Below are 57,671 nucleotides of genomic sequence, written 5' to 3'. Positions count from 1 at the left end.
ACCAGCAATATTACCAAGCCCAACAGTACCAGAAAGCGCCGTTGTTAACGCTTGAAAGTGAGAAACTTCTCCTTCGTGTTTAGAGTTAGGATCGGTGTACTTGCCTTTGATAATATCTATTGCCATCCCTACACGTTTAAATTGAACAAAGCCAAAGTAAACAGTAAAGATGATCGCAGCGAGCAATAGCCAGCCTACAATAATCGGGAAGCTTGCTTCACCTACCGGTACGCTTTTAAATATTAGTCCAACGAACCAACCTGTGTATTCGTTGAAAAATCCATCAACACTTTGACTTAAGTTGCTGATAGCTTGGTTAAATGATCCTTCTTCTGCAAATGCACTGGAACTAAACAATAATATAAACCCAAAAAATAATTCACGTATGTTTTTCATGGTTTTCCCTGCTTTTTATTAAATTATGTTTGTTGCTGTTGTGTTTGTTAAGTATTTCAATAGCTTATATATTTCTTTGGTAGCGACAAAAGCTCTGTTACTAAGTCAAAATGCGAAATAAATATAACTACTAATCACGTTTTATATGGAGATCCTTTCGGTACGTCCATCAATCAGACTATGATATTCGGCCTATCAAGTCTTACTGATAACCCTATACATAAAAATAATGCCATCAAAGAAATTTTTACAATAAATTTACAATTATTCGGGTTTTGTCATCATTTTGGAATAAGTCGATGATTTTCTCGCTAGGAAAAGTATATGCAGTGATAGCAATAGCGGCAGGCGAATTCTGTCAGGTGAGCGGTTTATTCTTGTATAAAACGATTCTATGGATCTTGAGATGTGATTTTCAAATAAAGCGTTCGCAACCTGTTAGCAGTGAGTGAAGCGAGCTTGAAAACTTGATATGTTTTTGGCGGCTGATAACCGTTCGACGGTTAATGTGCACCAAGCTTGGAGGCATTAAAAAGCTCTTTAGCAGAGCTTTTTAATGGTTTTCGATGAGCCAAACAGCTTAATGGCTGTTGCTATTATTGGTACTAGCGCTGCTAATAACGACACTTTTACTCGATTTGTGATAGAGCTTAAGTGCCAGCAACGAACCCCATAGAACAACTTGTCCCCATAACAGCGTCCATTGAGGTGCTACTTCTTGCCAGGAAGCGCCCATCTGATTCAGCGCCAAGAAGCCTTGAATCGCAGGGGTACTTGGAAATAGATCCGATAGCAGTACTAACCACTGTGGCATCATTTCTACAGGCCAGATAAAACCTGAAGAAAAGATCAGTGGCATTGAACTGATTAACACCACAACCGTGACTAACTCTCTTCGTGGTACTAACTCACCAATCAAAATCCCGATCAAACAGCCTGCCAGTAAGAAGGGCAGTAATAAGGTTAAGATCTGTGTTGTTGAGGCGAGTAGGTTTATCCCATACATCGAAAAGCTTGCGCCGAAATAGTATATCGACAACAGGTAATAAATGCTGACTAAGGTACAACAACGAGCAAGAATCAGTTTCGCCGGAGAGGTTTTACTCCAGTAGCCAAACGTTGATTGTGCGTTTTGGGTTGCACCAACTAAACCAGAAGCCATGGCTAGGGTTTGTTGCAGGATCAACACAAAGACGGCTGGGACTACGTAATCGATGTATCCCATGCGACTGTTAAACGTTGGTTTTAGGTTCAAGCTGAATGCACTATAGCCTTTGGCTGCAGACTCTAAAGGCACACCTTCGACTAACAAATGACTGACCTTAACTTGCGCAGCTAACGTGCCACCTGCCTTGGCAAGCCCTTCAACAATGGTTCCATAGACTAAGAAGTAAGAAGCATCGCCAGCGTAAGAAAGCGTCGGGCTCTTGCCAAGCAACAAATCTTTATAGAAGTCTTCTGGAATGACAAGGAATCCGCCAATCTCTTGGTTAAGCACGGCTTGTTTAGCATCGGCGATAGTGGAGTCTCGACGAACCAACTCGATTTGAGAGGTGGCATCCACCATTCGTTCTAATTGGTAGCTGCTTTGACTCTTATCCAAGTTCACAACCGAGGCTTTCAGTTGTTGAGGCACTTGATTCGCGTAAGGCAATGGGTACAAGAATGAATAGAAGACCACACCACCAAATACGGTCAGTAATACTACTGGGTTACGCAGAACCGCCAGGAGTTCTTGCTTCAGCAATTGAGTAAAGCTCATTGATTTACTCCTTTATGCTCTGCTTGTGTTGACTGTGCTGCTTGCGCTAAGTGCTTTTTAATCAATAAGATCACCACAAAAGCAGGAATAACATACCAAAACATAGAGGTGAGGTGCATCAGCGACTGTGCGGCGCTCGAACCATAGCTGGATTGAGCCGTTTGCACTTCAATGTAATGACTCACAGGCAATAAGCTTCTCCAGATTTGCGCTGCAGTGTTCATGTCGATTACTGGAAAGGTAATACCCATGAATGCAAAACTTGGTGCCGTAAATGCGCCAGCGAAACTCATCGCCCTTGCAGGATCAAGTGTTAAGAAGAAAAACAAACAACCCATGATGATACAACTAATCACAGTAAGCAGTTGGGCGATGGTCAATGCCCCAAAGTTGCCATTAAATGGCCAGTCTAAGAGCACATAGAACCAAAAGCTAAACGCGATACCAAACATCAAAAACAAGACAAGGTAGGGCGTTAATGTTGATGCGAGTGACTTCACAGGGGCGTTGGATAACCAAGCGTGAAGGCCACGAGCTCTAACGTTCGCCGTCAAAACCAATATCGTGCCCACCACAATCATGATCTGCCACAGTGCAGGGATAACCGCAGACACCAAGAATTGAGCATAACTGGTGTTTTTGTTGAACAGTGGCGTGATCTGGCTTTGCACTGTTACTGCTTGGCCTAATGCTGATTGCACCGTGGTATCGCCGTGTGACAGCTGTTTCACGACTTCAAGTTGCGCGTTAAAAGTCCCTTGAGCCTGCAGCAACGCAGAGTTCACTAGCTTACCGATTAAGATAAATTGGCTGTTATAGAACACAGACACTTGCGGATTCAAGCCGAGCAGAAGGTCTCGGTCGAAGTGTCTTGGTATCACAACATAGCCATAGATATCGCGTTCAATCATCGCTTTTGCCGCATCACTCGGAGAGTTGTATTTCTGAGAGACTTGCAGCGTTGGTGACGCATCAACAAGGCGTGTGAACTGTTGCGAGATTTGACTGTGCTCAAGGTCGACAACTGCAACGGGTAAGTCACGAGCGATTCCTTGTGAAAAAATCAGCCAGATACTGCCAGCAAGCAACAAAGGGATCCAAGTTAGGCAAGACAACAACCATTTGTCTTTGCGGACAATCGCCCACTGCCTAAGCAAGGTATTCTTCGTTCTATGATGCTCAGTTGATTGTGAGCTTATCGATCGAGAGTTAGCAGACATACGTTACCTAAAGTTCAACCACTAGGCTCATGCCCATACGCAGTGTTTCGCTCGTGTCGACAGGGTGCGCTTCTACTTCAAAAGTACGTAAGTCGAAACCTTGTGCAGCGTCTGTTGAACGCCAAGTTGCGAAATCACCCATTACAGCGATGTGTGTGACTTGGAAAGTTAATGATTTATCCAGAGCCGGTAGGTATGCCTCAAACTGACTGCCTTTCTCGAAATGCTTAAGCATATCTTCACGCACATTGAGCACGGCCCAAGCATCCTTGGTGTCGATGACAGTCACAACAGGGAATCCTTGTGGTGCGAGTTCACCGCTGCTCAATAGAACTTGAGACACTTCGCCATTAAACCAGCTGTGGATCTGTGTGTCTTTTGCGTAAGCTTCAACTTCCGCCACTGCGCCCGCCGCCATTAACGCTTTTTGAGCGGCTGCCACTTTGGTTTCGTCACGAGCACCTTCTTGCGCCAATTGATACATTTGGAACGCAGCACTTTCGGTGTACTTCGCTGCTTGCCATTGAGTTTTCGCTTCATCACGCTTCTGCTCGGCAACCACACCATCGTTGTAAAGGTTGTTTACACGTTGGTAAGTTTTGTCCATGAGATCGGCAGCTGCTTTGGCTTTTAACCATTGATCTTTAGCTGCTTGAATCTGTTGAGTACGCGCGCCATTCTCGGCTTCTTGAGCTAATGCCCCCGCAGCTTTCTGACCGGCTTTTGCTTGTTCTAGCTTCGCATCAATTTCAGGGCTAAGAAGAGAAAAGATCAATTCGCCTTTTTCAACCGAATCGCCTTTACGCACGAATATTTCATCAATTCTGCCAGGCACTTTCGATGAGATACTGTATTGCTGTGCATCGATTTGACCTTGAAGCTTAACAGGTTGAGGTTGATAAGCTTGGTAAAAACTGTATCCGACCCAGCCAATAATGCCGATACCAACTATAGATAGAAGAAGGGGCTTAATAGGTTTCATGAGTTATCCTTTTGACTGGCTAGCGGTGTCTGTTTTTGAGTCGAAATCAGACGTAACAGAAGAAGTTAAGTAACTTGAGTAAGCATTCATTTCGCTGGTAAGCGCCAAAAGCTTGTTGAGAGAGATAAGATATTTGAATCGAGCAGCAGATTGCTGTGTCTTAATGCTCGCAAGATATAGCTCGGCATCAACCACTTCTAATGAGTTAGAGAGACCTTGTGTGAAGGCTTTTTTACGAAGCAATAGGTTTTCCTGAGCCAAAGACAAGCTTGAGTTTAGGCCTTGAACCTCTTCAATCGCTTGGTTTGCTTCAAGGTAGGTCTTTTGTACCAATACGGTTAAGTCTTGTTTGGCTTGCGACTTAAGGAATTGAACCTGCGATACGGCACTGTGAGCCGCAGCGACTTTGTCGGAACGGCCTGAAGTGTCAATCAACGGCACATTTACACCAATACCAACTAACCAATCGGGTTTCATTTCACTGGCTAGAGAGTCATCTTCATACAGGCTGTAGTCACCGTAAAGGTATACCTCTGGGTAGTACTTACCTTTCTCGGCTTTAATTAAGCTGCTTGCTTGTTTCTCTTTTGCATCAAGAATTTTAAGGCCGGGGTAGGTCATGAGAGTTTGGTCAATGAACACGTCCATATGAGGCAGGTTCTTATTGATAAACAGTTGCTCTGAGGGTTCTACACTTTCATTTTGACCAAGGATCTGAGTCAGTGCTAGTTGAGCAATCTTGAGATCGTTCTGAGCTTTCGTGCGCTCTACAATCGCTTTATCTAAAGAAGCATCGGCTTGTAGGCGTTCTACTCGTGCGATTTGCCCTTGCTGTTCAAGCTTGATTGCGAAATCACGGTGCTGAGTTAAGCCTGTTTCGACGGCTTGACGCGTTCTCACGACGTCTTCCGCTAAGATCACAGAGAAGTAATATTTACTCAAGTCTTCGTAGCGAGCTTGCTTCTCCATCAATAACTGGCTCTGCGCTTCTTCGCTTTTACCTTCTGCAGCATTTTGCGCAGCGGTAATTCGTCCGCCAGTAAAGATAGGCCACACCGCACGAATGGATGAGCTGAAGATATCTTGCTCGGTAATCGTGGAAGTAATCCCACCAAGCGCACTGATAATTTGAGGCGGCACGGGAAGACCAATTGAAGGTACGCCACTTAGGCTATCTGCGAACTGTTCGCCATTGATAGTCACATCACTATCAAGGTGAGTGTAGTTCGCGCCAAGCGTTACAGAAGGCAGGTTAAGACTTCCGGTTGCATTTTGAAGGTGTTGATAACGCTCAACGTTAGCTTGTTGAGCTGCAAGAGAGTTATTGTTCTCTTGGAGTATTTGCCACGCCTCAGAAAAAGTGAGCGGAGCAGCATAGCTTGGCGAGCTGATAGCACCGATAAGAATACTGGCAATCGCAAGGCGTCGGAATGTCGGTTTGGTCATCTGCATTAAATACCAAATTAGAGTATTAGCTCTAATGTTAACAGGGGGATAATCATTTGTCTTGAACAGATTACCTCATATGAACAATTAGCATAGCCGCTCGTTAATATAATGTGAATGCTATTAAGGGTTTAATTGTTGTCGACATAGAAACAAAAAGAGCACGATAACGCGTGCTCTTTAAGTTCAGTATAGAAGTGTTTTACAAAATGAAGCGGCTTATTTAAAGCTAGGACAATGGTGATCGGCGCGCCATACCAATTGTCTTGAACCTTGCATTGTTTGTAATAAATCTCTACCTGACATTTGCGGGAATGCTAACAACACCTTGAGATCGAGAGGGGAGGTGCCATCTTTCTCATAGGCTCTTACGTGAGTAAAAGTCGATTGTAAGTGTTTGAACAGCATAGTCTTAGTAAGACAAATTCCAAAGTTATCGCGTTTCATTGCCTGGTTTCCTTTTCAACAATGTTTATACGTTATGTTTTTTATCCTGTTTCTATTGGACGTTGCCACTGATCGATACTTCCTGCTCATCAATGCTTTGTTATTGGGTGCTGCTTTTATCAGTCACCTCATCGTTGTCTGGCTAGCCGAGTGTGAAATAGCGATGGATGAATAGGGGAGAATACTTAATCCGTTTGTCCATCACTCGTAATGGCGAGCGAGTAACTTTTACTTATCGATACGTCCAGTGAGTGAAGAGTTGTTGCCTTTCTGTTAACCGAAATTCCGGCTTAAAGCGCTGTCTTAAAATTGCAACGTATAGCTTGGCAACAATAAACTCCTTCATATGCAACCATTATAATTGTATTTATTTTAAACAACCTAAAAAACACCTAAAAGCTTAGTGATCTAGCTCAATATTTATTCGTTTATTTTGGTTTTTAAGCTAATCCGTTCTAAAAGTGAACGATTAATCGAAATGAACAACGTAAAGGATTATCAATTAACAATCTGCTCAATTATTTAGTTGAGTAGCAGTCACAAATTCACGTCCCTAGAAAGGTCATGCGATTAACTTGGTGTTAACATTGCTCGTCTAACACTAGGGACGGTGGAATATGAAATGGAGCAGTATCAGTTTCCGTAAAAGGTTACTGATTATCATGACGGTCACTGGCCTCGTTGAACTTTTGATTCTTGCAGCGGCTGGTTTTTATTACATCAAACAATCTCAAGAGCAAGAGATGGGTTTGAAAGCGTTAGGTGTTGCTGAATTTTTATCTGAATCGCCGCTTGTCACCAGCATTATTCAAGAAAATGGAACCTTGGATCCTAATGGCGTTCCCTACGTTCTGTCTGAAGAAACCCAAGTTAAGTTTCGTAACCTTACTCAGCTCATTGGTGCTGCGTTTATTGTTGTCGGTGATGAGAAAGGCATTCGCTTAATTCACCCATATGACGACAGGTTGGGGAAACCCATGCGCGGTGGTGATAACCAAAAAGCACTGGTATTGGGTGAGTCTTATGTGTCGACAGCCAAAGGGTCGCTTGGTTTTTCAGTTCGTGGTAAATCCGCGGTAAAAGACACCCAAGGTACCGTTATTGGTGTGGTGTCAGTTGGTTACTTATTGGATTCTTTGCAAGATCGAATCGAACCTTACTTAGCCTTTTTGATTGTGATGGCGTTGCTGGTGGTTGCGGTCAATGCTTTGATTTCGAGCTATGTATCTCGTCGTTTTCAGCGCGCTATTTTAGGCTTTGAGCCTGAAGAGATAGGCCGACTGTATGTTGAGTTAGATGTAACCATGAGTACCGTGAAAGAGGGTATTCTGAGTATCGATAAGCATGGCATTTTACGGTCAATTAATAAGAGTGCCTGCGATATTTTATCGATAGACAGAGATAAAGCACTCAATCAACAGCGCCTTTCTGACGTATTGCCCGGTAGTGATTTAGAGCAACTGCTATCAACAGGCGATACCGACCACGACGTTGAGTTGTACTTAAACAATAAGCGAATCATTGCTAACCGAAGCCCGATTATAGTGGCTGGTGAGGTGGTCGGGGCGGTGTCCAGTTTCCGATTGCGAGACGAGATCAACGATTTAACAGACCAACTCTCACAAACTAAAGAGTATGCAGATCTACTCCGTTCACAAACCCATGAACATCAAAACAAGCTTAACACCATCAGTGGCTTGATCCAGATGGGCGAGTTGGACTCGGTACAACAACTGATTGGCCAAGAAACAGAACATTATCAAAGCCTTATCGAGTTCTTGCGTGAAACTGTTAAAGACCCGCTCATTGCAGGTATGCTCCTTGGTAAAACGGAGCGTGCGAGAGAAATTGGTTTAGAGCTCAAGGTCGAAGAAGGCTCAAGACTTGAAGCGCTGCCTAGCTGGCTGAATGCGGATGACGTTGTCACCATTCTTGGCAACCTGATCGATAACGCCTTTGACGCCACTATGACGGCTATTAAGCAAGAAGGGCAAATTGCTCCGGCTCGTCGGGTGATTGAAGTTTCAATCAGTGATTTTGGTAATGAAATTATCGTAGAAGTAGAAGATAAAGGGTGTGGTTTACCGAAAGACTTGGCCACCAAAGCACTCACCGAAAAAGGCGTATCGAGCAAAGCGAAGCAAAATCGCGGTGTAGGTTTGTATCTGATAAAGCAACTGGCAGACCGATACCAAGGGCAGCTGGAAATGGTCGACAACCACGATTTTGGTACACGAATGACGGTTTATTTACCAAAAGAAGAACAATAATAATTAAGCACGAAGTGATCTTGCGAAGATCATCGTGACGGAAAAAGCATGGTTAAAGGAAGAACATAAATGAACGCAATCACGAGAGTCATGGTCATTGAAGATGATATTGCGATTGCAGAGCTGCACCATCGTTATTTAGAACAGATGGGTGGCTTTGACGTGGTCGGCATTGCCACCACACAGTCTGAAGCGCTTATGCAATTAGACATCTTAAAGCCTGATTTGGTTTTGTTGGATGTATATCTGCCGGACGGGTGCGGGCTCGATATTCTCAATCACGTTCGCGGCAGCAATCAAGGCTGTGATGTTATCTTGATTACCGCGGCACGCGACGTCGACACTTTGCAGCAAGCAATGCGTGGCGGAGTGGTCGACTATCTACTAAAACCTGTAATGTTTCCTCGCTTGGAAGCGGCGCTGAAAAAGTACCAATCACAGCAGCAAGAATTTGAAAGTGTGTCGGATTTGAACCAAGGTTTGGTTGATAAAATGCTGCAAGCCAATGCGAAAGCAGACTCGGCTAAAGTATCGACGTTACCTAAAGGAATCGATGGTGTAACGCTCGATAAGATTCGTGCGATATTTCAACAAGCTGACGCGACGAATATTACGGCTGATGAAGCGGGTGAGCGCATTGGTGCAAGCCGAACCACAGCCAGACGTTACCTAGAATTCTTGATCACGACGGGTGAGTTAGTCGCGGACTTGAATTACGGTACTGTAGGTCGCCCGGAACGCTGCTACAACAAAGCGCAAAGATAAACACGACACCATCAAAATAAATATAAAGCCAGTTGAATAAGCTGGTTTTTCCTTTCTCTCCCTTTCCCATTGCCCACTCCGCCGACCAGATACCGTTCTTTCTTGATTACAATGTTTGAGAATGCCGATTTGCTTCTCCCTCGGTCCTAATGAACTGAGCTATCGATTAGAATTTGTTCGAAATAAGTCAATATTTAATCGATTGCTTTCACAGTGGTTGATGTAAATCAAATAGTCATAGACAATACTGTCCCGAATAGAGGTGATAGCTTTCACCCTCGTTTACCAAACGCATTCTCAAATTTAATAGGCGCTTACTATTGATGTAATAGTTAAGACCTATTATCTATTTTCGTATGTCGCTGATACCTTTGGCGAATACTAAAAACCTTGTTTTTATAGGAAAGATGATGGTAATACCTGAAAACAGCAGCATCGTTATTTTTGGTGCGTCGGGAGATCTAACTTACCGTAAGTTAATTCCTGCTTTGTACCACTTGTATGCTAGCAATCAACTACCAGAATCCTTTGCGATTCTTGGAGTGAGCCGTACTGAGTACAGCGATGAGTCTTACCGTGAGAAGCTGAAGAAGTCTCTTCAGGAAATGGAAAAAACTGAGCCAGAGACGCTGAATGCATTTATTGAACATCTGCATTACCAAGCGATCAACACTTCAGATGTAGACGACTACGCTCGTTTAGCACAACGTCTAGATAAGCTTGAGCAAGACTACCAATTTGAAAACCATAACACACTGTTCTACTTGGCAACCCCTCCAAGCCTATACGGTGTTATTCCAGCAAACCTTGCTGCGCATGGCCTGAACGATGAAACGAACGGCTGGCGTCGTCTGATCATCGAGAAGCCATTTGGTTACGACTTAGCTTCTGCTCAAGCGTTAGATGAAGAGATCCATCATCACTTCCAAGAACACCAGATCTACCGTATTGACCACTACCTTGGTAAAGAAACGGTACAAAACCTTCTAGTGCTTCGTTTCTCAAACGCGATGTTTGAACCATTGTGGAACCGTAACTTTATTGAATACGTTGAAATCACAGGTGCTGAGTTCCTTGGCGTTGAAGAGCGTGGCGGATACTACGACGGTTCTGGCGCTGTTCGTGACATGTTCCAAAACCACCTGCTACAAGTGCTAGCAATGGTGGGCATGGAGCCGCCTGCACAAATTAACGCTGATTCTATTCGTGATGAAGTGGTTAAAGTGCTTCAGTGTCTTAAGCCTCTTGAGGAAGAAGATCTGCGTAAAGATCTAGTCTTAGGTCAATACACAGCGTCTGATGTTCGCGGCCAGCATTTGCTTGGTTACCGTGAAGAGCACGGTGTAGCGGATGATTCTCGTACCGAGACTTACATCGGCTTGAAAGCTCACATCAATAACTGGCGTTGGAATGGTGTTCCTTTCTACGTACGTACAGGTAAACGCTTACCAACACGTGTGACTGAAATCGTGATTCACTTTAAGAACACGCCACACCCAGTATTTGGTCAAGATGCACCAGAGAACAAACTGATTATCCGTATCCAACCGGATGAAGGAATTCAGATGAGTTTTGGTTTGAAAGAGCCGGGCGCAGGCTTCAAAGCAAAAGAAGTGAAAATGAACTTCTCTTACTCTGACTTGCCTGAAACTCAAATGCTAACGGCTTACGAGCGTCTTCTTCTTGATGCACTAAACGGCGATGCAACTCTGTTTGCTCGTACCGATGCAGTAGAAGCTTGTTGGAAGTACGTTCAACCAATCTTAGACTTCAAGCAAGATCCTCAAGCGCTGTTTGGCTATGCTTGTGGTACTTGGGGCCCACAGGAAGCGGATGAACTTCTGCAACGTGATGGCCGCGCATGGCGTTTCCCATGCAAAAACTTAACAGACACGGATTACTGCGAACTATGATCAATCACAAGATCTTTGCAACGCCAGAATTGGTCGTTGAAAACCTAGCAAACGAAATGAAAGCGTACAGCGAGCAGGGTAAACCTGTTCACATTTCATTGTCTGGTGGCAGCACGCCAAAAATGCTTTTCAAGCTTTTAGCTCAAGCACCATACGCAGAAGGTATTCAATGGAATAACCTTCACTTTTGGTGGGGCGACGAACGTTGCGTTGGACCAGACGACGTTGAAAGCAACTTCGGTGAAGCGAATACGTTACTTTTCTCAAACGTGAACCTTCCAGCAGAGAACATCCACCGCATCCGTGGTGAAGATGAGCCTAAAGCAGAATCAGAGCGTTTCGCAAAAGAGATGGCAGACGTAATCCCAACAGAAAACGGCACGCCAGTTTTCGATTGGATTCTGCTGGGTGTTGGCGCAGACGGCCACACAGCTTCACTATTCCCGGGTGCAACCAATTACCAAGATGAGAACCTGTCTGTACTGGCTTCTCATCCGGAGTCTGGTCAAATCCGTGTTTCTAAAACAGCGAAAGTTTTAGAAGCAGCAAAACGAATCAGCTACCTAGTACTAGGTGCAGGTAAAGTTGAGATCGTTAAAGAAATTCATACAACTCCTGCTTCAGAGCTGCCTTACCCGGCAGCGAAAATCCAGTCTAAAACTGGCGAAACAGAGTGGTTCCTAGATTCAAATGCAGCAAGTGCTATCGCATAAGTGCGAATAGCCGCAAGGAGATATAAATAATGAAAGGTGATATCGGTGTAATTGGCCTAGCAGTAATGGGTCAGAACCTTATCCTAAACATGAACGACCACGGCTTTAAAGTTGTGGCTCATAACCGTACTGCTGCTAAAGTAGACGAGTTCCTAGAAGGCCCAGCTAAAGGTACTAACATCGTTGGTGCTTACTCTCTAGAAGAGCTAGTTGAGAAGCTAGAAGCACCACGTAAAGTGATGCTTATGGTTCGTGCTGGTGACGTTGTAGACACGTTCATCGAAAACCTAATCCCACTTCTAGACGAAGGCGACATCATCATTGATGGTGGTAACACTAACTACCCAGACACTAACCGTCGTGTAGCGCATTGTCGTGAGAAAGACATCCACTTCATCGGTACTGGTGTATCTGGTGGTGAAGAAGGTGCTCGTTTCGGTCCTTCAATCATGCCAGGCGGCGCGGCTGAAGCTTGGGAAGCGGTTAAGCCAATCTTCCAAGGTATCTCTGCAAAAACTGACGCAGGTGAGCCTTGTTGTGACTGGGTTGGTAACGACGGTGCTGGCCACTTCGTTAAAATGGTACACAACGGCATCGAATACGGTGACATGCAGCTTATCACTGAAGCATACCAGTTCATGAAAGATGGCCTAGGTATGTCTGCTGACGAGATGCAAGCAGTATTCGCTGATTGGAACAAGACTGAGCTAGACAGCTACCTAGTTGAAATCACTGCTGACATCCTTGGCTACAAAGATGAAGACGGTGAAGCGCTAGTTGAGAAGATCCTAGATACTGCTGGCCAAAAAGGTACGGGTAAGTGGACAGGTATTAACGCACTAGACCTAGGTATCCCACTAACTCTAATCTCTGAGTCTGTATTCTCTCGTTGCCTGTCTGCTCTTAAAGACCAACGTGTTGAAGCTGAAGCTTTGTTTGAGAAAACAATCACTCCAGTTGAAGGTGATAAGCAAGAGTGGGTTGATGCACTACGTCAAGCTCTACTGGCTTCTAAGATCATTTCTTACGCTCAAGGTTTCATGCTAATGCGTGAAGCGTCGAACGAAAACGGCTGGGACCTAAACTACGGTAACGTAGCACTAATGTGGCGTGGTGGTTGTATCATCCGTTCTGCATTCCTAGGCAACATCCGTGATGCGTACGAAGCAAACCCAGACATCGCGTTCCTAGGTTCTGACGAGTACTTCAAAAACATCCTACAAGGCAGCCTAGTAGCATGGCGTAAAGTAGCAGCGAAATCTCTAGAGTCTGGTATCCCAATGCCATGCACGATTTCTGCGCTATCTTTCCTAGACGGTTACACAACGGCACGTCTACCAGCGAACCTGCTTCAAGCTCAACGTGACTACTTCGGTGCTCACACTTACGAGCGTACAGACCGTCCACGTGGTGAATTCTTCCACACAAACTGGACTGGTACTGGCGGCGACACTGCTTCTACAACTTACGACGTATAATCGTTAGTTAGAATCAGTTAAGAACGTGTTTGTTCTTTAAGCTGTAAATAGAAAAAAGGATGCCAATGGGCATCCTTTTTTATTGGTTTGCGCTCTATTCGATCTAGATAACAAAGAATTTATATCTCAAGCCATCATGGGCTGGGGTTTTACATCGTCGTTGTATTGCTCCCGAATTGCCATAAAGCCGTCTAGGTTCTGTTTAAGCGCCTCAACACATTCAGGGTCGAACATCGAACCGTTGTGCGCTTCAATGTATTCCATGACTTCATCCAGTGACCATGCGTGTTTGTAAGCTCTTTTGCTCATCAGCGCATCAAACACATCCGCGAGCGTTACAATTCGTGCTTCAAGTGGAATCGCAGTATGACTCAGACCATCAGGTAACCCAGAGCCATCAAATCGCTCGTGGTGATGACGCACAATATTCTTAATGAACTGAATTTCATCAGAACACATAGAGCAATGATGGGAGAGGGACACCACATCGTTAATCATCTCTTCACCATATAAGGTGTGATTATTCATGATGGCTCTTTCTTCTGCTGAGAAACGATCGGAGCTGAATAACACGTTATCTGGGATTCGATATTTTCCTATGTCGTGGAAGGGTGCGTATAAACGAATACGATGAATGAACTGATGTGTGATTTCATTATTACTCTCGGACATCGTTCTGGCGATCTGTTCACTGTATTTTCCCATGCGAATCAGATGTTCTTTGGTTTCAGGGTCGCGAGCGTGTCCCATGTTTAGCGCGATGGCTAATGACGACTGAAAGTGACGTTGCCTTTCAAACAGTTGAACAAACAAACTCGAGATAAGTTGAGAGATGTAGGCAATATCACACTGGATATATTCCTTAGCAAAAAAGCCCGTTGACGATGCATTGATAAACACGAATCCAAGATTACTTTCTTGATAGTGAATAGGCGTTGTATAGCTGCTTTGGTGTCCAAGCTGAAGTAAGTGTGAAATTTGCTTGGTCGGTTTGATTGAGGCGAGATCGTGGATGATTCGAGTGTCGAGAGATTCAGCCATTCGAGACAAAGCTGATTCTGGTTTAAGTTCTTGTTCTACGTATCGATGTTCTGCTTCTTGGCACAGCGTGTCTGAAACGAAGTAATTCGATGCTCTGTTTTCGCTGCATAGTACAACGGAAAGCCGAGATAATATGGGGTAATGTTCGCGAGCTAGCCGGAAAAGGTCATCAACAATGGCGATAATGTCCTTATCTTGAGCGGCTACTCTGTTGAGCTGGGAGTAGTCAAACATGTTGCAAGCCAACCTTTATTTATAGTTATATCATTGTTTATTCGGGGTTATTTGTTGTTTTTAGTATCGTTATTAAAAATAGCATTGCGTTCTGATAAAATGCAATATCATTATGAAATAAATGGTTATTTCATTGTATTACCTTCATTTTTGTTAACTGGTACTTTTGTAGGTTCCGGAATCTGAGGAAAGGGAGCGAGCTTGATGATAATTCAGGCGTTAAGTGACCATTTTGAAATTAAATGAAAAGATAAATAGGATAACGTACATGCTTTATGCCATCATAAAGGCATAAATAAGGGCAATGGATGTAATGCCTAAGTGATTGAGCTAGAAGCGGTCAGTGATGACGGTGCTCTAGAGTATATTCAAGGCCGTGAGCTGCCTTGAAAAAGGTAATGTTATGACTGAAGAAGAAAGAATCGAACTGCAACAAAATAACCCTCTACACGGCTTAAAGCTTGAGACCATGATCACTGAGTTAGTCGATCATTATGGTTGGGAAATTTTGGACGCAGCAATGCGTATGAACTGCTTTAACACAAAGCCAACTGTAGCAAGCGCTGTTAAATATCTGAAGAAGACGGAATGGGCTCGTGAGAAGGTTGAAAACTTCTACCTTTACCGTTTTAAGCGTATGCCTAAAGCATCAGACATCGAATACCAGATGCCTCCGCGTTCACGTACATTCCGTCATGGTTTAGAACCTCGTGAGCCGATGGAATTAACGGTTGAGTCTATCCAGGCTTCTCAAGCTAAAGCGGCTTCTGCATTTAAAGCTCGTCGTGGCGGTAACGGTCGTAACTTCCGTCGTTAATAAGAAGCCGTCGTTAGAAAGAGGCGTCATTAATAACGCCGTCTAATCAGCTAAAGCGATAAGCATAAAAGACAAAAGGAGCCTAAGTGCTCCTTTTTTAACGTGTGTACTTTATTCAAGCGTGTAATGCCTGCTGTACTTGAGTCTTAAGCTTCGCGGTTCTTTCTTTGATTCTTCCAAAGATCGGTGACATAAACGATGGCACTGATAAGTAAGAATAGCGCTGACACAGAAAACAGAGCGGGCATTTTGAGAATCCACGCGAATGTGGCAGCAAGAAAAGCGACAAAGCAAATGAGTCGACTTGATGACATGACATGACCGAGTTTAATGTTCATAACGCCTCCTAATGAAGTATCACTTTCGACAGGAGAATTATCCCACCTTTGGCAAAATAAAGGCTAAAAAACAGTCTAAATTATTATCAAATTTACTAATTAAAGGACTCGTCTCACATATATAGCTATGGCTATTTTATAAGCAGCAAAATAGCAAAATAGTGAGATAGGAAATTTGAGAGTCAGTTTTTCCGCTATGTTTCCCAGTTAGAATACTAGTTAGTATAGAAAAAGTAAGCGGTGATTAAGAAACTCGCGATGATCACTGTGTTACGAACATAATGTTGTGGGATGCGGCGAGAGATTTTTGCTGAGTAATAACCACCAACCAAAGTTCCCATTAAAACGGCCATGCCTGATGGCCAATCAATCGAGCCATTTACGATAAAAAACACGATTGCCGCAATTGATGCACAAGCGGATACAAGCAGTTTGATGCCATTCATCACGTTGATATTGGTGTAACCAGCCAAAGCCAGGTAACTCAATGTGACGATTCCTAGTCCGGCATTAAAGTATCCACCATAGATACATACAATCAAAAGCAATAAAGCGGAAAAGAAGACGCCAGCGCTGGTGGCGTGTTTGTGTTTTGCTGTTGCTTGTTTCAGCCATTTATTGAGCGTGCCACCAAAGGTGAAAAGCAATGCCGCAAAAAGCAGTAACCAAGGTACGGATTGAGTAAACAATGCTTCTGGTGTGTGCAGCAGTAAGAAAGCACCTATGCCACCGCCAATCACACATAGAGCAATGGTCAGTTTAAGCTGTTTGGTACCAGATTGAACTTCGTGGCGCAGCGCATAAGCACCACTGATGTAGCCTGCACACGATGCAAAGGTATTGGTCGCGTTGGCTGCTATTGGTGGAACACCAGCAAACAATAGAGCAGGGAAAGTGATGAAGCTGCCTCCACCAGCAATAGAGTTAAGCACACCACCAATCACGCCTGACAAGAAGAGAACCAACCAATCCATAGTTTTAGAATCCAATACGTTAACTGATGAGTTACCTTACTTGAATTTGTTATGAATATCAGAGCTGTGCGTCTTGAAAGTGCGAGTTTGTGAGTTTGCTACCATCTTTAACTGTTGGTTTGAATTGACTAGCTAAATCAAAAAAGGAGCCAATGGCTCCTTTCGTTTAGGTTCAGTTGATTTGGTCGAGCTTTACACTTCTACTGGTTTTGCTCTAAAGCTCTTGAACAGCTTAATCAGAATCGGGCTAGACAGAACCAATACCGCCAGAATAGTGAAGGTCATGGTGATTGGGCGTTCCCATAGGAAGCTGAGTTCTCCGTCGCTGATCATCAGTGCGCGTCTTAAGTTCTCTTCCATCAAGCCACCTAAGATAAAGCCAAGCAATAATGGAGCGAGTGGGAAGTTGGCAAGCCTTAATGCTATTGCTGCCATCGCCACTAGTAACATCACAAATACGTCCATGGTGTTGAAAGATACTAGGTACACACCTGTGATTGAAAAGAAGATAATCATTGGCAGTAGAACCGTTCTTGGTACCGCTAATAGCTTAGAAATGTAAGGGATCAAAGGCAGGTTCAAGATAACCAGTACGATGTTGCCAAAGTACATAGAGATGATTACCGACCAGAATACATCAGGGTGCTCAACGAACAGACGAGGACCCGGTTGGATGCCATAAGCGATTAATGCACCTAGCATGATAGCTGTTGTACCAGAGCCCGGGATACCCAGCGTCAGTAGCGGAACGAATGAACCACTTGATGCTGCGTTATTTGCCGATTCTGGAGCAACAAGACCGCGAATACTGCCTTTACCAAACTCTTTCTGTTTGTCTTTCGGTGCAAGGCTACGCTCCATGCCGTAACTTAAGAAAGCAGCGATAGTTGCGCCAGCACCTGGAAGTACGCCGGTAAAGAAGCCTAGAATCGAAGAACGAATCGAAACCGGTGCGACTTCTTTGATCTCTTCTTTGGTCACTTTCATGCTGCCAATATCGGACATCTTTTTGCTTTCTTCAGCGCTGTTGTCTTGCTCAGGCTTAAGAATGCCCATTAAGGTTTCACCCAGTGCAAACGTTGCCATTGCTAATAATAGGAAGCTGAAGCCATCCATCAGATCCGTTAAGCCGAATGTGAAACGCTCAACGCCAACCCCTTTATCGATACCTACCGTTGAAAGCATCAAACCTAAGATAGTCATCATCCACGCTTTGATAACCTGTCCTGGGCCTGCAAACGCCGCTACAGCCGATAGACCTAATAGCATCAATGCAAAGTAGTCAGAAGACTGGAAGCTCAATGACACGCTTGCTAGAGCCGGAGCCGCAATTAAAAGCATGATCGCTGAAAGTGTACCGCCAGTGAAAGAAGAGTAAGCCGCGAGTGCAAGTGCTTTACCTGCTTGCCCTTTTTGAGCCATCGGGTAGCCATCAAACGCGGTTACTACCGTTGAAGAACAACCCGGAGCGTTGATTAATATTGATGACGTCGAGCCACCAAATACCGCGCCGTAGTACACACCAGCCATCAAGATTAAGCCAGAAGAAGGGTCTAGGCCGTAAGTGATAGGGATCATCAGAGCAATGGCTGAGATTGGACCTAGGCCCGGGAGCATCCCGATGAAGGTACCAACGAAACAGCCCACGATTACCATCATGATGTTCATTGGCATCACAGCGGTAGAAAGTCCTTGTAAAATTCCGTCTAACATAATGTTATCCCTACCAAAGAGTGAAGATTAAACCAGGCTCTAGGTAGATATCTAAGCCTTGAGTTAATAAAAGAAAGAACGCGATAACGAAAGGAAACGACGCGCCAAATAAAACAGTTTTACGACGCTCACCCAATAGGTAAAAGCCTGCAAGTAAGAAGAAGCTGGTTGCTAAAACAAAGCCAAGATAAGTCAGCCCAACACCGTATAGTGCCATTAACACCAAGAATCCAATCAGCAGTTTCCAGTTCAACGGCGTTGTGTCACATGTGACTTTCTTATCCGGTTGTCCTGTGATAAGCAGGATCAACGAAAGGCCAATGCCGATAAACGTCAACAGGGTAGGTAATGTTCTTGCTGTGAAGGGTTCGTACTCGTCACCGGGAAACAAAGGAATTAGCGTGGTTTGGTAGCCATAGCACAAGCACGCCAGCATAAAGATCATGGCTCCGATGCGATCCTTTGAAAGCAAAGATTCCTTACTCAGAAATTTGGTTGGTAAGTCCGACATATCCAACTCCATTTGGGGTGGTATAAATAGTAAAAAAGCCGTACATGAGCGAGTTAATGAAGAATGTCTGGGATCACTAACCAAAGGTAAGCGAATTACGGTACTGGTTTATCAGCCACTTGCGTTTACAACGAATCGGCAAGCGTTAGTAATACGTCTACGAATAAACAAAGGAGTTTGAAGTTAACTCATGTACGGCGAAACAAGGAAAGAGTAAGAGGGCACATAAGCCCTCTATGGCTGTTGGTTATTTCAAGAAACCAAGCTCACGCATTAGGTCGCCCATCTGTTTTTCTTGATCTTCTAGGAAGGCGTAAAAATCTTTGTCAGCTTTGTAGTTGTCGATCCAACCGTTACGGTCACGAACCACTTGCCACTCATCGGTTTTGTACATTTTGCCAAGCGCTACATTCCATTCGTCGATCTTCGCTTGGCTTGTGCCTGGTGCTGCAAAGAAACCACGCCAGTTAGCGAATACGGTTTCGTTGCCGTACTCAGTCAGTGTTGGGATATTAGGTGCAGCGTCAAGACGCTTTGGCGCCGTCACAGCAAGCACTTTTACTTGGCCAGATTTAGACATCTCTAGCACTTCACCAAGGCCAGTAGAAAGCAGCTGTGTTTCGCCAGAAAGCAGTGCCGCCATCGCTTTACCGCCAGCATCGTAGGCAATGTAGCGAACTTTTTTCGCATCAAAACCTTCGCCCTTGAACGCCGCAGCAACTACAAGGTGGTCCATGCTGCCACGAGCTGAACCGCCAGCAATTTTTACTTTACGAGGGTTTGCTTCGAATTCTTTTACTACGTCTTCCCACGTGTTGTATTTAGAATCTGCAGAAGCCACGATTGCGCCGTAATCGGCAATGGTTGCAGCAACAGGTGTTAGGTCACGGAAAGACTGTGGGAAAATACCCGTTAGAGAGCGCACAACGATAGGTGTTGAGTTCACCATCAGCGTGTCTTCTTGGCGTTGAGCCGTTTCAATTAGGTGTGCAATGGCTTTACCGCCGCCGCCACCAGATAAGTTTTGGAAAGAGACATTTTCTACGATGTCTGATTTGACCAATACATCACCCGTACCACGAGCTGTCATATCCCAACCGCCACCAGCGCCGCCAGGGATTAGGAAGTGGATTTTTTCTACGTCAGCAGCAAAAGTGTTGAAAGAAAAGGTTGCTGCGATGATAGAAGCCGCAAGAGTAGGTTTCAGTGCCTTGAACATGGTTCACGTTCCTTATGTAGGGTATCTCTTCAATGGAGAGAAACTTATGTTTTATTTCCAGCTACTAAACAGATGAGTAGAACATTGCTTAGCAGATGCAACTAAAGTTAACGGTGTGTTAACGAAATGTCTGTAATGCGGCGATATTGAGAATAAAGAACATTGGAATAATATTGTTCATAAAGTTCACAGTGGCGTGGCTATAGGATTCTGCCAGCCATAATAATTAGGTTTTCCTTGAGTTTATGTGAGCAATTTTTTGACTGTTGGTCGCTTTATACAGCTATGTATCATCAAAGAGGGAACTTATTGTGACGCAAAGAGTGATATGGAGAGACGATCTTGGATATATGGAATAATGTGTTGCTAGGTTGGTTATGCTACTGTAATAATATAAATATTGCTGGCATGTTACATTTCTGGGCTAGTGGTTATTCAAGGATCGAATAATGACAGACAAAAAAATTTCTTTACGATTTACTGTTGGAGGAATGTTTTTACTCGCGACTTTTCTTACCGCTGTTGTTGCGGTTTCACTGCAATATTACTTCAGTAAAAAAATGGCGACTGAGAATACCTTATCCAAGTTGACGATGGTGTCCCAAGAGTTGAGTAACTATATCGGCGCGGTTGATTCTGACGCAGCCAACACCGCGCGTTTACTTGCTTCAGTGAAACGGTCTATCAGTAACAAAATATCAAAAGAAGAGTCGCGTAGTATTCTTTCTGAAGCCATTAAAGATAACCCTCTCTTTTATAGTATTTACATTGGCTCATCCAATGAAAACTTCTTCCAAATTATTAATCTAGAGTCTGCCCCTGTCGTTAGAGAGAAAATCGGTGCACAACAAACGGACCGTTGGGTTGTGGTTGAGATTCATAATAGAGGGGAGGAGCGCGTCCGTACGACGAAATATTTTGACCAAGAGTTTACGCTAAGAGACTCAACTACGGAGCAGAGCAACTACTTTCCAACAACCAGGCCTTGGTATGTTTCTGCCAATGTTCAGTCGGTCGAAAAAACTCAGCCATATCTTTTTCAGCATTTACAAATTACCGGGCAAACTTATTCTTTAGCGTTTGATGCGAAAATCGAATCTGAAGTTCAACATGTGATTGGTATTGATATTGTGTTGTCTTCTTTGGCTAGCAAACTCTCAGGTACGGCGCTTGGTTTAGCAGAAGACAGTAAGGTTGAGTCTTTCTTATATTCGAAATCGGGTAATATTATTGCGTCTAACCTCAAGGTTAACAATCAGGAATTGGAGTTTGATGTATCCACATTGATGCTATCGTCTGAACAACAAACCTTGGTTAACGATACCCCTCCGCTGTTAGTGTCTAATCAAAATGATTGGGGGCCGATGGACTTTTCAGTGGCGGGAAAGCCAAACGGCTATGCGATAGACCTTCTTAACATGATTGGTGAGATGACAGGGATCAGGTTTGAATTTGTCAATGGTTTCTCTTGGGGCGAGCTTGTCAGTAAGTTTCAAGAAGGAAGTATTGATGGCCTGCAATCGGTTCAAAATTATAAAAATAATGGCATAGATGGCCTATACACGACTCCAATTTATGAATTGCCATTTTCTGTCGTGACAAGGGTCGGTGCGAAGGTTGTCACTAATTATGCCGAGCTTGAGGGTAAAAAAGTTGCCATTTTATCTGGGTGGTCAATTATTCCTAAGTTAAGAGAGGACTTTCCGAACATTGATTTAGTTGAATTTGAAAACCTAGAGTCTGCATTTAATTCAATTGAAAGCGAAGAGAACTTTGCTTTCTTAGAAGCTGAACCCGTACTCTCGTTTGCATTAGATAGGTTTTTCCAGCCAGGCCTTGTTGTCAATGGGACTCTAGAAGATCTAAAACAGAACTACTCAAATCAATTCCATTTGGTGCTGCAGAGCAAGCATAAACAATTGCTTCCAATTATTGATCAAGCTATCAGCAAGTTAAGTGGTGAACAACTTGATGCCTTAGCAAAAAAGTGGCTGCATGATACCGGCTTTAATACGAATACGACGGTTCCTTATACTGAACTTTATGATTTGACTAAGGAAGCAACGGTTGAAGGTAGTATGGTAAGGGTCGAGTTGAATGGTGAGATTAAGCATCTCTATTTAAAGAAAATAGACACGGGCGAACACTACTCTGAGTATTTTGCGGTATTGATTCCCGAATCTGAAGTCTTCAGTACAGTCAATAAGCGTCTAGCAACCTCTGTTGGTGTAACGATTTTACTGATGAGTTTAACCTTGCCTGTGGCTTGGGTCTTTGGTGCACCGATAGTACGTCCTATTCGCCAATTAGAGAAAGAGACTCACAAGGTTAAGTTGCGTGACTATGACAACGTAGCTGTGCTTAATACTCGTATTAAAGAAGTGTGGGAGTTATCTGTTGCTGTAAAAGAAATGGCAATGGAGCTTAAACGACATGAACAGAGGCAAGAGGCGTTTGTAGAGTCGTTTATCAAGCTTATCGCCCAAGCTATCGATGACAAGTCCCCTTATACGGCTGGGCACTGTAACCGTGTACCAGAGCTAGGTTTGATGCTAGCTGACGTGGCTGAGAAATCGCAGTCTGAGCATTTCAAAGACTTTAAATTTGAGAACGACGATGAACGTCGTGAATTTAGAATTGCGGCTTGGCTTCATGATTGTGGCAAGATCACAACACCTGAACATATCGTGGATAAAGGCTCTAAACTAGAAGCGAACTATAACCGTATCCATGAGGTGAGAACTCGATTTGAGGTGCTTTGGCGTGATGCAGAAATTATGGCTTTGCGGAAGCAACTTGAAGGTGAGTTTCCAACGGATCAGATAGCCGAAGAGCTAGCGGCAACCAAGCAAAAGTTACAAGACGATTTTGCATTCATCGCGACATCTAATGTGGGTGGTGAATTCATGAGTGATGACAAAGTTGCTCGTATTCGCTTGATAGCTGAAACGACTTGGACGCGTAACTTTGATGACCAATTGGGTTTATCGCCAATAGAGGCGATGAATCGGGTACCTAGCTCAAGCTTACCCGCTATAGAGCAGCTTTTAAGTGATAGACCAGAGCACATAGTGAAACGAGACCGACCATTAGAGTTTGATCCTAAGCATCAAATAAAAATGGATGTTCCTGAGCACTTATACAATCTGGGAGAAATTTATAACTTAAGTATCTCACGTGGCACTTTAACGGTGGAAGATCGATTCAAAATCAATGAGCATATGATAGGTACCATCAAAATGCTTGAAAGCCTGCCATTCCCGAAAGAGCTAAGCCGTGTGCCTCGTTATGCATCGACTCACCATGAAACCCTTAAAGGTACAGGCTATCCAAGGAAGTTGACTGGTGACGACCTTTCAATCCCTGAACGTATTTTGGTAATCTCAGATATTTTTGAAGCGTTAACCGCTGCCGATAGACCTTATAAGAAAGCGAAGCCAATTAGTGTTGCTGTCGACATCATGCACAAAATGGCGCTGGATGAGCATATCGATATTGAACTGTTTAGGCTGTTCTTAACCAGCGAGACCCACATTCGATACGCTGAAACGTATTTGAACCCAGAGCAGATAGATAGCGTAAACTTGTCGATATACCTACAGAAAAGTGCAGCGGCTTAGTACACCTCGGTTAAAGATGCTTAGCATACTAGATGCATTTTAGGTGAATAGGCGGTTTATCGTTAACCTAGCAGAACTGAAAGCGTACCTAATTGGTGCGTTTTTTTGCAATATCGGCACGTTTGAATACGCTCCGATTTTGTGACGTACCGATCTATCGCTCGATAACCCACCTAAATTAGGTATTCACCCGGTAATTTTATAAATAAAAAACTAAAAAAGTTCTAAATTACATACCTTTTAGCCATCACTTCACCTTCCAAATTATTGAATTTCAGTACTTTTCATCTTTCACGGTGAATCACGCGGTAATTCGAACTTTGTTGATTAATATTCTGAAAAATTTTTGAAGAATCCATTTTGTCATGTTTAAGCCACGAACCATTAATGCTGTGTTCTTACTGCCATGTAGTTTGGCTGTGAGCCTAGCATGTTATGCAAACCCATTAGAGGTGAGCCAATCAAAACCTATAGAGGTAGCGACAAACGCGCAAGCCAGCAATGAGCAAGCGACGGTAAAAAATACCTTTGTCACGTTTTCAGCTTATCAAGTCGATGAAGCGCTGCTCAATACCATTATTAGCATGAGCACCTATTGTCGTGAGGTTGAACTAGGAAAGGACGAGCTTCAGTGTGGTCCATACAGTGATGCGGAGTGGAAAAATGTAGAGCCCCTTATTGCTGAATTGACCGATCACCAATATCAGACTCGCAAGGGGCTAAATAGTGCTTCGTTGCCAAACCTTGCTTTGGACGAGGCAAAGCTTAACGAAACTAACCCTTATGTTGCTCCCGTGACTTCCGAACTGGTGACCATTGCTCAACAGCAGTCTGAAGCGGGCAACATTCGCGCGTACCAAGAGCAAGTGCCATCGCGTTTAGTGGCTGCTGGTGTGAGTGAAACAGAAGACTGGTTATCTGAGGCTTTTGATGGCGCACAGTTTGATTTAGGCGTCTCTTTAGCGAAAGGCAGCAAATGGCAAGTCGATCAGGTTGAAAGCCTGTTCCCTTTTTGGCAAGCCGACGATAAATCTTTGTGGTTTATTCAAGCGGGTGCCGTGTTTAACCAGGACGACTTCCACGGCCGAGATTTCTCGCATATTGGTACGGGGTATCGTCAACTCGCTGAAGATGAGTATTACGGGGTAAACACCTTCATAGATTATGACCACCAGCGCTATCACCGAAGAATGAGTTTAGGTGTTGAGTACGGGGTGGGTTACGGAAATATGAGCTCCAACTTCTACTTCCCTCTGTCGAATTGGAAAGATTCTCCGGACGAGTATGAAGGCATGAACAGCCTTGTTGAAAAGCCTGCGAAAGGTTGGGATCTCACGCTAGAAAGCTATCTACCGATGGATACACGCTGGAAGTTAAGTGGCACAGCGGGTCAATACCTTGGTCGATACGTAGAACATCGCGATGGCAGTAACCCGACCAAAAACCCGTTGCGTTTCGAGTTAAACACCGAGTTTAAACCGAACAAAGAGCTGGCGTTCTCGTTGGGATACCAAAATGAGGAAGGGGCAAGTGAACAGTGGATAGCTGGTGTTAACTATACCTTGTCTCTTGGCGGTTTCTACGAGCCTGAGCGCCGTGAAGTTTTCCAAAGTTCGCTACCAAAACAAGACCGTTTAACGGACTTTGTTGAACGTGACCATAACATTGTTTTGGAATACAAACAGAAATACGCAGAGATCAGTATTCGTCTGCCTGAATCTGTAGTGGTTGCAGAAAATTCTCAGCAGTCATTAGCGGAGTGGATGGAGGTGAAAGGGGGACCTGACATCGTCTCTTACACCTGGTTAGGTACTGCCAATCCATATCTGAACAGTCAGAGTGCTTCGGTACCTTTATTTACCGCGCCAAGCTACCGCTATGACGGCAACAATACACTGTCGCTCAAGGTTCGATATACGCTAAAAAGCGGCCAAGTGAAAGAGTCTAACACCATGTCGATTACGGTCACTGACAGTAAGTTTCTCGAGTCAATTTCGTTTGAACCAGAAACCGCGACCGCGGGTGAAAGCATTGTTGCAAGTGCCTTATTGAGCAAAGCGGTTGCCGATATCCCGGTAACCTATCAAATCACCGCTGAAGACTTAACATCTTTGACGTTGAATGGTGAGACGTTAGAGCTAGAACCGAACCAAGCGAACTTCGTTTACCAAACCGTCACCAATGAAGAAGGCATCGCTGAGCTGGTTTTACTGAGTCATGTGGCGCAATCCGTCACGGTAAAAGCAATTTACGATCAGAACGAACAAGACGCAAAGCAAGGCAACATTGAGTGGTTAAAGGGCAGTGTCTATCGTGTCGACCTGTTTCATGAAGGGCACCATCTAGATGAAGACCTATTCACGACGGAAGCCATCACGGCTTATGTGTTCGAAGATGAAGCGGCGGTATTAGACCTCTCTCAATACTCGTTCCAATGGTTTCGAAGAGAGCATGATACGCAAAACGAATTTACCAAGGTGGCGAACGCCAATCAGCAAAAGTACGTGTTGAAAGGCGAAGACCAAGGGTTCCAGTTCAAAGTCCAAGTGACAAAGAAAAAAACGTCGGATTCAAAGTCGGCGACAAACAACAAGTAATTCATAACTAACAATAAAACATGAACGTTTTCGTTCAGAAAGGAAAGACAATGAAAAAATCAATGATCACTATCGGCCTACTTATGGGTGGTTTTACAGCAACAGCAGCTTGGGCTATCGACAGCGTTGCCACTGCACCTGTACAAGGCCACAAACCAACGGTATCGGTTCCTGTGGTGACGACAACTGATATTGTATGGACACCTGCGGATATTGAAGTCGAATTCGATGCACCTACTACTCTTGAAGACCAAGACGGTGATGCCATCACCAAGGTGACGTACTGGTTAGAAGATGCGAGTGGTACCGAATACGCAAAAGTAGATGAAGCGGATATCAGCGAGTTGAACAAGGGTGTCATTACATTTTCAAACTTCAATGAGCTAAAAAACAAACAATTAAACCTAGTGTGGCAAGTTCATACTGAACACGGCTACCCGTCAACAACGCTTGTCTCTGATAAAAAGAAATCGAATGGCTTCAACGTTGCTGCAGCAATGGCTCTCACCATCAGCGGTAATGCCGTAGTGGGTGAAACTCTGACGGTACACGCGGATGACGGTGCGGTTGTTGACCTGAATAAAGCAGATGTGACGTTCACACTGACAGCAAATGAAACAGATACCGCTGGCCTTTACCCGCAAGGCGATGCTGAAGCTGCGCTTCAAGCGGCGCTGGTTGACGCCGGTAATGACCTAACATTCGTTCTACCGAAAGAGGCACAAGGTTACACGATCACTGCGTCTATGAACGAAGCACCAATTACTCGTGCTTCACTGCGTTAATCCTTTGATACTGCTTTAACCACTAACCAAGCGGGCTGTTTTCAGCCCGCTTTCTCTCGATAGGGGTAGTACAACCATGATACGTCAATCCATCATCACTATTTGGGCTTTAAGCTGTTCTTGGTCAGCGATGGCAGAATGCCCTGAACACCAAGTTTGCTCAAACCATACGCCCGCCATTTCAGGCCACGGTTACCCAACGGATATGCCCGTGTGGAATGTCGCACCGAGTGAGAACAACACCATAGGCACAGGCCCTATTTCCGTTCGTCCGATTCAAGATCTCGATCCTGATGGCGATGAGGTCATCGGTTCTTCAAAAACCTACCATTGGTGTAATGGTGAGGGAGAGTGCTTCGCGAATTCGCCAACCCTGACCATCAACCCATCCGACATTGATAAGGTGTTTAATAAAGGCGTGGGCTTTAAACCTCTGACCGTGACATACAGCGGCAAGGTCGAAAAGGGCTATCCGGAAGCAACGCGCAGTTTTGAAAGTGAAGCATTACTAGTGCCACTCTCGTACCCACCAGATGGTACCAAAGGGATTTGTTATGAGGCGCAAGCTGTCGATTTTATGAACCTCGCGTTTAGCAATATTGTTCCAAATCCGCTTGGAAGCAGGCGCTATCGATTGAGCTTTCCAACGCTGGCGTTCGATTTTTTGCCAGGGGTGATAGAAAAGACAGAGTTGGTAAGCGCTCAAACAGTCAATTTCAGCCCATCGACTCCAAAGTTTCAAGACAAAAAGTTACCCGAAACGCTGGTCGTCAACTTCTCATACGATGGCAACAACCCGATATCGATTACGCTGAGCAAGCAACCGATCCCCCCTCAATACGGTTACGTGATATATCAAACGACTGGCGCCAACTTGAATTTGCCTTATCCGGAGGCAAACCCTGAAATCACCATCACAAAGCTTATATTCCAATTCATGATGGCGGGCAGTGACCAAGACAGAAGAAAAAGTATGGTCAATTGCCAACAGTTTGATCGCTAACCATCGAGACATAACCCAATCAGTTGGTGATGTTTTTTCAACTAACGAGCACTGAGGGCAAATAGATGCTTGCCTTCAGTGACTGTCACCAGCCGTTTTTATACCTGTCAGCTGTGGATACTATTTAGTGTGGGATGGCAGGCTTGTTCTCGCCGTTATATTCCATTTACGCAGTTTGTATTCGTTCACTGTGCAATGCACCCGCTTCTTCAGCCTCTAGAACAGGCCGACTTGTGCCTTTTAACCATTTTACCTTTTTATTTAATCACCAAGAGACCAACAACGATGAAATTTTCTCCTATTTACGCTGCATTGCTCACCAGCTTAGCCAGCATTTCAGCAGCTAATGCTGCTCAACACTCTCAAAACATTGCGGAAGGCTATGGCGCAGCCAATATTGACCCTCACCTGAAGTGTTTAGACTATAACTCTGCTGGTGCCAGTCAATACTGTGTGGCTAATTTTAAACCGAAAGGGCTTACTCTAGAGCCTAATCAAAGAGTCTTGATCACCACGCCGGTTTCGTTCCCACAGGGCGAATGGTACCCAGAGCAAGCGCCATCTAAGGTGGTGATTCATGGCTCTGATGCTCATGATTCTACTTGTTCGAGCTTAGGGAATAGCCAGTGGTCTTGCTTGATTCCTGTATCTGATTTCCACAGTACGGGTATGCAAGTTGAGCTGTGGGTGGTCGATGGCGTGCGCAGAATGTGGGGAGGTGAACTGACCGTCGATGATTTAGTGGAGCCGGTACCGATGGAAGCGTGTATTGATCGCGCCATTGCCTCGATTGAATTATGGAAACATCAGGGGTTTGATAGCTACCGTTATACCGCAGAAAAGCTGCACTTAGCGCTGGAAGGGCTACCGACCATCCCTTACCAAGACACCATCGATGAAAATGCTCTGATTCTGGACATTTTACACACCTGCGCCTTGCAAGGTGACGAGGTGCCCGCGCTTCTTAAGCCATAACACTGGCGATTCTTTCACTGAGTGAGCCCGCTTTCTACGAAGTGGGCTTGATAAGCTAACTCATTGAATTAACGAGCTCTAAAAAAAACTCATAAAACCTAAACTAACGGTAATTCACTGTATTTCACGCCGAATCAAGCACAAGCTTGGCGGGTCTTTAAAGGCCGCTTCCTTTGGCTGTGATGTCCAATAACGGCCATTTGGCTGATCACGTTCAATGGCATTCGTTGCCAACGAATTCGCAGCGGTTGAGGCTTTGAAGGCCTTTATCTCCATTTTAATACTGTTACTTTCAATCAAAGAGACTGAAATCTTAATGAAATTTTCTCCTATTTATGCGGCGGTGCTCACCAGCTTAGCGAGCATTTCAATAGCCCATGCTGCTCAACACTCTCAGAACATTGCTGACGAATATGGCGCGGACAATATTGACCCTCACCTAAAGTGTTTAGATCTCAACCCACATGGTGCCAGTCAATACTGTGTGGCTAATTTTAAACCGAAAGGGCTTACTCTAGAGCCTAATCAAAAGGTATTGATCACTACGCCGGTTTCGTTCCCGCAGGGGGAGTGGTACCAAGAGCAAGCCCCATTTAAGGTGGTGATTCATGGCTCTGATGGGCGTAATTCCACTTGTTCGAGCTTAGGGAACAACCAGTGGTCTTGTTTGCTTCCTGAGTCTGGTTTCCACAGCACCGGTGTTCAGATAGAACTGTGGGTGGCCGATGGCGTGCGCAGAATGTGGGGCGGCGACCTCATCATGGACGATTTGATCCCTGATGCGCCTGAAATTGAAAACGCATCCGCTACATTTGCACCGGCAAAAGGTGAAAACCTGACCCGAGACGGCAAAATGTGGTTAGCGACCCAAACGCCAATCAATGTCACGTTAGACTTTGATTTAGTTAACGGCAGCACAAACAGTTTTGCTAACCAACCTATTCGAGTGCTACTGGAAAAAACGGTCGGTACTGGCGAAGACAACACCACAGCAGAGTGGGTAACGCTATCAGGCCAAGCTAGCAATATCACAAATGGTCACAACACCATCACAGGTCAGGTTATCCCTTCACAAGGTTGGGATTCTGCGGCGTTCTACAGTGTATCGCTGGGTTATAAGCTGAACGACAATGACACACCGGTTTCTTTTGTTGATCCGCAAGGCCGCACCACAATGACAGGCCAAGGCGCTTACTTGAGTGCATCGCCAATGCGTATTGTCGATTCTAACAACTCAGACAGCACCTGTGTGTTGACACAAAACACCCCACAATCGTGTGACTTTATTGCAAACGGTAGCGGAGTAAAACTGACGGGTCTTAATGTATGGCAAGATGATGACAACCGACAAAGCATCCAAGCGGGCACCCAAACTAAAACGTTACAAGGCGGCCACGTAAAAGACGATGTCGCATTTGATCTTCAAACCACAGGCAAACAGACGTTTACTTGGAACAACGTTTCTACGGTTGTTACGTACAACACTGATGCCAGCCAAATTGTGCTTGCCGATGCAGATGCAACGAACGATGTGATTTACGATAACGCATACATCAATGGTGCTGTTACTAAGGTGACAAACAAAGGTAACCGAAATGGCAGCCGTGAAGCGCGTAATACTGGTATTCAAGTTTCACTTGATACACTGGATCACAGTGCCATTTCAGGTTTGGAAAGTGTTACTTGGTCGGCAGAGTATCCGCTGGTTGAGTTTGTAAAAGTATACGCCCCTGAGCTACCAAGCCTAGTAGAAGAAGGTTTAAAACTGGTAGAGCAGGCAATCAACAGCACTATTTTAGCGAACGCAACTGAGTTCTCTGAAGATGACCAATTCTACCTAGATGTTGCTTCTCTTAACGATGGTATTACTGATGCAATTGCAGACTTAGGCAGCGAGTATGATCAATACTTCCCGCGTTTTGCTAACGTCGTATTGCCGCTGGATCTTGTCGCGCATTACCGTGTGCATGGTGTTGATAAGGTGAAGTCAAAACGCTTCAATATTGCGATTGGTGACCGAGGTAAGCGTATTGTTAACTTCGATAGCAATGGTAACGTACAGTGTTTGACCAATGTTGGCGGTAAGTTTGCTTTCCAAGATTGTGACACATCACAAGCGGTAAATGAAAATACAGATCCTAGTGTGCTGTTTAAATTTGTACCAGCCGCGCCAGGTACCATCACGCACCCGACGAATGTATTTCAAGTTCGCCCAGCGAGCGATGATACACAGTGCTTAACGGTAAATGGTTACAGCAGTTACAATGTGGTTAGCCAAGAATGTAATGTTGACGCTGGCGTGTCTCAATTGTTCTCTTTTAAAGCGCAATCTGATAACCACCTAGAGGAGTCTATTGTTGCTTCAGGTAATACTGCAGAGATGACGATTGCTTCATTGTTGAATGGTCGTGTCTTTGACCGCAGCGGTGGTGGTGCTGGTGGTACTCAATTTGGTGACCTGATTGTTTACCCGAAAAATGGTGACAAAGGTTCAATGAACCAACATATGTTTGTTTCTCGCTTCGGTATTCAAAATGAAGCGAACCGACCACAAACTGTGCCGGTAGATTTAACGATGCATTGTCAAACTTGGGGCGGTATCCTACAACACAATAAAATCGAGCTTTTAGCTAACAACAGTAGTGAACATGATGCTTATGTTTACATCAACTACAGTGCACGTTGGGCGCTTATCCGTGCTGGAGAATCTAAGCTAATTGATTCAAGAACGATGTTAGGCATTAATGGTTTAGAGCAAGTTTACCGCTTTAGACCGGAAATTAATCCACACAATAGTTTCTTTTCACTGCCTGCCAACCAACATGGATGCCAAGCTTGGGTCGGACAAAATAAAAACTTTAATGAATATAAAAATGGGTACCAAGCACTAATGCGAATCCCTGAGTAATAACCATTAAGCATAAGGAGCAAGGCGAGTAACCTTGCTCCTTTTTTCGATTTTTATAAATAACACTGATTCTCTATTTTATGAGTAAACCGATGAAAAATACGTTATCAATCTCGATTGCAAGCGCCATTCTAGCGTTAAGTAATCAAGCTATTGCAGCACCAAGCGTGGATATTGAAGGGGCGACACTGCAGGGGGTAGCACATTCGCCGGTGGGCTATTCATCACAGGTCGATGCGTTTATGGGCGTAAAGTACGCTTCAGCAGAACGCTTTCAGGCACCCAAGCTCAATCACTTTGAAGCTGGCGTTCATTATAATGTGACTTCTGCAGGGGATATCTGCCCGCAAATACCTCACACAATGGAAGCGAATGGCGTAGTACAAGAAACACAAAGTGAAGACTGTTTAAATGCGAACGTTTGGCGCCCATCAGGTGTTGATCAAGATGAAAAGCTGCCCGTTTATGTGTTCATTCATGGCGGTGCATTTGAGCTTGGCTCTAGTACGGTCAAGCAGTTTGATGGCGCGAAGCTTGTTGCTAAAAATGCAGATGAGGGCACCCCCTTTATTCTAGTTAGCATGAATTACCGCTTGGGTATTTTTGGTAGCTACTACAGTGAACAACACTCTGGTAACTACGGTATCCAAGACCAGAAGGCGGCGTTGCAGTGGATTCATGCCAATATTGATAGTTTTGGTGGCGATGCCGACAACATTACTCTGTTTGGCGAAAGTGCAGGTGCGATGTCGATTGGCATCCAATTAATGGATGAGCAACAAAACTCTCACCTGTACCAACGTGCCATCATGGAAAGTAACCCATATGGCGTTAAGTACAAAGATGCGGAGTCAGCGAAATGGGTAGCGGGTGTTGTTCAAGATAAGCTTGGAAAGAACAAAGACATTTCTAGCGTGCCTTTTGAAGAGATCGTGGATGTCCAAGTTCAAATGAAAGCGGCGGCAACGCAACTGAACAGTTTGACCAGCATTACCCCTAAAACAGCGGGTCTGTTGTCTTGGGCACCCTATGTTGATGGTCAGACCGTCCCGTATCAGCCGAGTGAATTGAAATCGGTAAATGGTGTTGATGTGACACTGGGTTTCAACCAAGATGAGTCGAATATCTTTGTTGCGCCGTTTGATGCGCTTCTTGATTTACCAGGCAGTTATAATTCACTGATCGATCTGTTTTTCGGTGCAGATAAGGGTTCTATGCTACGTGAGATTCCAGAGTTCAAATTAAGCTTCTGGAACAGTACCGCAGCAAAGCGTAAAGCCAATGCCCGCAAACTAATGAATCAAGTGCTGTTTGCTTGTTCATCTCAACAGGTTGCGCAAAACTTGGCTGCAGGTGGTTCGAATGCGGCGCTATACAAGTTCAACTATCAACCTGACTTTAGCCTGTGGCCCGACTACTACGTAGAGAGCTTTGCCAAAACGTGTAAGCCATCTGAGAGCTCATGTCATGGTGCAGAGCTTTCTTTTATTTTCGGTAATGAGGTGAATGCAGTATCTGGACCTGCTGAATTTTCTAATAAGGATAAGTCTGTTAAAGATGATCTTATGTCACAGTGGTTACAAACCTCGACATTCACACCATACGCTTTAGAAAAAGACAATGTGACGGTCTTTAACACTAACGGTGAGTTTGTTACGGAAAATGATTGGGACAACACGCTTAATGCCAGCTTATGTGAACAAGTAAACCAAGTGATGGCTTTGTAACCTTAATACACAAGCATAACCCAGAACCCTGACCACTATTATTCTAAATTATTTGTTAGTTAAATGGTTAGGTATCAATCAAAAAGCCACAGCTTATGTATAAAACTGTGGCTTTTTTATTTTCTTGGTAAACCAAAGAAATATTAGGTGAAATAGTAAACTTTTTTCCTCTATTTTTGCGTAGTGATATGGGGTAATTGAATCCTTTCTAGGATTCATTTCAATTCTGATTGGACGAGTGTGTCTATCAAGTTGCTTACTGGGTATAATTGATTTGTTGTTACAATCAATGTGATCTTATGAATCTTAATGCTTTAATGGGGCTTTTCTATCAATGAATGTAGAATTTGATAGTGGGAAAAATAAAATAACTTATCGAGAAAAGGAATTACTGCTCAATAATAACGAGTTTAAATTAGCTATTCTTCTATTGGGGAAGCAAGGAGAAATGGTCGAAAAGTCGACCATATTAGATACAGTTTGGAAGAACAAGGTGGTGACTGAGGGGTCGATAAAGCGAAGTATTTCGCTTTTGAGAAAGGCCTTTTATGATCTAGAAGCGAACGTTGAAATTACGGCATTCCGCGGTGTTGGCTACAGCATAAACACGAAACTGAATGTATTTATCGATAACACACTGATAAGCCTGGACTCTGAAGAGCCAGAACATGAAAAGAAAGAGCCCATATATCAGGAGATTACAAGCAAGATATCCAGTAAGGCCAAACCTATATTAACGTTCTTTATTAGTTTAAATTTTGCTGTTGGTGGTTACTTTTTGTACCAGGATTTTGCTTACTCAGGTTTGTCCCAAATCTCCCCATATATGAAAGATTCTTTTATATCATCTGATTACCATTTACAGGTCTTGGAGAGTCGTACAGGTAATAATATCAACCTGATCACTTTAAGGGATCATACTGCACCGAAGTCATTATTGAATCTTATTAATCAATTGAATACTAATATGACGCTATTTTATCAAGTTGATGGTAAGAAGGTTTACTTCGCATATGCGTTAGAAGAAACTTCGCAAAACTCTTATGCCAATAACTATATAATCTCAGTTCACTCTCAAAATGAAAAAATTAAAAATATCCTTGAAAAGTTTTAATAAGTATCACTTTTTCTTTCTGTTAAGTTTAGTTTTTATGCTTTTTTCTTTTATTAGGCATTATACGCATCAGAATCGTCACAACTTAAGCTTTGTCTACAACTATAAACAGTACGTTGAAAGAAAGAACGGGCTCAAATTAAAGACATTAAGCTCGACCAATTTTACTGATGAGCACTTTTCCATCATGTCTTACTCTTTTTCGAATAGCGGTGATGGGGTGTTGTTTACTTCTGAAGCGCATGTCGTTGAGAGGCACAAAAATGTTTTCGAGTACTGTTTATATGATTCTGAGGTAGAGGACTTTACCGAACATAAAACCGATCCTCATTTTGAAGAACTGTTTTTCACGGCATCTGACATCGTAATGAAAACGCGAACCCGAGATGTGAGTCGTAGTGCCGTGAATTACTTTAGCCAACACATCGTACTTATCAAGGGCGGAATATTTGAGTTCCCAACGTTGGTATCGCGTTCTCGTAGTCCACAATACGTGCCAGTAACCTGATAAACATGAGTCGCCTGTAAATGCCTGTAATCAAAGTACGAGTAAAACAGTAACTGCCCAAGAGGTGATGTTTCGTATCAACCCCCTCACTTACCTCGTAATACGCGATTAAGCTCTGCTAACGACTATTCACCAATCCTACACCACCTTGTTGAGCTTTTTAGTGTCATACCTTAGTCTAAATTGTCGACAATCTGCTTGATTGTCGACAATTTGATCGTGTATTTTATATTCATGTTATGAAATTGTTGACAATTAAGGTCGGCAATGAGAAGTGGGCAGCGTGAATATGAATACCGCGATCAAAGATCTTACCTTAAGTGCCAATACAAGACCGCGTATTGGTGAAAAAGAAAATACCAAGTCAGAAAGCCTGACGGAATACTTGGTTGAAGCGATAGTTAACGGCGAGTTAGCGCCTGGTAGCAAGATCTCGGAACCCGAGTTAGCTAAACGCTTTGAGGTCAGTCGTGGTCCTTTGCGTGAAGCGATTATGCGTGTCGAAGGGCTCGGGCTCATCGAGCGAATCCCACATGTTGGCGCCCGAGTGATTACTTTTTCTGCTGACAAGTTACTTGAGCTTTACGCGGTTCGAGAGGCTCTAGAAGGCATGGCTGCAAGGCTAGCAGCAAGACACATCACACAAGATGAGCTTATCGGGCTTGAAGAATTATTGTCGACACATTCCCAACATATCGATGAAGTCGAGGGTTCTTCCTACTTTCATCAACACGGCGATTTCGACTTCCATTATCGAATCATTAAAGCCAGCCGTAACAGCAAACTCATTTCTTTATTGTGTGATGAGCTTTACCACTTACTGCGAATGTATCGCTATCAATCGCCAAGAGCACAGTCTCGGCCAAAAGAGGCGCTTGATGAACATAAATATATCCTACAAGCAATTCGTAACCGTGATGAAGAGCTAGCAGAAATGCTGATGCGACGACATATCTCTGGTAGTCGTCTGCTTATCGAGCAACAAATTCAATCCAAAGATATGGATTAAAAAAACTGACAAATAAACATTTAACAGGGAGCGTCATTATGAAGTTATCAGCAGGAGCGAAGTTCCGCCAAGCTGTGCAAGACAATGATCCACTGCAGATCGTCGGTACGGTGAATCCGTATTGCGCAATGATGGCAAAGAACTTGGGTCATCAGGCTATCTACTTGTCTGGTGGAGGTATCGCCAATGCGTCTTACGGTTTACCTGATCTGGGTATTACCACATTGAACGATGTGTTAGTGGATGTGGAACGCATTACCAACGCGTGTGATTTACCTTTGCTGGTGGATATCGATACGGGATTTGGTGGAGCGTTCAATATCGCACGAACTATTCGAGCGATGGAAAAAGCGGGCGCTGCTGCTATTCATATGGAAGATCAAGTGGCACAGAAACGCTGTGGTCATCGACCAAACAAAGCGATTGTTAGCCAACAGGAAATGGTCGATCGAGTAAAAGCGGCAACCGATGCAAGAACTGATGAGAGCTTTGTGATCATGGCTCGAACCGATGCTCTGGCGGTTGAAGGGATAGATAGTGCAATTGAACGTGCGATTGCGTGTGTCGAAGCGGGTGCGGACATGATTTTCCCCGAAGCGATGAATCAGCTCGACCAATACGTGAAGTTCTCGGCGGCGCTGAAATCAGCAACAGGTAAGCATGTGCCAATCTTGGCTAACATTACCGAGTTTGGACAAACCCCACTCTACAACTGCAAAGAACTGGCGCAATCTCATGTCGACATGGTGCTTTATCCACTCAGTGCATTCCGCGCGATGAACAAAGCGGCAGAGAATGTTTACAAACACTTGTTAGTTGAAGGCAATCAAGAAGCGCTGTTGGATTCAATGCAAACCCGTAAAGAGCTTTACGAACACCTCAATTACCACGACTACGAGAACAAGCTGGATCAATTGTTTTCGAGTGAAGAATAAAACCAGTTTCAAATATTAAAACATCAACTTAATCCAATAACGTGAATGGTTAGTCAGCCACATCGGGTCCGTGAAATCGAGTGAGATAGTCGCGGTCACTGAATATTAATAGTCAGCACCAAAGAGTGCAGGGCGGCTAACCCAGAGAAGGAGTTCATCATGTCTGTATCTTTGAGTGATAAAGCAACTGTCGATAATGTTTCAGCGGTAAACCAACAAGCAAGTGCAGCACCAGCGATTGGTGGTGCTGGCCTACGAGGGCAAAGCGCGGGCTCGACGGCGCTATGTACGGTTGGCAAGTCAGGAACGGGTTTAACTTACCGTGGCTATGACATAACCGACCTTGCGAATCATGCTCAATTTGAAGAAGTAGCGCACTTGCTATTAACAGGTCATTTACCCAGCGAAAAAGAGTTAGATGACTACAAAACATTGTTGATTGGTTTACGTGGCTTGCCTCAACCGTTGAAAGAAGCTTTAGAGCTTATTCCTGCTGACGCTCACCCTATGGATGTAATGAGAACAGGCTGCTCAATGTTGGGTAACTTAGAGCAAGAATCTGACTTTTCGGAGCAACTATCAGCAACAGAGCGTATGCTTGCGCTTTTCCCTGCCATTATCTGCTATTGGTATCGCTTCAGTCATGATGGAGTGCGTATTGATACACAGGACCAAAGCGAAGCATGCTTGGGTGGTTACTTCTTGAAGATGCTAACGGACAAAGCGCCGAGTGAACTGCATAAGAAGGTGATGCACTGTTCGCTAACACTTTATGCAGAGCATGAGTTTAATGCCTCTACTTTTGCGGCTCGGGTTTGTGCATCAACACTGTCGGATATCCATTCGTGTGTGACAGCAGCAATTGGCACACTAAGAGGCCCACTGCATGGCGGTGCGAATGAAGCGGCAATGGAAATGATCCAAGATTGGGAAACCGCCGATGAAGCTGAAGCGAACATCATGAAGATGCTTGCTAATAAAGACAAAATCATGGGCTTCGGTCACGCCATTTATCGTGAGAGTGACCCACGCAACGCGCTAATTAAACGTTGGTCAAAAGAGCTAGCGCAAGAAGTTGGCGACGAGCAGCTTTACGCAGTCTCTGAACGCGTTGAAGCGGTCATGAAGCGTGAGAAAGGCTTGTTCTGTAATGCGGATTTCTTCCATGCTTCTGCCTATCACTTCATGGATATCCCAACCAAATTGTTTACGCCTATCTTTGTGATGAGTCGCCTTACCGGTTGGACGGCGCATGTGTTCGAGCAAAGAGAAAACAACCGCATCATTCGTCCAAGTGCAGACTACACAGGGCCAGAGCACCAAGACTGGCTACCTATTCATCTACGTTAATCCTTCTGTCTCAAGGCGACTCATATATCGAGTTGTCCTTGAGAACCAATGAATAGAATTTTAGATAATGGTGGATGTATGTCTGATGTGAAAATTGAGAAAACCCCGAGCCCTGATCAAAATACAGGCGTTGAAAAAAGCCAATACAGAAAGGCTCTACCGGGAACTGGCTTGGAATATTTCGACGCCCGTGAAGCGGTAGACGCGATATCTCCGGGCAGCTATAAAACCTTGCCTTATACGTCGAGAGTGCTGGCGGAGCAATTGGTAAGACGCTGTGATCCAGTTGCTCTTGAAGATAGCTTGAAACAAATCCTCGAGCGTAAGCGCGACTTAGACTTTCCTTGGTATCCTGCGCGTGTCGTGTGTCATGACATTCTGGGTCAAACCGCTTTGGTAGATTTAGCGGGCTTACGAGATGCAATTGCCGACCAAGGTGGGGATCCAGCCAAAGTAAACCCTGTGGTCGAAACTCAACTGATTGTGGATCACTCTTTAGCTGTCGAGCATGCAGGATTTGATAGCGAAGCGTTTGATAAAAACCGTGCAATAGAGGAGCGCCGAAACGAAGATCGTTTTCATTTCATTGAATGGTGTAAAACGGCATTTAAAAACGTCAGTGTGATTCCCGCGGGTAACGGAATTATGCACCAGATTAACTTGGAGAAAATGTCTCCGGTTATTCAATCTAAACAAGGTATTGCGTTCCCAGATACCTGTGTTGGTACCGATAGTCACACTCCTCACGTTGATGCGCTGGGCGTTATTGCGATTGGTGTCGGTGGTTTGGAAGCCGAGACGGTAATGCTCGGTCGTCCGTCAATGATGCGTTTGCCAGATATTGTGGGCGTTAAACTGACTGGTCAGAGACAAGAAGGCATTACCGCAACCGATATTGTGCTTGCTATTACTGAGTTTCTTCGCAATGAAAGAGTGGTTTCAAGCTACTTGGAATTCTTCGGTGAAGGTGCTCGTGCACTGACCATTGGTGATCGTGCGACTATCTCAAACATGACACCTGAATACGGCGCGACGGCAGGTATGTTCTACATCGATGAGCAGACCATTCAATATCTTAAGCTGACAGGTCGTGATCCTGAGCAAGTAGAGTTAGTTGAGCTTTACGCAAAGCAAACCGGACTCTGGGCGGATGATCTCGATTCGGCTCAATATGAGCGTGTATTGGAGTTTGATTTGTCGAAAGTTGAGCGAAACCTCGCAGGACCTTCGAACCCACATCGCCGTTTACCAACCAGTGAGCTTGCTCAGCAAGGTATCAGCCAAGCTTCTTGGAAAGCGCAACACGCGGAACAATATAGCGACGAGCAAATGCCAGATGGCGCGGTAATTATCGCCGCGATTACCTCTTGCACTAATACCAGTAACCCAAGAAACGTGGTAGCAGCAGGACTAGTGGCAAAAAGGGCCAATCAACTTGGTTTGGTTCGTAAGCCTTGGGTGAAAACGTCATTTGCTCCAGGATCTAAGGTTGCCAAGCTCTATTTAGAGTCAGCAGGTTTACTTCCAGAACTGGAACAGTTGGGTTTCGGCATTGTCGGTTATGCGTGTACGACGTGTAACGGTATGAGTGGAGCGTTGGATCCTCAAATTCAACAAGAGATCATTGAGCGCGATCTCTATTCCACTGCGGTGTTATCGGGCAATCGAAATTTTGATGGTCGAATCCATCCTTATGCAAAACAAGCCTTTCTAGCCTCACCGCCATTGGTGGTTGCTTATGCCTTAGCGGGTACGATTCGCTTTGATATCGAGAAAGACAGCTTAGGCACTGACAACAATGGTAAACCAATCTATTTAAGTGACTTGTGGCCGAGTGATGCGGAGATCGATGCGGTTGTCGGTGAGCATGTTAAGCCTCAGCAATTCCAACAAATCTACGTGAAAATGTTCCAGCCAGATGGGGAGCCGGTAACGACTGAACCGCTTTATAACTGGCGACCTCAAAGTACCTATATTCGTAGACCGCCTTATTGGGAAGGGGCACTCGCAGGTGAACGAAGCCTATCTGGCATGAGGCCTTTAGCAATTTTAGGTGACAACATCACTACGGATCACCTATCGCCATCAAATGCGATTCTTGCATCAAGTGCGGCAGGTGAATACCTTGCCAAAATGGAAGTACCAGAAGAGGACTTTAACTCTTACGCGACTCACCGAGGCGACCATCTAACAGCACAAAGAGCGACCTTTGCAAACCCTAAATTGTTCAATGAAATGGTCACAGAGTCAGGAACCGTGGTCCAAGGTTCATTAGCGCGAGTTGAGCCCGAAGGGCAGGTTACCCGAATGTGGGAAGCGATAGAAACCTACATGAACCGTAAACAACCTTTGATTGTTGTGGCTGGCGCAGACTATGGACAAGGTTCATCACGCGACTGGGCGGCTAAAGGCGTCCGATTAGCGGGTGTTGAAGTGATTGTTGCTGAAGGCTTTGAGCGAATCCACAGAACTAACTTAGTAGGTATGGGCGTTTTGCCTTTGCAATTCAAAGCGGGAATCAATCGCAGCACCTTAGAGTTGGATGGGACCGAACTGTACGATGTGTATGGCGACATCCAGGCGGGTTCTGATTTGGCTTTAGTGATCACTCGTAAAAGCGGAGAAAAGCTTGATGTGCCAGTGACCTGTAGATTGGATACGGCAGACGAAGTAAGTGTGTATAGCGCTGGTGGCGTATTACAACGCTTTGCCAAAGACTTTCTCGCGCAATAGGAGCCTGTGATGAACATTAAACAGATAAAAGTCCCAGCAACTTATATGCGTGGAGGAACCAGCAAAGGTGTTTTCTTCTGCTTGAATGACTTACCCGAAGCGGCGCAAGTTGCGGGGCCTGCGAGAGACGAGTTTCTTCTGCGTGTGATTGGTAGCCCAGATCCTTATGGCAAGCAAACTGATGGTATGGGAGGCGCGACCTCCAGTACTAGTAAAACCGTCATCGTGTCGAAGAGTGAGAAAATCGATCACGATGTTGACTACCTCTTTGGTCAAGTGGCAATAGACAAGCCATTTGTCGATTGGAGCGGTAACTGCGGTAATTTGTCTGCGGCGATTGGTCCGTTTGCTATACACAGTGGTTTGGTCGATTCAAGTCGTATTCCGGAAAACGGAGTGGTCGAAGTGCGAGTATGGCAAGTGAACATAGAGAAAACCATTATTGTTCATGTGCCTATAGTGGATGGTGAAGTCCAAGAGTTGGGAGATTTTGAGCTCGATGGTGTCACTTTCCCCGCTGCTGAAATTCAGGTCGATTTTCTAGATCCAGCTGACGCGAGTGGGTCGATGTTTCCGACAGGGAATGTTGTCGATTTTTTAGATGTCCCGGAGTTAGGTTGCATTAAAGTGACTTATATTAATGCAGGAATTCCAACCATTTTTGTTGATGCTGAATCGGTCGGATATCTAGGAACAGAGCTTCAATCCGATATCAACAGCGATCCAAAAGCCTTGGCACTGTTCGAGTCTATACGAGCACATGGCGCAGTTGCGATGGGGCTTATTGAGTCGTTAGAACATGCTGAATCACGCCAACACACTCCCAAGGTTGCGTTTGTTGCTAAGCCTCAAGACTATCAAGCTTCAAGTGGCAAGTCAGTTAGTGTGGATGAGACAGACCTGCTGGTACGCGCTCTGTCTATGGGGCAATTGCATCACGCTATGATGGGCACAGCTGCGGTTGCGATTGCTTCAGCTGCGAGTGTTCCGGGCACGCTAGTGAATTTAGCGGCGGGAGGAGGCTCTCGTGACTTTGTGACTTTTGGGCACCCATCAGGAACATTGAAGGTAGGTGCTAAAGCGCTAGAGACAGAAAGTGGATGGAAAATTGAGAGGGCGATTATGAGTCGTAGTGCCCGAGTGATCATGGAAGGTGCCATCCGTGTGCCTTTTCCTAAGTAAAGCGATTGTCGTGAACGGTTAAATGTTCACGAACACAACGCTGAGAAAAGAGTGCTATCAAGTGCTACAGCCAAAGGCTAGGCACTTGGAGAAATGGATAAATCATGGAGGAGGCACTATGTCTGCTACGAATCGAATGAACAGAAAAACAGACTATATAACCGAGTATCAATGGGCTAGGGAAGACCCAAATTCGTTTTGGGAAACACAATCACAAGCGATAGATTGGTTTGAACCACCAAAAACGATATTACAAACTGATGAGAATGGCATTGAACGCTGGTTTCCTGATGGGGTGATGAACACCTGCTGGCTGGCGCTGGATTATCATTGTGAAAATGGGAGAGGTGGCAATACCGCACTGATTTACGACTCTCCAGTTACAGGAACTCAATCCTCGTACACTTACAATCAATTGCGTGACCAAGTGGCTAAAGTCGCAGGTATGTTAGCCACGCAAGGCGTTACCAAAGGCGATCGTGTGGTGATCTACATGCCAATGATTCCTGAAGCGGCAATGGCCATGCTGGCTTGTGCTCGACTAGGCGCGGTGCATTCGGTGGTGTTTGGTGGTTTTGCCCCTCATGAGCTTGCCGTTCGAATTGAAGATGCCGAGCCCAAGGTGTTGATTACTGCCTCTTGCGGTGTCGAGATAAATAAAGTCTTGCCATATAAGCCTATGGTCGATCGCGCGATCATGGACAGTCGTTGGAAGCCTGAGAAAGTCGTCGTATTTCAAAGAGAGCAAGCTTTAGCTGAATTGAGCAATGAACGCGATGTACTTTGGCAGCAAGCGGTTAACGATGCATTGCCGCACAGTTGCGTTCCTGTTTTGGCAACCGATCCTTTGTATATTCTTTACACGTCAGGCACTACGGGTAAGCCAAAAGGTGTGGTGCGTGATAATGGTGGTCATGCGGTTGCGATGAAATACTCGATGAGCACTATCTACGATATGCCACAAGACGGTGTGTTTTGGGCAGCTTCTGATGTCGGTTGGGTCGTTGGGCATTCCTATATTGTGTATGCGCCATTGATTCATGGTTGTACTACGATTCTGTTTGAAGGCAAGCCAGTACGAACACCCGATCCCGGTGCGTTTTGGCGTGTGTGTGAAGAATACAAAGTCGATGTATTGTTTTCTGCGCCAACCGCATTTAGGGCCATTAAGAAAGAAGATCCCGAAGGCGAGTTACTTACCAAGTATGACTTAACATCGCTCAAGTCGATTTTCATGGCCGGTGAGCGTTTAGACCCGCCAACGTTGGATTGGGTAGAATCTCACACCAATAAACCGGTTATCGACCACTGGTGGCAAACAGAAACAGGTTGGGCCATTTCAGCCAATCCAACAGGGTTAGAATCTTTACCAGTGAAAGCGGGCTCTTCCACTAAACCTGTTCCGGGTTACCAAGTGGAGATTCTCAATGAACTCGGTGAAGTCGCCCAACCTAATCAACAAGGATTTGTGGCTCTTAAACGCCCGTTGCCACCTGGCTGTCTACCAACGGTTTGGCGTAATCATGATCGATTTGAGTCTGGCTATCTGAGCCAATTCCCGGGCTATTATGTTTCGGGTGATGGCGGCTACCTTGATGAAGATGGTTATCTGTTTATCATGGGGCGTATTGACGATGTGATAAACGTAGCGGGGCATCGTCTTTCTACCGGTGAAATGGAAGAGATCGTTGGCGGTCACCCAGCTATTGCAGAGTGCGCGGTAGTCGGGGTTCATGATGACTTAAAAGGGCAGCTACCTCTTGGTTTAGTTGTGCTGAAAGATGGCGTAAAAGTCGATGGCACTGAGTTACAAGCGGAGTTGGTTGGTAAAGTTCGTAATGAGATTGGCGCGGTAGCCTGTTTTAAGCAAGCCTTGGTTGTTGAGAGACTTCCCAAGACACGCTCCGGTAAGATTTTACGCAGAACCATCCGGCAGATCGCTGAAGGTGAGCAGTACGTGGTGCCTTCGACGATTGATGATCCGACTAGCTTAACGGAAATTGCTGAAAAGCTCGGCAAATAGGCTTAGCTGTTTGGGTAATTTGATCGTCGGCTCGTATATTAATACATAAGCCAGCGTGATGGTTTACCTAAACTCTACTTTATTCATCCGTTTATCCATTGCGTTTACTATGACCTCATTATGAACCCCACATATTGAGGTCTTTTTTATGCGATCTTACTTTTTGTTGATTGCTTTACTGGTTAGTGGCGCTGCTAGTGCCAGTATTTCAAAGGATGAAGCGAGCAGAGCGTTGTTAGAACCCTTGAGTCACCCCAAGGTATTTAAGTGTGTGTCCAAAACTGGCGTCGATCTCTATCAAGCGGTTTTTGATATTGGCGTGGGGTATGAAGCCGACCCGATTAACTCGAAGATGATCGTTAATTCAAGGAAAGGCCGCTACGAATATCAAATCTTGGGGGCGGTAAGGTCTGAAAGAGCCGGTGAAATGGTCGTGTTGACTCGCCATGTGGGAGACGGGGTAAAAGTGGCTGCTATGATCGATGAGGAAAGTGGCAAGGTCCTTGGGATTGGTGATAAACACCACTATCGAGACTGCGGTGTAAGACCGCCACCTAGTGCAGAAAATATGCAAAACTTTTGGTCCAAAGACTAAGAGCGACATCTGAAAGACAAGAATTATAGAGAACGAGCGATTGAGGCGACCTTATTGGTCGCCTTTTTGTTGGTGAGGATAAAACGATCTCAAGATAGGTATCATTAAGTAGTTATACGATGGCTGGATAATACATAGCTGCACATGATGTATCGTCTAAACGTGGCTTTATTTATCTCATTAACGGACCTGCTTAAGATGGCTTTACTCCAAACGAAGAACTAAGCGAGACTCCTATGAAATTCACTAAACCTTTTCTTTTAGCGACACTGATTGTGACTATTTCTGGTTGCGCATCACCAGCAATGGATAACGAAAATGAGAATGCTGCACGTAATCGTGGTGCTGTAGGTGGTGCTTTGTTAGGAGCAACAGCAGGCGCTCTAACTGGAGATGCGAGTTTAGCCGTGAAGGGTGCTGCATTAGGCGGTGTGACCGGTGGTGTTGCTGGTTCAATGAAAGATACGGACGATGCAAGAAACGCACAACGAACCCAAGTTACTGCCGATGGCCTAGCGCAAGACAATCGCACAGATGCAGAAAAGCGAGTTGCTGAAGTTGAGGCTGAAATTAAGCTTATTGAACTAGAACAACAGCTTGCTGATCTCAAAGAAGATAAAGAAGATAAAGAAGATAAAGAAGATAAAGAAGATAAAGAAGATAACGGTGCATAAAGCGACAGCTGCAGCAAAAACCACAGCTTCGATATTCGCTTAATTCAAAATGATTCACACAGAATGGCCACGCAATGTGGCCGTTTTTGTATCTAAAATACGCACTTCAAACAATGAATTAATTCAATAACTTGTATAGATACTCACGGCAAGTAAACTAGACTCAGTTTAGATATTAATTTGGTTTGAGAAGCGCAATAGTCATGAACGTCACTTTAAGGGCTGCAAAATACACGGATTTGGAACAACTTAACGAGTTAATGTTCGATCTACATCATCACCACCACATTGCTAGCCCAGAGCACTTTAAAACGGCAGAAGAGATTGAGCAGGAAAAAAGCATTGCACGATACTTGGACGATCCTGAATGCTTGGTTTATGTGGCACTTAAAGGTGAGCTCATTGTTGGCTTTATCTCTGGGCATTTTTGTGAGCTTATCTCAACAGTGAGTAAACCAGTGTCGATGGGGAGTGTCGATGAACTGTTTGTCTTACCTGATTATCGAAAAGAATCAATTGCTGAAAAGTTGTTTAACAAGGTTGAAAGTACTTTTGATGATTACGGGGTTGAACAAGTCTTTGTAGAAGTGTGGGACTTTAATTCACCTGCCAAGGACTTCTATCAAAAAATGGGGTTCACACCTCACATTCAATGGATGAGGAAGGCTTTGCGCAAAACGTAGACAGCGATTTTGTGCGGCTTTGATTACACTAGGCGTGATGCATTAGCAGTCTCAAATTTCTTCTATTATTTTTTTAGGTAAACTCGTTGGTTATTCGATATTTATTAGTTTTCATACTGTCTCTTTTGAGTACTACTTCCGTTTGGGCAAACAACACTTTGCCCGATCATATCGCGGGCGCTTTGTGTGTAGTACGAGCTGATAACCAAATAGTGTTGGTTGATGAGTTGATCACAGGTCAATTGTCTCTACCGGGAGGCACTGTGGTTTCAGGTGAGCCGCCAGCCGTCGCGGCGCAACGTGAAACGTGGGAAGAGGCGGGTTTGTCGGTAACGGTTGGTGATGTACTGGGTTACACCGATAGCGCCGTTGTGTTTGATTGTGTCTCTGATTCTGAAGTGATCAGCTATCAAGCTCGAAATGAGCTAGGTGGTTTTGAGTTACCGATTTGGTTCGCACCTCATTACGGAGTAGAAGTAAGTCGTGCGATGTTATTACCGCCAACTGAGTTGCAAGCTAACCAATACCGTTATCCAGAGCAATGGTCAGAGATTAACGAGTTGTTTTTATCTGCTACAGATCAACCGGTGACTTATGTGACTGAGCTGGTGGGCGCGGCGCCGAAAGTTCATCAAGTTGAATTGAGCTGGATTGTTTCACTTCAAAACGCGTTCGATAGAATGCCGAGCGTGTTCGTGAATACTGTACTTTTGACTGACTTGTTAGCGAAGCCTTGGGTTTTCATCGTGATATTGCCGCTAATTGCGTGGCATTTTGGTCGTAACTTCGCGTTGAAGTTTGGCTTCACTTTGATTTCGGTGACACTGCTGACTTTAATCGCACATCAAGGTTTTGGTTTTCCACGCCCGCATGCCTACTTGCCAACATTGAAGTTGGTAATGAGCAGTGGCTATAGTTTTCCAAGTTTACTGGCTGCTTTATGGGTGAGCTTAACCTTGTTAGTCTTTTGGAAAATAAAGCGTCTCTTAGAAAAACAATCAATATTGATTGTGCTTGCTGGCTTACTTTGGATCATGCTGTTTAAGTCGTATTCAGGCAGTGCGTTCTTTAGTGATGTATTAATGGGGGGCGTCTTAGGTGCCTTAACGACGTGGCACATCGTGAGGTTAGATGCAAAACCAGATGTTGATATTAGTGTTTTATTGAGTTCTAAGGGCGTGTGGTGGGCATTATGCTTATTGTCGATTGTTCTCACGGTGATATGGCCACTGCCTACATTCTCATTCTGGGTGGCTATTTTGATGACGATTGCATGCCTAGTGACGTTAACAGACTCGAAACCTTTGGTCGGTCAGTTCTCATTCAAGATCGTGGTTGGAGTGATGGCGATGCTGTTAGCGGGAAATCTGCTGATTAGCTGGGCAGGAAGTTTTGTCTCTTTCAGTGGTATTGCTTCATTTATTATTGAAACGTTACGTTTCCCAATATTGATTCTGTTTGGTGTGGTGGCATTTCGTCTGCCTTGGGCTAGAAATTAAGTAAAACGACTCATTTAAAAAAGAGAAGGCTGTGCAGTGCACAGCCTTTTTAGTATTAATTTTACAGAATCGAATGATTATGAGTTGAAGATAAACTTTTCAATTGCTACGGCTACGCCATGGTCGTCGTTACTCGCGGTAATGTGATCGGCGATTTTCTTGGTTTCATCCATCGCGTTGTCCATTGCAATACCAAGGCCAGCGTATTCAAGCATATGGTGATCGTTTTCAGCGTCACCCATGCAGATTACTTCTTCCGCTTTAATGCCTAAGTGTTTCGCAATGGCTTCGATACCGACACCCTTGTTTGAGTTTGGGTTTAGGAACTCTAAGAAGAATGGTGCACTTTGCACGATAGTAAACTGAGTCTTGAGCTCTTGTGGCAACTTGCTGATGATTTCAGTTAGCTTGCTGGGTTCAGCGACAATCATGGTCTTGATGATTTCGTGGTCATCTTCTAATTGAGAAAAGTCGAACTCGGTAATATCTAAGCCATTAATACGCGCTTCAATACCCGTGTACTCGTTGTTCTCAGGTGTGATTAAACCATGAACCTTGCTGAAAGCATGAACATAACCACCAAGCTGTTCAGCGAGGGCTGCAATCTCTTTTGCGGCTTTACCATTGCTGATCTCACTGTGAATGACCTCTTTTGTCGATACGTTCTGAACCATAGAGCCGTTGTAGAAGAGCACAAAGTCATCTTCGCCGTTAATTGAAAGCTCATCTAATTTGCTTTGCATGCCTTCCAAAGGGCGACCAGAAGCCAGAACGACCTTCACACCAGCAGCACGAGCTTTGGCGATCGCGTCTTTGTTCTCTTGAGAAATCACTTTTTCACTGTTGAGTAATGTGCCATCCATATCAAGAGCAATCAGTTTGTACATGTTGTTCCTTACTAAAAAATTAAAAGCTAACGAAATCTAATGGGCGAAAGGATAAGGGAACTTGAAACTTCAGGCTAGGGCTTTGATCAACTCATTTATCGGTACTCATTTGTTTGACCAAAAGGGGGAAGTGCTTTAAGGTCTGCGGTTGATTAATTTCATCTGATGATTGAGCTGAGGGAAAGTTGTACAAGATTAATGAAATGTTTGAAACCATTCAGGGTGAGGGCGTGTTTACTGGCGTTCCCGCTGTTTTTGTTCGTCTGCAAATTTGCCCAGTGGGCTGTTCTTGGTGTGATACCAAACAGACCTGGGAAGCGTTGCCAGAAGATGAGACCAGCCTTGGCGATATTATGGTTAAGACAGAAGATTCACCAACTTGGTCAGCAATCGATGCTCAAGGAATCGTGAATGAATATATCAAGCAAGGTTACACTGCGAAGCACATTGTGATTACTGGTGGTGAGCCATGCATTTATGATCTTGTTCCTCTTACTGAAGCATTTGAGCAGCACGGTTGTCGCTGTCAGATTGAGACTAGCGGAACATCAGAAGTAAAAGCCACACCTGACACTTGGGTTACGGTGTCACCGAAGGTGGCGATGAAAGCGAAACTGGAAATCTTAGATAGCGCCTTACAACGTGCTAACGAAATTAAGCATCCAGTAGGCACAAGCAAAGATATCGAACAACTTGACGGTTTATTGGATCGAGCTGCGGTTCCCAGCGACACTGTTATCGCTCTGCAACCAATTAGCCAAAAAGACCGCGCTACTCAACTTTGTATTGATACCTGCATTGAGCGCAATTGGCGCTTATCAATACAAACTCACAAATATTTGAGCATCGCATAGGTTGTATTTTTACTGGGCAAGATAAGTCGCTAGTAGAAGTTTTTCGTAAGGATTTAAGATGAAAAAAGCAGTTGTAGTATTCAGTGGTGGTCAAGACTCAACAACGTGTCTTGTTCAAGCATTAAAAGAGTATGATGAAGTTCATGCGATTACGTTTGATTATGGTCAGCGCCATAGACTCGAAATTGAAGTTGCTGAGTCATTGTCGAAAGAACTTGGTGTTAAAGCGCACAAAGTGATGGATGTGACTCTGTTGAATGAACTTGCTATCAGCTCTCTGACTCGCGACGATATTCCTGTGTCTCATGAGTTGCAAGAGAATGGACTACCAAACTCTTTTGTTCCTGGTCGTAATATTCTATTTCTAACACTAGCGGGTATTTACGCTTACCAAATCGGTGCTGAAACCGTGATTACAGGTGTGTGTGAAACAGATTTTTCTGGTTACCCTGACTGCCGTAATGACTTTGTGAAGGCGATGAACTCTGCACTTGTACAAGGTATGGATAAGCAGCTTGATATCAAAACACCGCTAATGTGGTTAAACAAGGCTGAGACATGGGCGCTAGCAGACCAGTACTCAGCACTTGAGCTTGTTAGAAACAAAACACTGACTTGTTACAACGGCATTGTTGGTGATGGCTGTGGCGATTGCCCGGCATGTGAACTACGTAAAGTTGGCCTTAACGATTACCTAGGTGATCGCGAAAGCATTATGGCTGAGTTGGTTCGCAAACAGGCTGAGAATAAATAATCTCAGGTAAATCAATCGGCTCGTTATAGGCATCAATAATGCAGTTTCGGCCGTTGCTTTTGGCTTGATAGAGCGCTTGGTCAAGCACTGAATACAAGTCATCAAAGTCACTTAATGCGTTTGAGGTTGCTAGATAAGCAAAACTCGCGGTCACATTAAGTGACTTTTTGCTTTCTGATAAGAAGACAGTGCTGGAAATGGCGTAGTGTAACTCTTCAACGCGTTCTCGTACCTCTGCTGGTGTGGTATCGGTTAGCATGATGACAAATTCTTCTCCCCCTAAGCGACCAAACAATTCACCATTTACTAAGTGTTTTCTAATTTTCTCACTAATATGGATCAGTGCTCGATCACCGGTAGGGTGCCCATGCTCATCATTAATCTTCTTAAACTTATCTAGATCGAGCAGCACGAGCACATGCTGTTTTTCCATCCCTTTACAGCGTTTCACTCTTTTGATTCTTCGAATTATCTCAGTTCGGCTATATGCTTTCGTTAAGCCATCAATTGCGGCTTTTGCGCGAACCGTTTTGTTTACCAATACCGTAAAGCTTGCAGCACAAAGCAACAGAATAACAACGATGTTGTACATCCATCTTTGATGTTCCATTTTTTCAATTTGAACGCGGTCGAGTTTCGTCTGATGTGTCAGGAAAGAGTTCTCAAGTTCCTGCTCATATTTGGCATGCGTCAGGCCGAGGGCTTCGAGTGCGAGTCGATTGTCGATGTCTCTAGCTTCCATTTGTATTGATGAGTATCGCTGGTAAAAATAGAAAGCTTGTTGGTAATCGTTGAGTGATTGATTAATATCAGAAAGCTGTAGAAGTGACTGCGCTATGTATTTATGCCTTGCGACTTGTTCCGCTAATCCTAGCGCTTGTTGAGCATAGTTGAGCGCTTCCGTTGGCAATTTTTGTTCTTCAAACATATCGCTGATAGCCAAGTAAGCATTGATACGAATGACATCATTGCTCAGTTCGCTCGAAGCCGATAGAGATTCGACCAAGTAGGTTCTCGCCAAATCATAATCTTTCGTTTGAGTGTATGCTTTTCCTAAGCCAAGACTTGTTAGTGCGATACCGTAGCTATGTGATGACGAGCTCAGTAGTGTTCTTGCTGTCTGAAAGTGGTGAATTGCTAGGTCACTTTGCTCTTGGTTAAGGTTGAGATCCGCAAGGCTGTGATGCACTTGTGCTTTCATTAAATCTGAAGCGTTTTCTCTGAGAGTTAGAGCTTCCTGTAGATACTCAGCCGATTTTTCATATTGCTTTAATTCTTTGAGCAAGTTACCTACATCGTTGTAAACTCCCGAAATATCATGTCCTTGTGGGAAGACATTTATCAGTGATAGGTAGGTATCTAGTGCTGCTTGATAGTCACTTCTAAAATGGTGATTGTTTGCAATGACTCGATAAGTTCCAAACTTTGGCAATACTGGGTCAGCGATGTTATATAAATCTGATTGAAGCGCAGAACAGTAATAGTTAGCTTGATGATATTTAGCTTGCTCGTTAAGTGATCGGCATAGCTGGTACTTTAGCAATGCTTTTCCAGCTAAATCGCTGCGAGATTGCATTTTCGCCAAAAGTGTTAAAAAGCCTTGTTGTGCTTCCTCATATTGGCCTTTGCCGTCTTTCATAAGAGCAGAAATAAACGCTGCTTCTATCGCTTGGTAGTCACTGTCGTTTGAAGCGATTCCGTAGAACGGCTGATCTCGGTGGCTCATGTATTTATAGAGAAGAGACGCAAGGTAAAGCTTATCTCCGTAACTCATTGACCCGATATAGCGTGTTTGCAACATGTTTAATGCGCGCTCAGGAGAGTGGTTTAAAGTAGAAAGATAAAGCGCGTTCCAATCAGCATTAGGAGTAGGGCTTAAATGGGAAGCATAGATTGATGAGTTTTGGTCACGATCTGACGGTAATACTTGGCTATAAGAACAAAAGCTAATGAATAGCAGAAAGGTAACAAAAAAGGAGTGAATCACAAGAGACTATCAATCAGATAAAGAACGATATTCTATTATTAGTTTGATATTGCTTCAAATTTTGAATTCTATAGCTATAAGGTTATGCGAGGTAGGTCTCTAATTTGTTGATACTAATCAGAGGTATATCGGTCGCACGATTCGCGCGACCGATATCAGAAATTAGATGTATAATTTCGCTAGGTCAGAAGGCTCAAGTTCTTTGCCTTCTAATGTTGCATTCCAGTTAGTACCAACAAGAACGCCGTCTTCAGCAAGAGTTAGTAACCAATCTTCTACAAAGATATCTAGTGGAATTTCTAATACTTCGAAGTCAGCCCACTCTTCAACGTTGTGAGTCTGAGCATCTTCTTTTGAAGACCAGAACGGCATCACTTCGCTGTTTTCGAATTCACTTGAGTCACATGCTAGCCAACCTTCTTCGTTGCGAAGGCCCCATACCAGTTTAGTTTCCTGTGTTTCAGAAACGAAAAGTTCTAGATTTGCTTGAGTATCAGCTGTTAGTTTGCTCATGGATTAATTCTCTATGTTGATAACGTGGCAAGATTAACATTATAGACGGCTTAGGTATATGCTATTCAAGGAATTATCACCATACTGAAACGTTAACTTAAGATAACGTTTCAGTATGGTAAAAGCAGGGGAGAGCTTACTTTTTAATTTTGGTGAAAATGTGCCATTCTTCTTTGATATTACCCTTAAATCCAACAACGGAAGCGACAACCTTTCGATGTAGTGCGTGATTGATTTGGGTATCATCACTGCTGAATTCAGAATCACCATGACCGACAATGTTGACTCTAGATGGCTGAATACCGTTGCTGATCAGCGCACGTCTGACATGCGATGCACGTTCTTTTGAAAGCTTTAGGTTGTGTGCTGCGTTACCTACTTTGCTGGCATAACCTTGCAATTCAATCGATGTACTCTCGTAACGCTTCAAAAACGCAGCCATTTGGCGTATCTGCCCTAAGAAAACCGGGTTGATCTCCGTAGAGTTATTAGCAAAGAGTATGTGGAGCTCTTTCTTTTCTGAAGATTCGAAATATGAACCACAACCGTCGTTATCTATCTCAGCACCCATTTGCGTATCGGGACATAGATCTCTAGCATTGATTACTCCATCATTATCATCATCTTCGAGATCATAAATTTGTGTGATCTCAGGAAGAGCTCGATATTCAAATTCTTCATCGCTTGTTTCAGCTAAAACATTGGCAGAGACAACCATGATACAAAGCGGAAATACAGTCTTTATCAGCTTCATTAGTATTCTACCTTTTCATTCCATTCTTGAGGGGTTTCGACGCGTAGTCCGGTCAACAAGTTTCCTGTTGCGTTCATTACTCGGTATTTCGCGTATTGTTCGTCGTACTTGGCATCCAAATACCCTTTACGAGCTTCGAACAATTCATTCTCAGTGTTAAGCAAGTCGAGAAGGGTACGTTTACCGATGCGGTATTGTTTCTCATATGAGATAACCGTGTCTGATGCCGAGTCTACGTGGTCAGATAGGAACTCTTTTTGCTGAACGGTCAAATCCAGAGCGCTCCATGAAAGACGCAGGCTCTCTTCTACATTGCGGTAAGTGCTCTCACGTAGGTCTTTTGCTTTATTGAGTTGGTAAGCGGCACTTTCAGCACGATCTTGATCTGAGCCTCCGTTATAGAGGTTATATCTCAAACGAACCATTGCTGAGAACTCATCGCTACTACCTTTAGTACCACCGGCATCATCACGCCAGGTTTGAGCCGCTTCAAAAGAAACCGTCGGGTAGTTGGTGCTTTTAGATTGTTTGTACTGAAATTTCGCTGAATCCACATCCGCTTGTGCAATCTTAATAACTGGGTGCTGATTAAACGCTTTCGCTAGTGCGCCATCGACGGTATAAGGAATTGCGCCAGCATCTGCACGAGGGAAGGTTAATCCTAACGGAGATTGGCCTACAAGCCTTTTAAATTGAGTATGGGTATCAAAAAGATTATTTTGCGCAGCAAGTAAGTTCCCGTGTGCCTTCGCAATACGTGCCTCTACTTGTGACATATCTGCGGTTGATCCAATGCCTGATTCAACACGTTTGCGGATATCACTGTATATTTTTTTGTGTGTCGCGAGGTTGTTTTCTGACAGTGACAGCACTTCATAGGCTTTCACTGCATCAAGATAGACCTTTGTGACTTCTAAAGCGATGTCCTGTGCATTTGATAGCAATTGATAGCGCACAGATTCTGCATCAGCCGCGGTACGATCGATATCATTTGATGTATTCGCGCCATCCCATATTAGTTGGGTTAACGTAATTGTCGCTTCTTTCCGAGTCAGATCGGTCGTGCTTGAGTTAGTTGCTAGATCGGTATGCTCGTAACCAATACCTCCATCCAAGTCTATACTTGGACGATAAGCACCGCCAGAAGCATCATTCAGATATCGCTTACTGACATATTCATTATAAGCACTTTTGATTTCAGGATTACTTTCTAAAGTGAACGCAACGGCTTGCTCTAGGGTTTGTGCTGTCGTCGGTAAGCTCATACTTATAGCTAACCCTAATGTTGTCTTTTGAAGCCTATTCAATGTGCATCTCCCTAAAGTTAGCTCGCATCTAAGTCTTGAGTTTGTGCTGTTATATACGAAATTTAGATGAACCGCCAAAAAAATTACGATCGCTAAGCTGGCGTTCGCAAATGGTTGTCAAAATGTTAACCGATCAACGTGCGTTTTATGGTGTTTTTATACGCGTCAATCTTACGTTTTTAAATCTATTATTTTCCGCAAACACAATAACTTATATTGCTGGTGTGAGCACTAAGATTGTTATGCGATGTGATCACCGTCATTAGCTTGTCACTCGAGTTGTTAAATACTAGATTCATAACTAGGAATTATATGACTTTAAGTGTTATATTTTAACTAATATTATAAATATAATGTCACTATTTTGACGTTAATGACAAGAAATGCTTTTTTAGGGGTTTATATGGACATGACAACATTGAATTTGGGTGGTGCATTAGCACTTGGCCAGCGCATTGTTATCTCGGTAGATGGTACGATTAAAGTCTTAGAAGAAGGCCAACCACTACAAGCAGGGGATGTCGTTCTTGAATCTCAGAACGGGTCCAATGAACCTCAGGTATCGGCAAAACGCTTCTCATCAGAAGAAGGCGAAATTGAGCTCGACCAAGATATCGCGAATATCTTTGCCGCATTAGAAGAAGGTCAAGACCCGACCGAGCTAGGTGAGGAGTTCGCAACGGCAGCAGGTCAAAACGGTTCAAGTTTGGCTTCTAGCGGAACTATTGAACGTGATGGTGAAGAAACTATTCCTGGTACAGAGTTCGTTACTACGGGTTTCGAATCATTGGGCTTATCTCGAACTCAAAGTTTAAGCTTACTTGATGCTTATCGTTCACTCATTGAGCCTGCCGCAGCTCAACCTAATACTAACCCACTGTTTGTCGATTCAAATAGTGACGCTATTGGTGACACAGTATCATTTACGACAGATGAAGATACGCCAGTCAGTGGCACTTTGTCGGCTTCAGATGAAGATGGTGATTCTCTGTCATTCAGTAAATCGACAGAACCTTCAAACGGTACTGTCGTTATCGATGAAAATGGCGATTGGACTTATACCCCAAATGAAAATTACAACGGTAATGACAGCTATACGGTAGAAGTCTCTGACGGCCAAGGCGGCACAGATACAATAACCGTTAATATCGGTGTTACTCCAATTAATGACCTACCTGTCGGTGAAGATGTTTCTGTAACTACAGATGAAGATACCCCAGTAAGCGGAACATTAAACGCGACAGATGCAGACGGCGACTCGCTAACATTCACAAAAGGGACAGAACCGTCAAATGGCTCTGTAGTTGTCGATGAAAATGGTAATTGGACATACACGCCGGACGAAAATTACAACGGCAGCGATAGCTTCACAGTAGTCGTTTCTGACGGCCAAGGCGGTACAGATACATTGACGGTCAATGTTGGTGTGACACCAGTTAATGACACCCCAACGCTTGTTGATAGCAATGGCGACCCACTGGGTGACAGTGTTGTAGTCACGACTGACGAAGATACGCCAGTCAGTGGTTCTCTTTCTGCATCAGATGATGACAATGACTCACTAAGCTTCTCAAAAGGCAGCGAACCATCTAATGGCTCAGTGACCGTTGATGAAAACGGAAACTGGACCTACACACCAAATGCTGATTACAACGGTAGCGATAGCTTCACAGTAGTCGTTTCTGACGGCCAAGGCGGTACAGATACATTGACGGTCAATGTTGGTGTGGTGCCTTCGCCGACGATCAATGACATCGCGGATGTGAGCGAGGAAGAAGGCGACGCACTGGCGTTCGACGTGACCCTAAGCAATACGGCCGACACGGCACAAACGTACGCGTTCAGCCTGACGGATAACGAAACGGATAACACCGACTACGGCACAGTGTCGTTCAGCAACGGCGTGACGTACGATGCGGTCACAGGCCTGATCACCGTCCCAGCGAATACGGCGAGCTTCACGGTAACGGTAGCGGGTGCGGAAGATACGGTTCTGGAAAGCGATGAAACGTTCACGCTGACCGTTGGTGATAAGACCGCGACGGGCACCATCGAAAACGATGACAACAGACCTACAGCCACCGACTTCTCAGTAACCTTAGACAACCAAGATGAAGCATTCTTTACGTTTGATGGTGGTCAATCGGGCAGTCAAGATAACGTGGGCGACATTGAAGATGATGCTGCTGGTACTCCGGTTGATGTCAAAATTCTCGAAGAACCATTGTTCGGTAACCTTTACGACGTTAGTGGTGGTGGCAAAGTACTCATTGAAGCTGGAGATATAATCAGTAGTGACGCTCAAGTCGAATATGAACAAGATTCCAATGCTGTGGATAAGCTTGATTTTGTAGCAAGTACTTTTGCAGGCCAAGTCAACAATGGGTCTAGCAGCGTAAGTTACTTACAGGGCAATGTATTAATAAGCTCGGGGATTTACGATGGTAGCTCCCCAA

At 44.4% G+C, this 57,671-nt stretch carries 45 protein-coding genes (1 of these 45 running past the window's edge); 28 read left to right on the top strand and 17 right to left on the bottom strand.

Annotated features, from left to right (window positions below; all coding sequences use genetic code 11):
• The 6 genes from CWO08_RS20620 to CWO08_RS20595 all read right to left on the bottom strand — a co-directional run.
• Positions 1 to 396 carry the start of a sodium:alanine symporter family protein gene (locus CWO08_RS20620; RefSeq protein ID WP_108021007.1) on the bottom strand. Its footprint begins 1,146 nt before the window's first position, so 396 of the gene's 1,542 nt are visible here — the first part of the coding sequence; its start codon is at positions 394 to 396; its stop codon lies beyond the left edge, outside the window.
• A gap of 580 nt (positions 397 to 976) precedes the next feature.
• Positions 977 to 2,158 carry an ABC transporter permease gene (locus CWO08_RS20615; RefSeq protein WP_108021006.1) on the bottom strand — a complete coding sequence of 394 codons (1,182 nt, stop codon included), beginning with the start codon at positions 2,156 to 2,158 and terminating at the stop codon, positions 977 to 979.
• Complete coding sequence (locus CWO08_RS20610) at positions 2,155 to 3,378, bottom strand: ABC transporter permease (RefSeq protein WP_108021005.1); 1,224 nt, start codon at positions 3,376 to 3,378, stop codon at positions 2,155 to 2,157. The genes CWO08_RS20615 and CWO08_RS20610 overlap by 4 nt, the downstream gene beginning before the upstream one ends.
• A gap of 7 nt (positions 3,379 to 3,385) precedes the next feature.
• Positions 3,386 to 4,360 carry an HlyD family secretion protein gene (locus CWO08_RS20605; RefSeq protein ID WP_048659461.1) on the bottom strand — a complete coding sequence of 325 codons (975 nt, stop codon included), beginning with the start codon at positions 4,358 to 4,360 and terminating at the stop codon, positions 3,386 to 3,388.
• A 3-nt stretch (positions 4,361 to 4,363) separates the two neighbouring features.
• A complete protein-coding gene (locus tag CWO08_RS20600) occupies positions 4,364 to 5,812 on the bottom strand; it encodes a TolC family protein (RefSeq protein ID WP_102431178.1) in 1,449 nt (482 codons plus the stop codon).
• 213 nt (positions 5,813 to 6,025) lie between these two features.
• Positions 6,026 to 6,253 carry a hypothetical protein gene (locus CWO08_RS20595; protein ID WP_009846577.1) on the bottom strand — a complete coding sequence of 76 codons (228 nt, stop codon included), beginning with the start codon at positions 6,251 to 6,253 and terminating at the stop codon, positions 6,026 to 6,028.
• Between the two features lie 617 nt (positions 6,254 to 6,870).
• Here CWO08_RS20595 and CWO08_RS20590 point away from each other — a divergent pair.
• The 5 genes from CWO08_RS20590 to gnd all read left to right on the top strand — a co-directional run bounded on the left by CWO08_RS20590 (position 6,871) and on the right by gnd (position 13,392).
• Positions 6,871 to 8,523, top strand: coding sequence for a sensor histidine kinase (locus CWO08_RS20590; protein ID WP_108021004.1), 1,653 nt, complete (start codon positions 6,871 to 6,873; stop codon positions 8,521 to 8,523).
• Between the two features lie 69 nt (positions 8,524 to 8,592).
• Positions 8,593 to 9,288, top strand: coding sequence for a response regulator (locus CWO08_RS20585; protein ID WP_019820707.1), 696 nt, complete (start codon positions 8,593 to 8,595; stop codon positions 9,286 to 9,288).
• Positions 9,289 to 9,698: 410 nt separating this feature from the next.
• Entirely contained in the window at positions 9,699 to 11,201 is a 1,503-nt protein-coding gene (zwf, locus tag CWO08_RS20580; RefSeq protein WP_029405316.1) for a glucose-6-phosphate dehydrogenase, read from the top strand.
• Positions 11,198 to 11,914 (top strand): 6-phosphogluconolactonase, encoded by a 717-nt coding sequence (gene pgl / locus CWO08_RS20575; protein ID WP_102530507.1) that lies wholly within the window; start codon positions 11,198 to 11,200, stop codon positions 11,912 to 11,914. Before zwf ends, pgl begins: the two co-directional genes overlap by 4 nt.
• 29 nt (positions 11,915 to 11,943) lie before the next feature.
• Positions 11,944 to 13,392: a decarboxylating NADP(+)-dependent phosphogluconate dehydrogenase gene (gnd, locus tag CWO08_RS20570; protein ID WP_108021003.1), complete on the top strand. Its 1,449-nt coding sequence runs from the start codon at positions 11,944 to 11,946 to the stop codon at positions 13,390 to 13,392.
• 126 nt (positions 13,393 to 13,518) lie between these two features.
• Here gnd and CWO08_RS20565 read toward each other — a convergent pair whose 3' ends face one another.
• Entirely contained in the window at positions 13,519 to 14,679 is a 1,161-nt protein-coding gene (locus CWO08_RS20565; protein WP_108021002.1) for an HD-GYP domain-containing protein, read from the bottom strand.
• A 391-nt stretch (positions 14,680 to 15,070) separates the two neighbouring features.
• Here CWO08_RS20565 and CWO08_RS20560 point away from each other — a divergent pair, with 391 nt between their 5' ends.
• On the top strand, positions 15,071 to 15,484 hold the full coding sequence (locus CWO08_RS20560; protein WP_102431182.1) for a VF530 family DNA-binding protein: 414 nt from the start codon (positions 15,071 to 15,073) through the stop codon (positions 15,482 to 15,484).
• Positions 15,485 to 15,630: 146 nt separating this feature from the next.
• On the opposite strand, the gene CWO08_RS20555 is transcribed toward CWO08_RS20560, so the two are convergent.
• From CWO08_RS20555 to CWO08_RS20535, 5 genes are all read right to left on the bottom strand, one after another.
• Entirely contained in the window at positions 15,631 to 15,822 is a 192-nt protein-coding gene (locus CWO08_RS20555; protein WP_017066914.1) for a hypothetical protein, read from the bottom strand.
• A gap of 215 nt (positions 15,823 to 16,037) precedes the next feature.
• Complete coding sequence (locus tag CWO08_RS20550; protein WP_108021001.1) at positions 16,038 to 16,796, bottom strand: sulfite exporter TauE/SafE family protein; 759 nt, start codon at positions 16,794 to 16,796, stop codon at positions 16,038 to 16,040.
• A gap of 192 nt (positions 16,797 to 16,988) precedes the next feature.
• The gene (locus tag CWO08_RS20545) at positions 16,989 to 18,509 is read right to left on the bottom strand and encodes a tripartite tricarboxylate transporter permease (RefSeq protein ID WP_108021000.1); all 1,521 of its coding nucleotides are present in this window, start codon (positions 18,507 to 18,509) and stop codon (positions 16,989 to 16,991) included.
• A 10-nt stretch (positions 18,510 to 18,519) separates the two neighbouring features.
• Positions 18,520 to 19,020: a tripartite tricarboxylate transporter TctB family protein gene (locus CWO08_RS20540; RefSeq protein WP_102479901.1), complete on the bottom strand. Its 501-nt coding sequence runs from the start codon at positions 19,018 to 19,020 to the stop codon at positions 18,520 to 18,522.
• A gap of 247 nt (positions 19,021 to 19,267) precedes the next feature.
• On the bottom strand, positions 19,268 to 20,239 hold the full coding sequence (locus CWO08_RS20535; protein WP_054547685.1) for a tripartite tricarboxylate transporter substrate binding protein: 972 nt from the start codon (positions 20,237 to 20,239) through the stop codon (positions 19,268 to 19,270).
• Between the two features lie 449 nt (positions 20,240 to 20,688).
• Between CWO08_RS20535 and CWO08_RS20530 the strand changes: the two genes are divergently transcribed.
• The 19 genes from CWO08_RS20530 to CWO08_RS20440 all read left to right on the top strand — a co-directional run bounded on the left by CWO08_RS20530 (position 20,689) and on the right by CWO08_RS20440 (position 48,159).
• A complete protein-coding gene (locus CWO08_RS20530) occupies positions 20,689 to 23,859 on the top strand; it encodes an HD domain-containing phosphohydrolase (RefSeq protein ID WP_108020999.1) in 3,171 nt (1,056 codons plus the stop codon).
• Between the two features lie 365 nt (positions 23,860 to 24,224).
• Positions 24,225 to 26,456 (top strand): inverse autotransporter beta domain-containing protein, encoded by a 2,232-nt coding sequence (locus CWO08_RS20525; protein WP_108020998.1) that lies wholly within the window; start codon positions 24,225 to 24,227, stop codon positions 26,454 to 26,456.
• Between the two features lie 50 nt (positions 26,457 to 26,506).
• Positions 26,507 to 27,241: a hypothetical protein gene (locus CWO08_RS20520; protein WP_102285125.1), complete on the top strand. Its 735-nt coding sequence runs from the start codon at positions 26,507 to 26,509 to the stop codon at positions 27,239 to 27,241.
• 76 nt (positions 27,242 to 27,317) lie between these two features.
• Entirely contained in the window at positions 27,318 to 28,244 is a 927-nt protein-coding gene (locus CWO08_RS20515) for a hypothetical protein (RefSeq protein ID WP_108020997.1), read from the top strand.
• Between the two features lie 285 nt (positions 28,245 to 28,529).
• Positions 28,530 to 29,219, top strand: a complete 690-nt coding sequence (locus CWO08_RS20510) for a hypothetical protein (protein ID WP_258185405.1) — start codon at positions 28,530 to 28,532, stop codon at positions 29,217 to 29,219.
• Positions 29,220 to 29,535: 316 nt separating this feature from the next.
• The gene (locus CWO08_RS20505) at positions 29,536 to 32,127 is read left to right on the top strand and encodes a hypothetical protein (protein ID WP_108021010.1); all 2,592 of its coding nucleotides are present in this window, start codon (positions 29,536 to 29,538) and stop codon (positions 32,125 to 32,127) included.
• A gap of 92 nt (positions 32,128 to 32,219) precedes the next feature.
• Positions 32,220 to 33,854: a carboxylesterase family protein gene (locus CWO08_RS20500; protein ID WP_108020996.1), complete on the top strand. Its 1,635-nt coding sequence runs from the start codon at positions 32,220 to 32,222 to the stop codon at positions 33,852 to 33,854.
• Positions 33,855 to 34,188: 334 nt separating this feature from the next.
• Positions 34,189 to 34,968 carry a winged helix-turn-helix domain-containing protein gene (locus tag CWO08_RS20495; protein ID WP_017107116.1) on the top strand — a complete coding sequence of 260 codons (780 nt, stop codon included), beginning with the start codon at positions 34,189 to 34,191 and terminating at the stop codon, positions 34,966 to 34,968.
• Between the two features lie 187 nt (positions 34,969 to 35,155).
• Positions 35,156 to 35,476 (top strand): hypothetical protein, encoded by a 321-nt coding sequence (locus CWO08_RS20490; protein ID WP_241904754.1) that lies wholly within the window; start codon positions 35,156 to 35,158, stop codon positions 35,474 to 35,476.
• 289 nt (positions 35,477 to 35,765) lie between these two features.
• The gene (locus CWO08_RS20485) at positions 35,766 to 36,485 is read left to right on the top strand and encodes a GntR family transcriptional regulator (protein WP_108020995.1); all 720 of its coding nucleotides are present in this window, start codon (positions 35,766 to 35,768) and stop codon (positions 36,483 to 36,485) included.
• Between the two features lie 38 nt (positions 36,486 to 36,523).
• Positions 36,524 to 37,420: a methylisocitrate lyase gene (gene prpB, locus CWO08_RS20480; RefSeq protein WP_061033476.1), complete on the top strand. Its 897-nt coding sequence runs from the start codon at positions 36,524 to 36,526 to the stop codon at positions 37,418 to 37,420.
• A 159-nt stretch (positions 37,421 to 37,579) separates the two neighbouring features.
• Positions 37,580 to 38,770, top strand: coding sequence for a 2-methylcitrate synthase (gene prpC / locus CWO08_RS20475; protein WP_108020994.1), 1,191 nt, complete (start codon positions 37,580 to 37,582; stop codon positions 38,768 to 38,770).
• A 78-nt stretch (positions 38,771 to 38,848) separates the two neighbouring features.
• Complete coding sequence (gene acnD, locus CWO08_RS20470) at positions 38,849 to 41,503, top strand: Fe/S-dependent 2-methylisocitrate dehydratase AcnD (RefSeq protein ID WP_108020993.1); 2,655 nt, start codon at positions 38,849 to 38,851, stop codon at positions 41,501 to 41,503.
• A gap of 9 nt (positions 41,504 to 41,512) precedes the next feature.
• Positions 41,513 to 42,685, top strand: a complete 1,173-nt coding sequence (prpF, locus tag CWO08_RS20465; protein ID WP_108020992.1) for a 2-methylaconitate cis-trans isomerase PrpF — start codon at positions 41,513 to 41,515, stop codon at positions 42,683 to 42,685.
• A 118-nt stretch (positions 42,686 to 42,803) separates the two neighbouring features.
• Positions 42,804 to 44,708 carry a propionyl-CoA synthetase gene (locus CWO08_RS20460; RefSeq protein WP_108020991.1) on the top strand — a complete coding sequence of 635 codons (1,905 nt, stop codon included), beginning with the start codon at positions 42,804 to 42,806 and terminating at the stop codon, positions 44,706 to 44,708.
• 148 nt (positions 44,709 to 44,856) lie between these two features.
• Positions 44,857 to 45,303, top strand: a complete 447-nt coding sequence (locus CWO08_RS20455) for a hypothetical protein (protein ID WP_108020990.1) — start codon at positions 44,857 to 44,859, stop codon at positions 45,301 to 45,303.
• A gap of 236 nt (positions 45,304 to 45,539) precedes the next feature.
• The gene (locus CWO08_RS20450; RefSeq protein WP_108020989.1) at positions 45,540 to 45,977 is read left to right on the top strand and encodes a glycine zipper domain-containing protein; all 438 of its coding nucleotides are present in this window, start codon (positions 45,540 to 45,542) and stop codon (positions 45,975 to 45,977) included.
• 203 nt (positions 45,978 to 46,180) lie between these two features.
• On the top strand, positions 46,181 to 46,660 hold the full coding sequence (locus CWO08_RS20445; protein WP_108020988.1) for a GNAT family N-acetyltransferase: 480 nt from the start codon (positions 46,181 to 46,183) through the stop codon (positions 46,658 to 46,660).
• Positions 46,661 to 46,746: 86 nt separating this feature from the next.
• Positions 46,747 to 48,159, top strand: a complete 1,413-nt coding sequence (locus CWO08_RS20440; RefSeq protein WP_108020987.1) for an NUDIX domain-containing protein — start codon at positions 46,747 to 46,749, stop codon at positions 48,157 to 48,159.
• A 77-nt stretch (positions 48,160 to 48,236) separates the two neighbouring features.
• On the opposite strand, the gene CWO08_RS20435 is transcribed toward CWO08_RS20440, so the two are convergent.
• Positions 48,237 to 49,046, bottom strand: coding sequence for a Cof-type HAD-IIB family hydrolase (locus tag CWO08_RS20435; RefSeq protein ID WP_107899516.1), 810 nt, complete (start codon positions 49,044 to 49,046; stop codon positions 48,237 to 48,239).
• A gap of 185 nt (positions 49,047 to 49,231) precedes the next feature.
• Between CWO08_RS20435 and queE the strand changes: the two genes are divergently transcribed.
• Entirely contained in the window at positions 49,232 to 49,900 is a 669-nt protein-coding gene (gene queE, locus CWO08_RS20430) for a 7-carboxy-7-deazaguanine synthase QueE (RefSeq protein WP_307862871.1), read from the top strand.
• 58 nt (positions 49,901 to 49,958) lie between these two features.
• Positions 49,959 to 50,654, top strand: coding sequence for a 7-cyano-7-deazaguanine synthase QueC (gene queC / locus CWO08_RS20425; RefSeq protein ID WP_017063822.1), 696 nt, complete (start codon positions 49,959 to 49,961; stop codon positions 50,652 to 50,654).
• Here queC and CWO08_RS20420 read toward each other — a convergent pair.
• From CWO08_RS20420 to CWO08_RS20405, 4 genes are all read right to left on the bottom strand, one after another.
• Positions 50,614 to 52,641 (bottom strand): diguanylate cyclase, encoded by a 2,028-nt coding sequence (locus CWO08_RS20420; RefSeq protein WP_108020986.1) that lies wholly within the window; start codon positions 52,639 to 52,641, stop codon positions 50,614 to 50,616. The two genes, queC and CWO08_RS20420, sit on opposite strands and share 41 nt — an antisense overlap.
• Before the next feature lie 162 nt (positions 52,642 to 52,803).
• Positions 52,804 to 53,154: a DUF2750 domain-containing protein gene (locus CWO08_RS20415; protein ID WP_017062305.1), complete on the bottom strand. Its 351-nt coding sequence runs from the start codon at positions 53,152 to 53,154 to the stop codon at positions 52,804 to 52,806.
• Between the two features lie 136 nt (positions 53,155 to 53,290).
• On the bottom strand, positions 53,291 to 53,908 hold the full coding sequence (locus CWO08_RS20410) for an OmpA family protein (protein WP_048659436.1): 618 nt from the start codon (positions 53,906 to 53,908) through the stop codon (positions 53,291 to 53,293).
• Positions 53,908 to 55,215, bottom strand: coding sequence for a TolC family outer membrane protein (locus CWO08_RS20405; RefSeq protein WP_080967393.1), 1,308 nt, complete (start codon positions 55,213 to 55,215; stop codon positions 53,908 to 53,910). Before CWO08_RS20405 ends, CWO08_RS20410 begins: the two co-directional genes overlap by 1 nt.
• Positions 55,216 to 55,618: 403 nt before the next feature.
• Between CWO08_RS20405 and CWO08_RS20400 the strand changes: the two genes are divergently transcribed.
• On the top strand, positions 55,619 to 57,671 hold a 2,053-nt coding region (locus CWO08_RS20400; protein WP_181360058.1), incomplete at its 3' end, for an Ig-like domain-containing protein.

Source organism: Vibrio sp. 10N.286.48.B8 (genome assembly GCF_003050085.1).
GTDB classification, from domain to species: domain Bacteria; phylum Pseudomonadota; class Gammaproteobacteria; order Enterobacterales; family Vibrionaceae; genus Vibrio; species Vibrio crassostreae.
The sequence above is the reverse complement of the archived record's forward strand: the minus strand, read 5'-3'. Positions and strand labels throughout refer to the sequence as shown.

Coding starts and splice junctions, on each gene's coding strand:
- CWO08_RS20615 (WP_108021006.1), bottom strand. CDS start 2,158: ATGAGCTTTACTCAATTGCTGAAGCAAGAACTCCTGGCGGTTCTGCGT.
- CWO08_RS20610 (WP_108021005.1), bottom strand. CDS start 3,378: ATGTCTGCTAACTCTCGATCGATAAGCTCACAATCAACTGAGCATCAT.
- CWO08_RS20605 (WP_048659461.1), bottom strand. CDS start 4,360: ATGAAACCTATTAAGCCCCTTCTTCTATCTATAGTTGGTATCGGCATT.
- CWO08_RS20600 (WP_102431178.1), bottom strand. CDS start 5,812: ATGCAGATGACCAAACCGACATTCCGACGCCTTGCGATTGCCAGTATT.
- CWO08_RS20595 (WP_009846577.1), bottom strand. CDS start 6,253: ATGAAACGCGATAACTTTGGAATTTGTCTTACTAAGACTATGCTGTTC.
- CWO08_RS20590 (WP_108021004.1), top strand. CDS start 6,871: ATGAAATGGAGCAGTATCAGTTTCCGTAAAAGGTTACTGATTATCATG.
- CWO08_RS20585 (WP_019820707.1), top strand. CDS start 8,593: ATGAACGCAATCACGAGAGTCATGGTCATTGAAGATGATATTGCGATT.
- zwf (WP_029405316.1), top strand. CDS start 9,699: ATGGTAATACCTGAAAACAGCAGCATCGTTATTTTTGGTGCGTCGGGA.
- pgl (WP_102530507.1), top strand. CDS start 11,198: ATGATCAATCACAAGATCTTTGCAACGCCAGAATTGGTCGTTGAAAAC.
- gnd (WP_108021003.1), top strand. CDS start 11,944: ATGAAAGGTGATATCGGTGTAATTGGCCTAGCAGTAATGGGTCAGAAC.
- CWO08_RS20560 (WP_102431182.1), top strand. CDS start 15,071: ATGACTGAAGAAGAAAGAATCGAACTGCAACAAAATAACCCTCTACAC.
- CWO08_RS20555 (WP_017066914.1), bottom strand. CDS start 15,822: ATGAACATTAAACTCGGTCATGTCATGTCATCAAGTCGACTCATTTGC.
- CWO08_RS20550 (WP_108021001.1), bottom strand. CDS start 16,796: ATGGATTGGTTGGTTCTCTTCTTGTCAGGCGTGATTGGTGGTGTGCTT.
- CWO08_RS20545 (WP_108021000.1), bottom strand. CDS start 18,509: ATGTTAGACGGAATTTTACAAGGACTTTCTACCGCTGTGATGCCAATG.
- CWO08_RS20540 (WP_102479901.1), bottom strand. CDS start 19,020: ATGTCGGACTTACCAACCAAATTTCTGAGTAAGGAATCTTTGCTTTCA.
- CWO08_RS20535 (WP_054547685.1), bottom strand. CDS start 20,239: ATGTTCAAGGCACTGAAACCTACTCTTGCGGCTTCTATCATCGCAGCA.
- CWO08_RS20530 (WP_108020999.1), top strand. CDS start 20,689: ATGACAGACAAAAAAATTTCTTTACGATTTACTGTTGGAGGAATGTTT.
- CWO08_RS20525 (WP_108020998.1), top strand. CDS start 24,225: ATGTTTAAGCCACGAACCATTAATGCTGTGTTCTTACTGCCATGTAGT.
- CWO08_RS20520 (WP_102285125.1), top strand. CDS start 26,507: ATGAAAAAATCAATGATCACTATCGGCCTACTTATGGGTGGTTTTACA.
- CWO08_RS20515 (WP_108020997.1), top strand. CDS start 27,318: ATGATACGTCAATCCATCATCACTATTTGGGCTTTAAGCTGTTCTTGG.
- CWO08_RS20510 (WP_258185405.1), top strand. CDS start 28,530: ATGAAATTTTCTCCTATTTACGCTGCATTGCTCACCAGCTTAGCCAGC.
- CWO08_RS20505 (WP_108021010.1), top strand. CDS start 29,536: ATGAAATTTTCTCCTATTTATGCGGCGGTGCTCACCAGCTTAGCGAGC.
- CWO08_RS20500 (WP_108020996.1), top strand. CDS start 32,220: ATGAAAAATACGTTATCAATCTCGATTGCAAGCGCCATTCTAGCGTTA.
- CWO08_RS20495 (WP_017107116.1), top strand. CDS start 34,189: ATGAATGTAGAATTTGATAGTGGGAAAAATAAAATAACTTATCGAGAA.
- CWO08_RS20490 (WP_241904754.1), top strand. CDS start 35,156: ATGTCTTACTCTTTTTCGAATAGCGGTGATGGGGTGTTGTTTACTTCT.
- CWO08_RS20485 (WP_108020995.1), top strand. CDS start 35,766: ATGAATACCGCGATCAAAGATCTTACCTTAAGTGCCAATACAAGACCG.
- prpB (WP_061033476.1), top strand. CDS start 36,524: ATGAAGTTATCAGCAGGAGCGAAGTTCCGCCAAGCTGTGCAAGACAAT.
- prpC (WP_108020994.1), top strand. CDS start 37,580: ATGTCTGTATCTTTGAGTGATAAAGCAACTGTCGATAATGTTTCAGCG.
- acnD (WP_108020993.1), top strand. CDS start 38,849: ATGTCTGATGTGAAAATTGAGAAAACCCCGAGCCCTGATCAAAATACA.
- prpF (WP_108020992.1), top strand. CDS start 41,513: ATGAACATTAAACAGATAAAAGTCCCAGCAACTTATATGCGTGGAGGA.
- CWO08_RS20460 (WP_108020991.1), top strand. CDS start 42,804: ATGTCTGCTACGAATCGAATGAACAGAAAAACAGACTATATAACCGAG.
- CWO08_RS20455 (WP_108020990.1), top strand. CDS start 44,857: ATGCGATCTTACTTTTTGTTGATTGCTTTACTGGTTAGTGGCGCTGCT.
- CWO08_RS20450 (WP_108020989.1), top strand. CDS start 45,540: ATGAAATTCACTAAACCTTTTCTTTTAGCGACACTGATTGTGACTATT.
- CWO08_RS20445 (WP_108020988.1), top strand. CDS start 46,181: ATGAACGTCACTTTAAGGGCTGCAAAATACACGGATTTGGAACAACTT.
- CWO08_RS20435 (WP_107899516.1), bottom strand. CDS start 49,046: ATGTACAAACTGATTGCTCTTGATATGGATGGCACATTACTCAACAGT.
- queC (WP_017063822.1), top strand. CDS start 49,959: ATGAAAAAAGCAGTTGTAGTATTCAGTGGTGGTCAAGACTCAACAACG.
- CWO08_RS20415 (WP_017062305.1), bottom strand. CDS start 53,154: ATGAGCAAACTAACAGCTGATACTCAAGCAAATCTAGAACTTTTCGTT.
- CWO08_RS20410 (WP_048659436.1), bottom strand. CDS start 53,908: ATGAAGCTGATAAAGACTGTATTTCCGCTTTGTATCATGGTTGTCTCT.